This is a genomic window from Turicimonas sp. TL08, from assembly GCF_054660695.1.
The window spans coordinates 1-57671 of record NZ_BAAGDP010000010.1; the positions used below are offsets into that span (position 1 = coordinate 1).

The following is a 57671-nucleotide window of genomic DNA, read 5'->3' on the forward strand; positions in this document are numbered from 1 at the left end:
TTTTGCTATCAGCTTCCTTCAGATTCAACGTCGCCGTTGAACCCTTGCCGAGTCGCTAACCTTTCCCCTCATCGGGCAGGTTCGGGATTTGCACCCTATAGAGAGACGCCCTGCTGGGCGCACACGTCATATGCAAAAAGGCAGCCGAAGCTGCCTTTTTGCTGAAATTTGAGAATGTTAACGACGAACGTCCATGTCTCTTAGAGCCTTAATTCTATCTTGGATAGAAGGATGGCTTGCCAACAACTCACCGATGCTGCCGGCAATTCCGAATCCTTTAACGGCAGGAGGAAGTTCTTCAGTAGGAACGGAACCAAGTCTGGCCAATGCGTTGATCATTGGTGTTGTACTTCCCATGATCTTTGCAGCGCCTGCGTCTGCTCTGAACTCTCTATGACGAGAGAAGTAAGCAACAACAATAGCAGCCAAAATCCCCAGAACAATATCCAGCACGACGGATGTAACGTAATAACCGATTCCGGGTGCATCGCTTTCATTACGGAGGACTGCTCTATCGACGAAGTTGCCGATAATTCTGGAGAGAAATACCACGAATGTATTTGTGACGCCTTGAATAAGAGTCAAAGTAACCATATCACCGTTGGCAACGTGAGCAATTTCATGAGCGAGCACTGCTTCTACTTCTTCTTTATTCATGCTGGAAAGAAGACCGGTAGAAACAGCAACCATGGCGTTGTTGCGGGACGCACCTGTCGCAAAAGCGTTAGCTTCGCCTTCATAGATACCGACTTCCGGCATACCAATTCCGGCCTTCTGCGCATGAGAGTGAACTGTTTCCAACAACCAAGCCTGAAGCTTGTTTGTCGGCTGAGTGATCATCTGAACGCCCATTGTGTGCTTCGCAATAGTTTTACTCATGAAAAGAGAGATGAGCGAACCGGTAAAGCCAACAACAGCTGCGAATACGAGTAAAGAACCCATGTTTTGGTTAGCGCCGGCAATATTGCCGAAGTTAATACCAAAAACTGCGGACACGATGTTCAATACGATGCTGAGCACAATCAAGATTGCCAAGTTGGTCAGCAGAAAAAAGCCAATTCTTTTTAACATATTTATATTTGTGACTCGTAGGTTATGAGAAAGGTACAGCTAATTATCTAAGAAAGCGGGCACGCCGTGGAGCGCGCCTATGGTTAATTTGTATCAAAAGTTTCGATCCCATCCTTTAAATTCTTGACGGGTCTTCAGAGCGCACGGGCGCAAAGCTGTCCCAATTTCGACATCCAGGGCACTGCCACTGAAAACTCTTAGTTACGAAACCACATTTATTACATTTATAGCGAACGGTTTTATCGATTTGATTCTTTAAGAAGTCCGCCAGCTCTTTTAGCTCCTTATTGTCAGGATCTTGGGCCAAACGCAAGTCAGTTAATCTCTTAAATCCAATTAAAGACTTCTTCTGAGATAAGTAACGTCGAAGAATTTCCAGAGCTTTTTCGGGACCTTCGATTTTGCAGATCCAGTCGACGGCGGCGTCAACTGAATCAGAATTGATTCCTTTTTCTGCTACGGATTCCAGATAACGTACGGCATCTGCTTCTTTGCCTGCCTTTAGCAAAGTATCTGCGACGGAAGCCACAACCAAAGTTTCATATTCCGGAGAAATTTTGCCAACCTGTTTCCATACTTCAACGGCTTCTTCAAGCTTGCCTTGTTTCTGGAGCATAGTTCCCTGCATGATTAGAGCCCGCTTATTGTTCGGATCGGCGTGAATCGCTTGCTGCAAATAATGAGCAGCCTCATCAAACTTCTTGAAGAACAGGCATTGAAGAGTCAACTCACAGTAAAGGTGAGAAATTCTTGACGGATAGGTCTCCCCAGTAACCTTTTCGAGAATATGAGCTTCATCGATTGCTTTGAGCCACTCTTTTTCAGATTCGTAAATATTCACTAACTCTTTAATGGCTCGAACTTTGTAATCGCTTTCCAAGTCAGCGGTTTTTCTAAAGGAATCCTCAGCTCTATCCCAAAGGCCCGCCTTTAAATAATCCTGACCTAAGGCAAAGAGTGCACGAGCTCTTTCTTTTTTAGGTAAATCGGCTCGGTTGTAAAGATGATTATGGATTTTAACCGCGCGATCGTAATCTCCTCTTTTTCTGTAAAGAGTTCCCAAAGCAAAATGCAGTTCGACCGTATCGGGGTCAATTTTCGCCAGGTTAACTAAAGAATTCAAAGCCTGATCTTTTTTATTATCCAGCAGCAAATCCAGACCTTTATATAAAGTTTGGGTTTCATCTGCTACTGATTTTTTTTCTTTAATATCGAATGAGCGGGAGAACCAGCCTGCCCCAAAAAGTACAGGTACCAACAATAAGTACCAGAGTTCAAATTCCATATTCAGACCTAATTAATTCCAATAAGAAATAACCGCTAAGCGACCTTCCTTATTGCCTTCATCATTATTTTCAAAGAGGCCGATTGCAGAAGCAATACTGCGCCCCTAGGCAATTAAAACGTAATCTTGAATTTTAGTGAAGTTTGAGAAAAAACTCACCTTTTTTAGGCTACTAAGGACGTAATCTGTAAATGTTTCAAGAGGAGCCTGTTTAATTTTTCTGCCGAAAGACTTTTCGAGGCGAAAGATCCAAAAAGCCTTCCTATACATCGGAAGGCTATCTTTTCCATGCTCTCAAATTAAGACTTGTCTATATCGATTAATTTGTACTGATCATGGCCAATTTTTCTTTCCTTCATTGCTGACAACTGGCAAAGTCCTTTTCGTGATGTGATTCTTTCCATCAAATCTCTTTTTTGCTCCTCCGGAAGAGCCTTAATCAGATCAACGCTAGCTTGATCAATAGCCAGCAAATCAGTTGAAGCAAGAATACCAATATCAGGTGTAGTCGGTTCTGCCGCTGAAGTTCCTGAGCAGTCACAATCAACCGACATTTTTCTTAAGACATTGATGTATACAATCCTCTTTCCAAAGTGATCCGTAATTGCCTTTGCTCCGTCAGCCATACGCTCCATCAGCTCCTCTCCCCGGATCCATTGTCCATTGTGATCGAGAAGACCATGCAGCTGCGCCTTTCCGCCTTCCGGACCGCTAGAACCACATCCAATAGCGATGTTCTTCATTGAACCGCCGAAACCGCCCAAGGTATGACCTTTGAAGTGAGTGAGGACTAACATAGAATCGTAATTAAGGAGGTTTTTGCCAACTCTGAAGCTCTTGACATACTTTGCACCATTTGACGGCAATTCGGCGTAGCCGTCTTCGTCCATGATATCTACCCGGCTAAAGTTCCAGCCGTTAGTTTTAAGAGTTTCACGATGGCCTTTCGTAGTTTGTCGAGAACCTCCGTAAAGGACATTGCATTCCACAATTGTGCTATTGGGAATTTGTTCCTGGAGCTTTTGTACCCAAGAAGGAGGAATGATATTGGGGCCGTGCGGCTCGCCGGTGTGAAGCTTGATCGCTATCTTTCCATTCAAATTTCCGCCAACCAACTTAAACATTTTGATTAAAGATTGAGGCGAAATATCTTTGGAGAAAAACACCTCTGCAGTTTCATTTTGCTGAGCAAGTGCTGAACAAACTGGAGAAGATCCTATTAATGCTGCGGTAGTCTCTAAAAATTGGCGACGATTGATCATTTTAGATTCCTCTTTGATTTCAAATGATTTTACCTTGAAGACAGAGACCTAAAACCTCTTCGCTGGTGATGAGAGCTGTTTCCTGGTTTGAGTTTGCTCGTCTAATAAAGACATTAGAATCTCAAGAAGATCATTAGGAGGTTCTCAATGGACACCAAAATAATTTCTTCTTCACTCCTCGCCGTCGGCATTATTGCCGGAGCCTTTACTCTGGGCAGCCAACTAGAGCAAGGAATCAGAGGATTTAAAGACGCTGACAGAGTTGTTACAGTCAAAGGCCTTTCAGAGAAAGAAGTTAAGGCCAATCATGTTATTTGGCCGGTAAGCTTCCGTGAAATGGGAAATGATTTATCTCAAGTTTATGACCAGTTGGAAGTCAAGCAGAACATGGTCTTGAAATATCTCAAAGACGGTGGTCTTACAGATGAGGAAATCACTATTGCCGCGCCGAAACTGCGCGACAATTTGGCTGACAACTACGGCTCTCAGCGTCCACCGTTCCGTTACATGATTACTCAGGTGCTTACTATTTCATCAGACAAGGTTGATGTGGTCCGTAAACTGGACGAAGCGCAAAGAGATTTGTTAAAGGCCGGCGTAGGCTTGACTAATGACTACTCTTACATGACTAAATATTCATACACCGGGCTAAATGAAATTAAACCGGGAATGATCGAAGCCGCCACAAAGAATGCTAAAGAAGCCGCACAGAAATTTGCTATGGATTCCGGATCGACCTTAGGAAAAATTCGAAGAGCCAACCAAGGCATATTCTCTATCACCGACAGAGACGAGAACACTCCTTTTATCAAGAATGTGAGAGTGGTAACGACTGTCGAGTACTTCCTGAAGGATTAACTGTCTGAGAAGGCTCTCAGAGCCTTCCCTTATTCTTCTCGCACGAGGACGTAGACCTTATCGACAACACCTGAATCTTTTATCGAATACATCCGGAGCTCATATTTTTCCCCGGTTGCCATGAAAGTCAATTGCGTTCTCAGCCGTTCGAGCCATTCTTTAGACGGAACATCCGAGGAAAAGCACTGATCGAGGCAGCCCAAGAAATCCGAACCAGGTTGGGCCATCGGCATCAGTCTGCGAGATATCTTATTTGCGAAGCGGATTTCTCCGTTTTTATCTACTAGGACTAAACCTGTTAAGAAGTCATCAAACACCTTATTCAAGATGACTCCTCTTTCAGAGAAATCTGAAATCCTTCTATGAAATTCTCTTTCCACGGCAAAGTTAATATCATTTGCCTCAGGTTTGTTTGGTCTTACCTGATTGCTTAGTTTATTTATGAGTTTCTGCAGGTGACCGAACTCTTCAGGAGATTCAATATAGTCCATTTTGCTCCATGGATATTTTGAATCGAAGACACTATTCATCAATTTCTTGAATTTAGAGACCAAGACCTGATTTACCGTGCTTCCCACAATCAAAGTCAGCAAGCATACGAGCAAGAAGAAGAGAATATTGGTCCAGACCAATACACCATGTTCGGTTTCTTTATCAGGGACTTTTCTAAAGATGCCGACAGCCCAATTTTGATCCGGCAATGGCAAAAGGTAGCCGGACAAATCCGCTGCATTTCCTCTTTCAATGGTTACCCACTCTCCACCTGTTTTCAACACTCTTGAAATTTCCTGAGGCTTCAAATATGGAGTTAAAGTGGCAACAAGATCAGTGGTGAATACCGGCACGCCTTTGCTGTCAAAAACCCAAATACTGAATTCTCCCGGTGCAATTCGGCTTGTGGCATTATCAACCAATCGATTTAAGTTCAAAGCACAGACTGCATAACCAACGAGTTTCCCTTTTTTATTTCTTGCAGGAATGATGACGTTAACGATTGGAACGTCTGCCGCACCTACGGCCTTGACTACGTCGGAGACTACGGGAGTGTTAAAAGATTGAATCTTTTTCCAGTGATCTCTAGTCGTGTGATCAACACCAATATTGGAGAGTCCTTCTTTGTTGATCTTTGGGTAGAAGGCAATTGAACGGCCTTTTGTGTTGTCGTAATGAATATTGAGGATATAAGGAACTTTAACAACCAAGTCCTTTAAATAGCTGTTCAACAACTCCGGATCTTTAGCACCGTCTGCAGCAAGCTTATTAGCAGCGGACTCTACGACGGTCCTAGCAATTTCTAGTCGTGATTGAATCTCTCGCCCGACAAGTTCTGCAGAAAGCTTGCTTACCAGCTCTCTGTTTTCCAAAGTTTCCTTTGCAAAGAAAAACTGCTGAATTCCGAGAGCCAATAATGGAACCGAAACACATGCAAAAAAGATGGCATATAGGTACTGTCGGAAACTCATCGCAGTTACTAGGGACTAAGAAAATCAAGAGTTATAGGGGTTTACGAGATTATCCTATGAATTGTTCTAATTTTAAAGAGGAAACGTTAATTTTTAGAAAAAAATGAGCACATTGCCTGGAATAAATTGATAATTTCTCAAACGAGCAATCTCCAAATAACAATTCATAATTTCCAATCAAGCAGCCGGAACTTTGTACCCCTCGAAGCAAAGCTCGTCTTCATTCATGGAATTAAGGCAACACGACAGGCGAGAAGCTCTTCATCGATTTCTATTTGACTTAGAGGGGTAATGGAATGTGTTTTGATCGAATGTTCATCTCAAAGATAACGAGCCTGAAATACAGACAGTTTTGTATTCCAAACAAATAGTGAAAATTGAACGGGATTTTGGATTCTTTTCCACCGATTGCGTCAGGCATTGCTTTCCTCCTCTATTGCCGAATCAACCTGACATTCAAAAATGTTCATACAGCTTTACAGGAAATTTCATCTAACGGAACTCTTTGCCTGAGAGCTCGAGCTTATCAAGGTTGTAAAAAGCAGTGAAGCGTTAGTTCGAAGAACCGACACTAACGCTCCAACAGCTCTAATTATTTAAAAGGTACGGGTTAGCTTTAACGAGCCGAATACAGAAGTACCATGTGAAGGTTTTACCTCAGTAGCTAGAGAAGCCTTCACGCTAAACGGTCCGCTGCGGTATGAAGCCCCCACTGCAGTTGTCCAGCGGTTTTTGCTGTCCCAATCAACTGACTTAGAAAAAGAGCCTTGTAGTCCGTTCAACGATCCGGACAAACGTCCGGCACGGTTAAGAAGTTCTCTTTCGTAGAAGGACTGTACGTAAACAGAACCTTGAGATTTCTCTTGTGTCAAGAAGTTATGCGACAGCTCAAAACCGCCCTTTAGAGCAAAGCTGTTAAAGTTTCCGTGTCTCCAGTTTAACTTTGCAGCCGCACTTCCTTTTTCGTTTCGGGAAGGCATATAGATATGTTCCCACGCTGCGCCGACAATAGGCTTAAACGTTGAATTTTCGGTCAGCTGCAATGGCAAACCGACTTTAGAACTCAGATACAAAGAGTATTGGAGTCCGGTACTCTTGCAACTTTGCTGGAACGAACCGATGTTCAGATGTCTTTTTGTCTTTCCGTCCAGAAAGCCAACCATCAGAGACGTATCGGTAGTAACAGTTCCATCGGTGCTTACATGTCCGCCGCCCCATACGCCTTTACCTCTGAAGGTAACGGAAGACGGAGAGGAAGACAGAGAATAGTGAGCTGCGGCGAAATCTACTCCGTAACGCAGATTATCATTCTTTGTCTCCGCACCGAAGGCAAGACCCACTACACGGTTGGAGTAAGAATCATCTGAGTTTTTACCGTAAGCACGACCTCCGAAAGGCTGGGCCCATACGTCAGTACCGTGCTCAAAGTTTCTCGTCTTCCGGAGCTCCATCGCGTTATGAATCATGCGCTGGGCACCGAAAGAACCAAGAATGCTCTGAGAGTAAATCGGTCCGGAAAGCGAGCGGAGCCCTTCATCTACCTGTGAACCGTCTGAAGCGGAGAAGTCAAAACCGGCGTACAGATCTTTCACCTCCTGACTTTCAACAGTTGCTCTATTCTCAGAAAGGATCGTGCCGATTTGAGATTCTGCAGAACCGCGAGCATATTTTTCGTATGGAGAAGTCTTCAACACCAATGAAACACCTTGGGCAGAGGGCTCGGCCACAAAACTCAGAGTTGGAGAAGAGAAATCCGGACTAATTTCGCAAACAAGATTCTGCGCCGGAACTTCACTATCGCTGGTAGTCAGATTTTCTGTGGAAACAGGAGTCAATTCTTCATAGAAACCAGGATCAGGAAGTACTCTCAGTGTACCTCCCTTAATAACAGACCCTCCAGATACAGGCAGTTTAATCAATGAGCCATCATCGTTGACGCTCAACTGAAGGACTCCGGTATCCTCCTGAATATAATCACCCTGAATTTCCGGTATGCCGTTAAGACTGTCAGCCTTGAGAGTTCCTTTGTTCAAAAAGACTCCCAAGTCTTTTTTCTGATCATTCAAACTTAATGCCGCCACCTCTGAATCCTTAGGTGTAAGGATGTAATGAGCTCCTCCACTAAGCACGCCGTCTGTTTCGACAGTGACGTTCAGAACTTCGGCTTTTCCAGTGAAATTTACCTGTCCGCCAACAATATTCATCTCGATGCTCTTGCTGCCGGATATGTCGTAAGCGTAGTCCACTAAGCCGTTTTTATTTTCGGAGCCGAAATTTAATGCCGTCCGATATTCCTCTTTCGCATCATCTGTGTCTGCCACGGTTGAAGTTTCAATCTCCAAATAGCGGTTCCAATCAGACTGAATTTTTCCTTCGATTTTTGCTCCGGGAAGAATATTGATTTCTTTTACGTGAGCATTATCGGAAATATAAATTGCATATCCATCCGCGGCTGCCTTCAAGTGTCCTCGAACATTGACTTCATTCATCAGTGCTCCATCAATAGCATCCGGCAGATCAGAACATTCGGTGCAGACATAGGAACCGCGGCTTTCACCTGCCAGCCCAAGCATGTTTTGACCAAAATCAAATCTTAGTGCGACTCCTTTCGGTCCTGTTGCTTCTACGTTTCCTTCAACATTTAAAACGTGTTCTTTACCGTAGGAAAATACAACCCCGTATCCTTGCTCACCGTTTGCCGTTATGCGAGTTCCTTCAGGAATATCTATGATGTTGTTGGCGCCGTCGACTCGAATACCAATACCAAAAGTTCCGTCAGCTAGCAGGTCTGCCTTCTGAATTACGTGGTTATAACTCCCGTAGACGTGTAACCCGATTCCGTATAAGTTTTTGTTAGGAGCTCCGACGATGAAAGAAGTTCCGTCCTCATTTCTTGCATAAAACGGATTAGTGTTGACAACGGTATTAAGAGATGAAGCATTGTCTCCGGATTTATAGACGGAATAACCAAAGAAGTTTCTTCTATCTATCTTCAAACCCAAATCTTGCAATAGCGCAAGTTCTGCCTCCATGGGGATTCCCCAGTTCCGATAATTTTGGTGGCTTAGAAGACTATTCTGGAGTTCGACATGAGAAAACTCATAATCCCAATCGCTTTCTTCTCCGCCATTATTGGCCTGTACTTGGTTGCTGTCATCCGTGCCTTGTGTCTCGTCGGTTGACTCTTTTCCGCCAATCTCTATGCTGTTTATCGGAAGGCCCGGAACAAATGTTTCCGGGTCATCGGGAAGAGCAATTTTAGTGTCTTTTCCCAGCACCTCTGTCACATGCTTTCCTACGTAATACAATCCCTTTCCGGCTGAGGCTTCCTCCGTTGCACCTTCTCCTGTGTATTGAACTCCAATCCAAAATGCGTCCTTGCGTTCCTCAACCGACGGCTCTTTCCCTAATTTAAATGTTTTGATTTCCATCCCCGGTGCTGCAGAAGTGCCAAAATAATCCCGCAGTCCCGAAGAATATATAGAGAAATTTTCCTCGTTATTGAATCTGACTCCTTTTGTTGGCCCCTCCAATACTTGGATCACATCCGCATTCAATCCATAGGCGTGAAATAGCTCATGAAGAATCACGCTGAATATGTCTTCTTTCGGTGATTGAGGAAGAGAGGGCTGTGGCTCCATTGTCCACATACCTTCACCACCATCTGCACTTGTTCCAAGAACGTTTATGCCAATTTTTGCAACCGGTGTATTTTTTTTCTGCGTCAGGAATGCCAGTTCCTACGTAAGCGGATGAAAAATCGGTAAAACCTAAATAACCTTTACCATCACTACTTGCAAAGGCATTACCCATGTCTTCAGTATCTTTGTACGGAATAAGAGAAATGGTTGGAGTCGCACCCTTCTGGCTGCCAACTAGATTCCTGTTGAGGGAAAATACACGGCGAAGTGCTGAATCAAATTCTTTAGGATAAATTCCTGTCGAGACGAAACCATCTGAATCTTTTTCGCCTTCAGGAAGAACCAAAAAATGAACTAATTCGGAACCGTCTGTGTCGTAAATAGTGACTTTTTCAGGCTCGGCAGCTATAGACCCAGTATCGAGAGAGAAAACTGTCAATAAGGCAAGACTGAGACGAGTCAATTTATGCGCTTGCATTGCTCTAACTCCTAGGATTGATCTTTTTATTTATAGGACCGGTATTCTAGAATAAGCCAACTATCGGGTAACCAACTCCCATGAAACTAAGGGGTAATCTCTAGTCCAAAAATATTGAACAAACTTGTTCCAGTTAAGGTCAGAATGAAAGCTTCCTTGATATATGGGCACACCTTATTACGAAACATCTTGCTCTTACCGATGAGTACTTCAGAATTCTTTCCGCGAGAGATGTCAATATTAAATTTCTCGCCCTGGGAGCATAACGGTAAATACCCAGAACTCAGATTCATTGAAGAGACAATGAGCGAAAAGAATTGACTTGAGCGTAAATTTTCATAGTTTGACAGCCTTCTTTCGGGACTCTTAGGACATCTTGACAGAGAGCCAAATGACTCGAATAGGAAATATTTATCCTTTATAAAAACTATGATTGGGTTAGTATCCTGATGCGCGCTCTTCAGCTCTCAGTCGGCAACGTTATAGCTAGGATAAATTGACCTCTTCCAAAACTGCCCAAAACAGAGGCCTTAGTAATCAGGAAATAATTGAATTTTAGGTCTTCAGGCTAGCTCTTTGAAACGAACCGCAAGAATATTGCCGTATCTGATGTCAAAACCGAAGTACCTAGCAAAACCCAAAAGAACTCAAGTTTATGTTTATGGAGAGAAGACCAATTTCTATCTCTCACGATCAATATTTTTGATCTATTGCTCTCCGGCTACCAACAGTCAAGCCTGTTTATCCACTAAACCATAAGATTGAAGCAGGAGTAAAAAAGAGGAAACGCATAACAAAACGGACGAGAAAGCGTCCTCTCCCATCCGTTTGTTTTTAGTAACTAGTCTAAAGAATTAGAACTTGTGGACTAAGCCAGTGCCGACAGACCAGCCGTTGTATTTTCCATTTTCAACGTTGGCATAAAGTTTGCCACCATCACTGTATCCTGCAAAGCCGTAGACATAAGTGCGCTTGCTGAGCGGATAAGTATACCCAGCATCAATGTTCCAAGATCTGTACTTAGTGTCTAAATCGGCGGACTTAAATGCATCTTTCATTGTGCCATCAAGTTTTCCAAGAAGGAAGCGGGCACCCAACTTAGCTGTACCACCAGCCAGAGGGGCGGTTGCACTTAACCCAAATGCATGTTGGGAGTACATATCAGATTCCCAAGCATATTGGTAAATTCCCATTGCTGTTACAACACCAAAATTATATGAACCACCAGCAGTGATGTTGTAAGCCGTCTTACGATCTTTAAATTCAGCCTTGTTCTTATTGAGTGCTTTTAATTCATCTCCTTCAAACAGCTCAAGACCTAAGGTCTTCAAATAGGAATTAAATGCAGTACCCATCTCGAGTTCTCCGCCTGTTCCTTTTCCATCCAAGGCTTCGAAAATCAAGCTTGCATTAGCTGCGTCTCCAGCATATTTCAAACCTAAACCATAGTAATGACGGTTTTCTGACCATTTGTTTGCATCGTCAACAGTACCGTTAGAATACATAGCGTGTACAGTGAATCCGCCAAAAGATGGAGAAACGTAGGCAATTGCGTTATTTACACGGCTGTTAGATTTTGCGAAACTAGTCCAGGAGCCTTGGTCTTCGTAAGAAGTTCCAAAAGCCCAACCTTGGAGAATTGTGTAGGAACCTGCTCCGCTACCGAGAGAGCCAAAACGGCCAAATCCAAGCTGACCGAAGTTGCCAGAAACAAAAAGACGAGATTCACGACCGAATGTCTTTCCTTCAGAGTTTGAGGCTGTGTTGCTACCTGTGTCGACATCAAAACCTTGTTCAAGTTGGAAACCCACGGAGTATCCGTTACCGAGTTCCTCAACACCTTTTAAACCCCAGCGAGAGCCTGAATCAAAGCCACTCTTCATCTGAACTTTTGTTGTGTTGTGTTTTACTTTGGAAACAACAGCACCAGCATCAACTACACCGTAAAGAGTAACGTTAGAAGCTGCAAATGCAACGGAAGATGCACCTAAAACAGCTAAAGCGATAAGTGATTTTTTCATTTGTAAAAACTCCAATTGAAGTGGAAAACTTGCAGAAAGTTCAAATTCCTGGCAATTCAATTGAAGATTTACAGCCATAAAAAAAAGGACCCCTGCAGAAGGTCCTTTTTTTAATTTTATCTACGAAAGGTTAGAAGCTGTGACGCATACCCACATAGAGCTGATATCCGTTGTAAACCACATTTTCTGTTTCTTTCCAACCTTTGGAAGAATCAGCATAACCAGCGTAGGCTTTAAGTGCTGTTCTCTTGGAGAGCGGATAGATATAAGCGGCACCAATATTCCAAGAACGAACTTTATCATCTGTTGCTGTTGGAGCATCGTCATCGCCAAACAAGTATCTTGCACCAACTAAAGCATCTCCACCACCGACTGCAACTTTGGCAGACAGACCGAACATATTGGTCTTCTTACCTTCATCTTGATGAGCCCATTGATAAGCAAACATCGGAGTGACGGTACCTAAGTTATATTCAAAGCCGAAGTTGATAACATACTGGGTCTTCTTCTTTTCAAGACCTGCTGTATCCTTATTATCTACAGCTTCAAAGATTAAGCTAGATTTGATTGCATTGGCGTCATACTTAGCGCCGATACCATAATAGTGATTATTCTTGGACCATTTAGCATCATCACCTTTAGTACCGTTGGAGTACATTGCACTGAGTGTCAATCCATTAAAGGAAGGTGTTTGATAGGCGACGCCATTATCTACCCTGCTAAAGCTTGTGCCAATGGCACTGGTCCAAGCGCTCAAACCGAAACCTGTTCCAATGGCCCAGCCAGTAACTATATGATAAGAACCGGCTCCAGAACTTAAAGTACCGAAACGACCAAAACCTAATTTACCGAAACCGCCTTGAACAAACAACTGAGATTCACGGCCGAAAACTCTACCTGCAGAGTTGGATGCTGTATTAGCCCCTGTATCAGCATCGAATCCTTCTTCCAATACGAAACCTACGTTGTATCCATTTCCAAGGTCTTCGACTCCACGAAGGCCCCAGCGAGAACCTTGGTCAAATCCAGACTTTAAAGAAACTGTTGTATCTTGGTGTTTTGCCTTTTGAACAACAACACCTTCTTCGATAACACCGTAAAGAGTTACGTTAGAAGCAGCGAATGCAACTGTGGAAGCACCCATTACAGCTAAAGCGATAAGTGATTTTCTCATTTGTAAATACTCCAATTGACGTTAAAAACTTGCAGAAAGTTCAAATTCCTGGCAATTCAGTTGAAGATTTACAGGTATAAAAAAAGGACCCCTGCAGAAGGCCCTTTTTCAGTTTATTTAAAAAAGATTAGAAGCTATGACGCAGACCTAAATACAATTGGTAGCCGTTGTAAGCAACTTCTTCTTTGTCCTTCCAGCCCTTGGAAGAGTCTGCATAGCCTGCATAGGCCTTGACAGCTGTTCTCTTAGAAAGAGGATAGATATATGCAGCGCCAAGATTCCATGCACGAACCTTATCGTCACCTGTTAACGCTTCGTCATGACCAAAGAGGTAACGACCGCCGACGAGAATATCGCCACCGGCTACGCCAACTTTTGCGGAAAGGCCAAACATGTGAGTCTTCTTACCGCCGTCCTGGTTGAACCATTGATAAGCGAACATTGGAGTCCATGCTCCCATGTTGTATTCCAAGCCATAGTTAATCATTAAAGCACGCTTCTTAGCTGCTGTTGCATCATCAAGGCTTGTCTCTGCCCATTTCTTATATTCATCTTTTTGAGGATCTGTAAGATTTGCAGGATCGTAACCTTTAACAACAGCCCACTGGCTAATATTAAATAAGGAGCCAGCTGTCTTGGCAGCAACTTCTGTACCCTTATTATCCATAGCTTCGAAGATTAAGCTTGATTTGATTGCGTTAGCTTCGTACTTTGCACCAATTCCATAGTAGTGGTTGTTCTTGGACCACTTAGCATCGTCTGCAGTATAGCCGTTGGAGTACATGGCGGTAATTGTTAAACCGCCAAAGGAAGGTGTCCGGTAAGCAACAGCATTATCTGCACGGCTGAAACTACCTCCAAAGCTAGTCCAGGCGCTCAAACCGAAACCTGTTCCGAGGGCCCAGCCAGTAAGCACTTGATAAGAGCCAGCGCCAGAAGCTAAGGTACCGAAACGACCAAATCCTAATTTACCGAAACCGCCTTGAACAAACAACTGAGACTCACGGCCGAAAACTCTACCGGCAGAGTTGGATGCTGTATTAGCACCTGTATCAGCATCGAAACCTTCTTCCAAGACGAAACCGACGCTGTATCCATTTCCTAGCTCTTCGACCCCGCGAAGACCCCAGCGAGAACCTTGGTCAAAGCCAGATTTTAAAGAAACTGTTGTATCTTGGTGTTTTGCCTTCTGAACGACAACACCTTCTTCGATAACACCGTAAAGAGTTACGTTAGAAGCTGCGAATGCAACTGTGGAAGCACCCATTACAGCCAAAGCGATAAGTGATTTTCTCATTTGTAAATACTCCAATTGACGTTAAAAACTTGCAGAAAGTTCAAATTCCTGGCAACTCTTTCAAACTTCCAATCGGGTTTGGGGAAATTTTTAACGTCTGAGTCTCAATCCGAAGTTCAAATTGGAGGTATTAATGTCACATTCGAAGATAGGTCAATACACTAAGTCACAGCTTTATTCTTTGACCGATGGAGTTTACAGATTAGAAAGAAATTTTTATTTACGCGTCCGGGGCAATGGAAAATACAGAACTTATTTTTTTCGCTATGTTGATCAAGAAGGGAATCAAAAAGATTGCAATATCGGAAGCCTTAGAAAAATAACCATGGCAGATGCTAAACAGCAAGTTCATTTATTTAGAAGTCTATTGAATATAGCAAGTCCCAAAAATTTGGATTTATCAACTAATCCAACTCCAAAATTTTCAGAATTCGCTCTACAGACCATCGAAACTTTAGCTTCCGTGAAACTGTGGAAAACGGTTGCTCAAAAATCCTCTTGGACCTCTTCTATAACGACATATGCCTTCCCAAAGATTGGGGAAAAATTGGTCGAAGAAATTACTCGCCAGGATATTCTAGAAATCTTGAAGCCAATCTGGACAAATAAGACAATGACTGCCTCTAGATTAAGAGGGCGTTTAGAAAAAATCTTTTCCTATGCTATTAATGAAGGGAAATACCATAGAAAAAATCCCGCAATTTGGAAAGCAAACCTTGAGATGTACCTTCCTCCGCCCGAAAAATGCAAAGCAAAGACGCATTTCAAGGCTCTGACGCTTCAAGAACTTCGAGACAATATTCCTTTTCTAACGAAAAATAACTTTATTGGCTACAAATGCCTTTTATTCGGAATCTTAACTGCTACTAGAAGCGTTGAATTCACTCAGATTCAATGGAGCGAGATTGATTTTCAAAAAAAGATTTGGAATTGCCCGCCCTCTAGAAGAAAGGACGGAAAAAACGAAGTCTTCAGAGTTCCTTTAAGTAGACAGCTTGTCGAAATGCTGAAAATACTAAAGAAAGAATCTCAAAGTAACTTTGTATTCACAAAGGATCATTTACAACCGATAAGAAGAGAAACACCGAGAAAATTGTTGAAGGACGGTCTAAAGTTGGATTGCACGATGCATGGGATGCGCTCTACTTTTAGAGATTGGTGCACACAAACAGGCATTAACGAGATAGTTGCAGAGAAATCGTTGATGCATTCCACAGGAAATGAAGTTGTTTCAGCTTATCAAAGGAGCGACCTATTGGAGGAAAGAAGAGACGTCATGCAAAAATGGGCGGATCTTTTGCTTGAAAGCAACGAAACTACTAAAAAACAAAAAGCTGAAAGTTCATAGTTGTTGCATTAAAACTACATAGAAACACTACTTTTCTTCGAATTTTTGTTGTTTTTGTGCAAAAAACAACATTTTTAGTTGCCTAGAGGACACACTTGTCCCAAAATTACATCGCAGATTAATTCTTGCCAGGAATTTGAACTTTCTGCAAGTTTTCAACTTCAATTGGAGTATTTACAAATGAAAAAAACACTTATCGCCTTAGCTGTTTTAGGTGCCTCCTCCGTTGCATTCGCAGCTTCTAACGTTACTCTGTATGGCAAACTTGACGGCGGGGTTGTCGTCAGCAAAGCTAAGAAAGCCGATACAGTTGTCAAAGCTACATCCGGTTTTGATTCTGGCTCTCGCTGGGGCCTGAAAGGTGTTGAAGACCTCGGCAATGGTTATGCCGTTGGTTTCCAACTCGAACAAGGCTACAGCCTTGACTCTGGTGCAACAGCAAACGGTGATGGTACATTCACAAGAGAAAGCAGACTTTACGTCCAGGGCGGTTTCGGTACATTGAGCTTCGGTAGATTCGGTTCTCTTGCTTCTGGTGCTGGTTCTCAGACAATTCTTACCGGTTGGCAGTTCGGCACTTCTTATGAAGACACAGGCTCTTGGACAAAATATGGCAAAGGAAATAGCCGTATTAACAACGCAATTTCCTATGTTTCTCCAGCCTTTGGTGGTACAACAATCCACGCAATGTATTCCAATGGAACTAAAGCTGACGACGCTAAATGGTCTCAAAACCACCACTACTATGGCTTAGGTGTTAAGACAAAGGTTGGCGCTCTCGACGGTTCTGTTATCTTTGAAGCAACAGACGCTAAAGGCGGTGTTGAATACAAAGAACCGGCATACTCCATCACAGCTGGCGCAAACTATAACTTCGGTGTTGCAACATTGTCTGGTATCTACCAATATGCTTGGAGCTCTGACACATACAAGCAGAACGCCTTCGGTCTCAGCACAGCCGTTCCAGCTTTCGGCGGTACAGCTAAGTTAGGTACAAAATTTGTATTCGGAAAGGATGAAACAGTTACTTCCGGCGAAGACAAATACAATGGATGGAGCATTAACGCTGGTTACAGCTATCCGCTCAGCAAGCGCACATATGCTTATGGGTATGCTGGTTACACTCACGGTGGCAAGCTCTGGAAAACACACACTGCTGCTGAAGCTGATTTAGTTCACAATGGCTACGCAGTCGGTATGGGCTTGGTTCACAGCTTCTAATTTTCTAACTTAGTACTTAAAAGGAACTGCCAAGAGAGGACGCTCTATTGGCAGTTTTCATTTAGGTCCTTTCTTATTACTGCTACAAATATTAATTAAGCTATCGTCGAGCTTCAGAGAGCGCCCCCTCCCACATCCTTTGAAAGGACGTGTCCTGCGCCGTCCTGGCCAGAGAAGGCATCGACCCTTGAAACTATTTAACTGATGAAATGTGGATTTTGACAGGTAAAGCCTAGACCGGAACTATAACCGAAAGGTTTGCTTCCTCGACCCAATCCCCAGTCTCCAACACGCAATTTAAAGAAGATCCAAATTTAGAGGCACCTCTTTCTGGATAAACGAACTCCATTCATCGGAGTTAGATATCCAGCAAAAAATTACAGTTCCCAACTTCTATAGCTAGGAACTGCTTTTTTTGTGTCTAACAGCACGTAACTTTAGACTTTCCAAATCCTTTTATTTCGGATCTTTCATTCCCCATGCTTTTACATCATGGCAAGTTCCGCAGTCATTAACAGAGGCGCGGTGCTCTCTATGGCAATCAGAACAGTCTTCGGTTTTGCCGAAGTGGTAACTATTGTGAGGATTAATTAAAGCCTTGTGCTCTTTTACTTCTCCAGTCTTCGGATTCTTCATCTTAGAAATGAAGTTAAGCCGATCAGTTTTACTTGCCAAAGCATCCTGGTTGTGGCATGTAACGCATTGAGATGTAGGAACCGGCTTAAATTCTGTGCCTTTATGACATACTGTACATTGCACTCCGCGAGCACTGTGTTTGCTCATGCTCGGCATCTGTGCTGAAACCGATGTCATCCCGAAACTCATAAGAACGGCAGCAGCTAAAAGTATTTTTTTCATTTCTTTCTCCTTATTGTTTCGGTCTGTCAGCAACGGTTTCGCCGGCAATCAAACCAAATACGGCACATTCGGGCATAGAGCATCCGGTCATTCTTTCCTGTCCATGCAGGCCTCCGGAAGCTTCTCCGACTACAAACAATCCTTCAATCGGTTTTCCTGTTTCCATTGAAAGGGCGCGAGCTTTCAAATCTGTTCTAATCCCGCCCGGAGTGTAATTAAGACGAGGATTTACAGGCATCGCGTAAACTCCGGCAGAGAAATCAAGCGGCTCGACCTTACGTCCGGATCTATCGAGAGGTTTGTTGAATTCCGGATCCTTGCCTTCTTTGATTGCTTTGTTATAAGCATCTACGGTGTTCTTTACAGTTGCCGGATCTGCTCCAAAAGCCTTAGCAGCCTCTTCCACGGAATTAAACTTAGTCATCGTTCCGTCAATACCATTAAGACCATTCAAGCTTCTCTGAACTCGGTTTAAGTTATGGAACTTAGCGAGGGATTTTTCGTCATAAATAATGAACGGCTTCTTGTCTCCGTTTTGCATTCTTCTTAAGAGAACGGTTTGAGCCAATGCATTACGGGTTGCACCTTCACTCATGAAACGCTTACCTGTTGCCGGATCCACGATGACGCCCCAAATCATGTCTTCTGTAGGCAGCGGATATGCAAATCTAAAGAGAGACAAATGCATCGGTTGAGCCCCTGCTCTTACCATGGTCTTGAGAGCACCAGAGGTCGCACCCGGGTTAGTTGTGGTAGCAACACCTGCTAAGAACGGCACTTCAATAGATCTAAAGGCCTTATCGCGGGAATATCCGCCGGTTGCAAAGATAACGCCCTGCTTTGCTCTGATTAGCTTCTTAGTGCCGGTCTTGTTCTGGAGATCGTCAGTTTCTGGAGTATCGAAATAGTAATCTTGCCTGACTTCTAAGCCTTCGACTTTTCCATCCTTATCAAGGATAATCTCATCGGCTTTGGTATGAAGTCTGGTCTCAAGATTCTTGAGAGTTTTCATGTGACTCCACAACGCATTCAGCAGTCCGGCGCCGTCTCCGACAGACACAAGAACTCTAGGTTCGCTGTGACCGCCAAGTTTAAGAAGACGGCCGTCCCATTTAACTCCTCTTTCTGTCATGAACTTTTCTGCTCTGGCTGTATTTTTAGCCATTTCTAATGCTTTTTCATAGTCTCCCATGTTGCCGGAGACTTTGTACATGTCAGAAGCAAGCTTTTCCGGAGTGTCTTGGACACCTTTTTCTTTTTGCAGAGGAGAACCTACGCAAGCAAAGTTCAGACCGCTGATTCTGGATGTTCCGCCCAAACGGCTCATCTTATCAATAAGCAAAACTTTAGAGCCTTTTTCGGCGGCGGCAATCGCGGCGATCGTTCCGGAAACACCGGAGCCTACAACAATTACGTCAACTTCTTCATCATATTTCGGTTTTTCTGCGGCATAAGCAGAAAAAGGTGCGGCGACAGCCACCAAAGAGGCAGATGCCTTTAGAAAATTTCTTCTAGATGACTTAATCTGTGTCATGTGGTTCTCCTTGGATTACTTAGAAGGGTTAAGTAAATCTTAAGAAAAAATCAAAACACGACCGCTAAAGAAAAATCAAAAAGATTACAAAAGTGCTACAAAGCTACTCTGAATAGTCTTCCATGTAGTAGCCGATTCCCGAGTAAGAAGAAATCAAAGGCTCTTCCAGTCCTGCTGCACGCAGTTTCTTTCTTATCCTCGCAAAAGAAACCCTCAAGTAATTGGTTTCTCCGATAAACTCGACTCCCCATACTTGCCGGAGCAAGTCCTCATGTGTAAATACAATTCCCGGCTTTTTCATTAACACAGCCATTAGCCTAAACTCAGTATCGGGAAGATTGATCTCTTTATCGTTGAAATAAAACTTTCTCCTGCCGATGTCCATCTTTAAAGGACCATTGATGAGATCCTGAGTAACGGTGGAATCTGTTTGAGAACCTACCCTTCTAAGCACCGCTTTAACTCGAGCAGTTAATTCTTCAACGGAGAACGGCTTGACGACGTAGTCATCAGCGCCTGCTTCTAATGCTTTTGTTTTGACGGAGGTCTCTGAGCGAGCTGAAAGAAAAATGACCGGCGTAGAAGCTGACTTTCTGAACTCCTCTAAGAATTCCAGACCATCCATTTCCGGCATCATGTAATCCACAATAACCAAGTCCGGTTTCTCTGAAAGTGCTTCAAAAACTTCTAACGCTTCTTCTCCGTCCCCGGCAGAAGCAACATCAAAACCCTCTCTTTCCAAAGATTGACAGACGAAACGTCTGATTTTGCTTTCGTCATCGATAACTAAAATCAAAGGATGGATTTTCATTTGGCCTCCGGTAACGGAAGAGTAATGATAAAAACGGTACCCCTCCCTACTTCACTTTGGATCTTAACGCTTCCCTGATGAAGTTCAATTAGTCCTTTCACGATAACCAGCCCTAAACCGGTCCCGCCCGGTTTACGTTTTGAGTTCATTTCAACCTGGTAAAACTTCTCAAATACCTTATTTATTTTCGATGGCTCTATCCCTACACCATTGTCCGTAAAAGTGAGAATAAGATTGTTGTCTTCTTTATATGCTTCAAGCGAAATGACAGGCTTTCTCTCCGGATGACCATAACGCACGGCGTTAGAAATTAGGTTTGTCAAAATCTGCACGAAAGCATCGCGGTCAACCCAAATAATTTTAGCGTCTTCATGAATGTCCACATTAAAATCAAAATCACCGTTTGCCCGCGTAATCCTGAGCGCCTTCCGTACTAAAGGAGCCAACATACAGAGCTCCTTATGTATTTGATAAGCACCTGCTTCCATCCGAGAAACGTCAAGCCAACTCTCAATAAGCTTTTTCATGCTGTCGCTGTCGCGGAGAAGTTCATCGGCCTTTTCTTTTACCTCATCCAGCCCCGACATTCGGCGAATCTCCTCGGCTTCCAGCCGAATTGCCGAAAGAGGAGATTTCAGTTCATGAGCCACCACTCCAATTAAATCTTCTTTTAATTTGTTAAGCTGCTCTTCGGATGTCACGTCACGGATAAAAAGAGCCTTCTTTAAGTATTCTGAGTCCGCTAGAGAAAAAAGGCGCAAAGATAGAACTTTGCCGTTATCCAAAGGACAGATGACCGGAAGTGTCCCGCCGGCTTTAAGCCTTTGAATCGTCTTTTCCTCAAACAGCGTATCTAAAGACTTTCCGGCTAATTCCTTGCCGAAAATGTTCCCGGAGGCCTCATTGGCAAATCGGAGGATGTCGTTTTCATCGAGTAAAACCAAGCCCTCCGAAAGCCCGGTGAATACCGCTGTCATTACTCCTTCTCTCTCAGTAACTTTCTTAACTTGCTTTTCTACTTCATCCTGAAGTTTTGCATTGAGTTCAAAAAGCTCCGTATTCGCATGGTTGAGCTGTGAAGAAACCGATGAAAACTTATGCTGAAGCATACGCAGCTCTTTTGGAATTGTCACAACTTCGCCTTTTAGAGGACGCGAACGGCCGGCCGTGATTTGCGAAGACAGTTTGCCGATGGAATTAACTAACGGAGAACTTACAAAAATAGAAGCGATTGCCGTCAGAAGAAGAATAGAAAGCCACGCCAACCCATTGGACAAAACAATTTTCCAGATAAGTTCCTCTCTTGCCTTTTGAGAACTCAAAACTGCAACTATCCACCCTGCCTCGGGTACTGACGATAAATAACTTCTGAAAAACTCTTCTTTGTCTTTTCCAAAATTCAACGACACCCAGGCAGTTCCTTCCTCCTTTACCTTCTCAATTTCTGCTGACGGGAAGATTTCAGGAATCGGAAAATGCTTAGAGGTAGAAAAAATAATTTTGCCGGATCCGTCCGCAATCGCAATTCCATATCTTTCCGGAGAAGATTGAGGAAGAACCTGCTCGGCCAGCTTCTTTAGATTAACGGCCGCAACCGCATATCCGATAATTCTTTTATCCTGAGTAATAGGCGTTGAAAGATTGATAATGTTTCCGGTTGCAGCTCCTTGGGCATTAACAAGACCTGAAACCTGCACTCTGTTTTCTGTCGTTCTATTGAGCCAATGGGCCCTTCCCGTGTGATCTACACCGATATTGCTTTCGCCTCGCGAATTTCTCTCCGGAGAAAATGAAACGGAAAAGCCGGAAGCATTATCTATATGGATGTTTAAGAAGTCCGGAAAGTTTTCCCGCAGGCTTTCAAGAAATTTATTGATGCGCCCCGAATCTTTTAAGCCTTCAATTTTTACGAACTCGGACGCAGTCAGAAGAAGATGCTGTGCAATTTGAATCCGAGACAAGAGTTCTTTTCCTGTACTTTCGGACAGTTGCTGTTGGACTCTCTCTTCTTTAGCGATATCTTCGCTTGCCATCTTATACTGAAGTCCGGACATGACAAAGCATGGTATTGTCACCGAGACAAGCAGCACAGCCATCAAATAAGTTCTAAATTTCATCGCTTCCTTCATCCATACCTTCATAAAGGTATACGGCTTCTGAAGTAAAAGATATTGGAAATTGTCCTAGAGACAATCTTCTGTTCCTTTCCAAAATTGTCTCGTTTCAAGATGTAGGAAATTGCTTCTCACTTAAAAATCAGCCTGCTAACTCTTTATAATGTACTGTTTTTAAAAACACATCTAAGTAAAAATGTCTTCTGATAAGCACTTAAAAGTTCATGCTGACCCTCTGGCTTCTAAAAAAGAAGCATGGAGCGGACGTTTCTCCGAACCGATGGCTGAATTTGTTCTTCGTTACACTGCCAGCGTTGGTTTCGACAAGAGATTGGCAGAAGCTGATATCGCCGGTTCATTAGCTCATGCAAGAATGCTCGCTAAAAGCAAAATCATTTCTCAGAAAGATTTGGCTGACATTGAACGCGGAATGAAACAGATTTCTGAAGAAATCAAGCACGGTACCTTCAAATGGAAGCTGGAGCTCGAAGACGTTCACCTGAATATCGAAGCTCGTTTGACATCTCTTATCGGTGATGCCGGAAAACGCCTTCATACAGGCCGCAGCAGAAACGATCAAGTTGCCTTAGACATCCGCATCTATTTAAGAGACCAAATTAAAGAAATCGTTTCTTTAATCGAGCACCTACAGCACAGCCTTCTCACCATCGCTGAGAAGAACGTCGACACTTTGATGCCGGGCTTTACTCACATGCAGATTGCTCAGCCGGTTTCTTTCGGCCATCATATGCTTGCCTACGTTGAAATGTTCGAAAGAGACAGACAACGTTTCTTAGACTGCTATAAACGCGTCAACATCTCTCCGTTAGGTGCCGCTGCTTTAGCAGGTACAACATACCCAATCGACCGCGAATTCACCGCCGCCCAGCTCGGCATGGATTCCGTTACACAAAACTCCTTAGACTCCGTCAGCGACAGAGACTTTGCCGTTGAATTCTGCAGCTGCTCTTCTTTGACAATGGTTCATATCTCCCGTTTGTCTGAAGAGCTCGTTTACTGGATGTCCTCCGGTTTCGGCTTCATCAGCCTTCCGGACAGATTCACTACCGGCTCCTCCATCATGCCGCAGAAGAAGAACCCGGACGTTCCCGAAGCTGCCAGAGGCAAAGTCGGCCGTGTTGTCGGCCATTTGATGGGCCTCTTAATGCTGATGAAAGGTCAGCCTCTTGCCTACAACAAAGACAACCAAGAAGATAAGGAACCTCTCTTTGACACGATCGATACCGTCAAAGACACTCTCAGAGCTTTTGCAGAAATGGTTCCGGGAATCCAGGTAAGAAAAGAAAAAATGAGAGCGGCTTTACAGGAAGGCTTTGCCACTGCAACTGACTTTGCCGACTATCTTGTCAGAAAAGGCCTGCCCTTCAGAGATGCTCACGAAGCCGTCGGCTGCGCCGTTCGCTTGGCTTCTGAAAAGAATTGCCAACTTCACGAACTTTCTTTGGACGAACTCAAACAGTTCAATCCTCTCATTGATGAAGACGTCTATGCTAGTTTGACTCTCGAAGGTTCTTTGAAGGCTCGCAATCACGTTGGCGGCACTGCACCGCACCAAGTTGCTTATCAAGTTGAACGCTGGAAGAAAATCTTAGCTGAAAGAGAATAAGCATCTTTCCTTAGTTAAAAAGCTGAAGGTCTTCTCGATCTTCAGCTTTTTTATTGGTCTTGATAGAAGTTGGTTTTCATACAAAATGAGGAAGCCGCAGCCTCCTCTTTCTTTAACGAGTCAGTTAATCTTACTTATTCAAGTCAATCTTGTGAACCCAGCCCTTAACATCTTCAATGTCGCCCATCTGGATGCCGGTCAAGGTTTCGCGAAGCTTGGCGCTGACAGGACCAATCTTATCCATTCCGGTCGGCAGGTAAATATCGCCGTCCTTAGAGTGGACCATTCCGACAGGGGCCAAAACAGCGGCTGTACCGATAACGGCCATTTCCTGCATATCTTTGATTTCGTCAAATCTAACCGGACGTTCTTCCACCTTGTAGCCTAAGATATCTCTTGCGACTTCAACCAAAGAACGACGAGTGATAGACGGAAGAATAGACGGAGAAGATGGAATTACGATAGTTCCTTCTTTGTCTACAAACATGATGTTTGTGCCGCCGGTTTCTTCAACGAATGTGCGAGTTGCCGGATCCAAGTAAACGTTTTCTGCATAGCCTTCTCTATGAGCTTCCATTGTCGGATACAAGCTCATAGCATAGTTCAAGCCGGCCTTGATGTTGCCTGTTCCATGAGGAGCTGCACGGTCATACTCAGCAACTTTGAGCTTAATCGGCTTGACGGCGCCTTTGAAATAAGAGCCGACAGGCATCACAAAGATTCTTAAGATGAATTCATGTGCGGGAGCTACACCTATCTGCGGACCGGAACCAATCATTACCGGGCGGATATAAAGAGTAGCGCCTGTTCCATGCGGAGGAACCCATGCTGCATTGGCGCGAACTACATCTTCTACGGCCTTAACAAACTTCTCAACAGGGAAGCTCGGCATTTCCAAACGCTTTGCCGTGTTGAACATACGTTTGCCGTTTTCTTCCGGGCGGAAAGTCACGATTTCGCCCTTTTCCGTTTCATAGGCTTTCAAGCCTTCGAAACAGCACTGTGCATAGTGAAGAACGCAAGCAGCTTCTGACAATTCAATATTTGGATTGTCGGTAAGTTTTCCTTCATCCCATTTACCGTCTTTCCATCTTGCTTCAAATCTAAAATCAGTCGGCTGGTAACCGAAGCTCAAATTGGCCCAGTCAATATTTTTTTTCTGCATTTTTGATTCCTTGGTGATATAAAAGTTATAAGCAAATAATAATCTTTGACACGGTCTTGTGGACCTTTTCTCGATCCTTAGTTACCAGCAATTTTTAGATTTTTGATCAAAACTGAACCGGTACGATAGTTGTCGGAAGCAAGGATATCCTGACCGATTGCTTCGACATTCAAAAACATATTTCTCAAATTTCCGGCGACGGTGATTCCGTCAACCGGATAAGCTATTTTACCGTTTTCAACCCAGAAGCCTTTAGCTCCGCGGGAATAATCGCCGGTAGTCAAATTAACTCCCTGTCCGATTAAGGAGGTTACGAGAAGTCCCGTTCCCATTCTTTCCATCAACTTTTTAAGCGTCTTTTCTTCATGCTCTGGATCGGTGTGAAGAGAGATGTTGTAAGGCCCTCCGGCATTTCCCGTAGTCTTCATGCCAAGCTTTCTTGCGGAATAAGTTGAAAGAAAATATCCCTTGACCACTCCGTTTTCAACGAAAAATCTCTTGGAAGGTCGGACACCTTCATCATCGAAAGGAGCAGAGCCATAGCCCTCTTGGACAAACGGATCTTCTTTCATTGATAAGAATTCCGGAAATACCTGAGTTCCCAGAGAATTTGTCAGGAAAGAGAGATTGCGGTAAAGCTGAGAGCCCGAGACCGCAGAGATGTAGAGTCTGATCAAGCTTTTTGCCGTATAAGGGTCAAAAATAACGGAGCATTCTCTTGTAGATAAATTCTTTGCCGACAGCATGGCTGCAGCCCTTTTTGCGGCTTCTCTACCGATGCTTTCCGGAGAAGCAAGCTGAGAAGGGCTTACTCCCATGTCATACCAGAACCCCACTTGCATTCCGCTGTCGTCTTCAGCAATGACTGAGGTATCCAACGAGTGGTTGCTGTAATCAAAGCCGCTGCAGAACCCTAAAGTATTGCCCAGAACAAATCTTCCCACGCTGGTGCTTAGGTTAGATCCTTCCGAATTCACAATTCGAGAATCTCCTTCTAAAGCCGCCTTTTCCGCAGCCTTGCAGATTTCGATCGCCTCTTCAGAGGAAATCTCCCACGGATGCCATAGAGAAAGGTCTTCAAACTTAGTACATAGAAGATCTTTTTCCGGTAGCCCTGCACAAGGATCTTCAGAGGTGTAGTTTGCGATATCGACCGCCGCTCTTACCGTCTGCTCAATGCTTTCGCGGGTCAAGTCACCGGTTGAGGCACTGCCTCTTCTCTGATTGATATAGACAGTGATGGCAAAACTTCTGTCTCTTGTATGTTCGAGAGTTTCTACATCCAAATTACGGACGTTAATGTTGAGTCCGTTTTGATCCTGCACTTCAGCAGCCGCTGAAGTGGCTCCTTTTGAGAGCGCATAGTCCAAGGCGTATCGGACTTGGTTTTCAAGAAAGTCTTTACTACTTAATGTGGGGCTTTTTTTCATTTAATCTGCCGTTACAACCGTCGAGGAGACTATGATAATGGAATCTTTAAAGATACTCCTAACAAGGAGATCCTTACCAATTATTAAGTAAAAAATGACAGACTATACAGACGACAACGAAGAGTACTCCGGACGAAGCAAAAGCGAATTAAAAAGACAAGCAGAATATTTGCAGGATCTTGGGAAAGAGCTTACGGAATTAGGACCCGAAACCTTAGCCAAAATTCCTCTTCCGGACGTAATTCTCGCCGAGCTTCAAGAGTTTCACAAAATGAGAAGCTTCGGCGCTAAAAGACGTCAGCTGCAGCTCATCGGCAAATACATGAGATCTTTAGACGGCAATCAAGTCAGATTAGCTATCGACCGTGCTAAAGGTAATGACAAAGCAGCCGTGGCAGCTCTTCATAAATCCGAAAGACTTAGAGATGCTCTCATTGCACAAGACGAAGCATTGACAAAATTTATCGCTGACTTCCCGGAAGTAGATGTCCAGTTAGTTCGCCAGCTCATCCGCAACGCCAGAAAAGAGGCTCAAAACAACAAACCTCCCAAAGCATCCAGAGAACTTTACAGACTCATTCATAACATGGTGCTGCCGCCGTTGATCCTTGAAGTCAAAGAAGATGAGGAAGATACAGATGAATAAAAATACCCGAATCGGCTTAGTTTCCGTTTCTGATCGTGCTTCTCAAGGCACTTATAAAGATTTGGGAATTCCTTCCCTTAAAGACTGGCTCAACAAAGTCATCCTGAATCCGTTTGAAGTCGAAGAAAGACTTATTCCGGATGATAAAGAAACGATTAAAACCGTTTTGAAAGAACTGATTGATGAGAAAAAATGCGACTTAGTTCTTACCACCGGCGGAACGGGACCGGCACGCAGAGATGTCACTCCTGATGCGACTTTAGAAATCGCTACCAGAGAGATGCCCGGATTCGGAGAACAAATGAGAAGAATTTCTTCCGTTTTTGTTCCGACCGCTATTCTGTCCCGTCAAGTAGGTGCATTAAGAGAAACCGAAGACCACGCTGCTCTCATCATTAATCTTCCGGGTCAGCCTAAGGCCATTGCAGAGACTTTAGAGGGTCTGCCTGCTAAAGGCGTTAACGGCGTATTTGCTGCCGTTCCTTACTGCATAGAATTAATCGGCGGTCCGACTATTGAAACGGATGCCACATACGTTAAAGCCTTCCGTCCGAAATCTGCCAAGCGTCCTGAAATCATAGATTCTCTGATTCTTGAACCTGAAGGAAAAGCCGACTCCGCCATCATTATGCTTCATGGCTTGGGAGCCGACGGAAGCGATTTCGGCCATTTCAGAGAAGAGCTGATTGCAAGCGGCGCTCCTCTAGAAAACACAAGAATGGTCTTACCTAATGCTCCGTATATTCCAATCTCAATGAACAACGGATATGAGATGCGGGGCTGGTTCGATCTTTACAGTCTCGAAAGCAGAGACAGAGAAGACGCAGAGGGAATCAAAAAAACATTCCAACTCATCCGCAGATTAATTTCTGAAGAAGAATCTAAAGGCATTCCAAGAGACCGGATTTTCTTAGGCGGATTTTCTCAAGGCTGCTGCATGACTCTTTACGCAGCTGTTCAGCTTGATAAGCCGATCGGAGGCTTCTTCGGATTGAGCGGATACCTCCCGTTAATTGATAAAGAAGAAGTTGAGCACGTGGGGAGCGCTATCAAATCGCCAATCTTCATCGGTTATGGAGAAGAAGATTCTGTCGTGCCCCCCGCCTTTACCCAAATCTCCGTTAGTTACCTACGGAAACTCGGTGCTGACAAACTTTCAGCCCATGGCTATCCAGGCCTGCAGCACTCAATAGATCTCGACGAGATTGGAGATTTAGCTGATTTCTTGGCGACCGTTCTGAGGTAGAAGAGAACTTAGTAAGGCAAGATTTCTTGTAGTCTTGCCTTATATTGATTGAGGGCTTTCTATGTCAGCAAATTCAGATCTCAACCTTCTTGAGCATACCTTCAGCAGCTTAAGTCCTTTGTTTGAGCCGCTGAAGATAAACTTATTTACGGTTGGCGGCGTTCCCATCAACAGCTTCGATCTGATTGAATTCGTGATTATTTTTATAGTCACCTATTTTTTAGGGAAGGCTGCGGAAGCCAGTATTACGCGCATCGGCAAACACCGCGGAAGTCAAGTCCGCATGGAATCCCTGCAGATGTTTGCCAAGTTCGTTCACTGGGCAATTCTGTGCGCAGGTTTGATGTTCGGCTTTGCCGCCATCGGTCTTCCGGTTACCCACTTAGCTATTTTAGTTTCCGCTCTTTCCGTCGGTATCGGCTTTGGCTTACAGACCATCGTCAACAACTCTATCGCCGGTTTGATTCTTATCACGGAAAAAGCTGTGAGCGTCGGGGACGTTATCTGCACCCCATCCGGCCATATCGGCAAAGTCAACATGATTACGATTCGTGCTACACGAATCGTTACGCCGATTGGTGAAGATATCATCGTTCCGAATGCGAACCTGATTGACAAACCTTTTACCAACTACACGCTGAATCCTCGGGGCGTCCGAAAGATTTTTCCCTTCAGCGTTGCCTACGGAATTGACTTTAGAAAAGTCAAAGAAATTATTGAGAATGCGGCCATTCAAGTCCCCTTCTGCATCAAGCCCGACCAATACCACGAGGTTGAATGCGGTATCACCGGCTTCGGAAATTTCGGCATTAACGTTGAACTTGTCGTTTGGGTTGATCCAATTGAACTGATGGAACCTTACCGCTTGGAAGCTGCTTTTCTAAATGCAATCAATGATGCCTGCGTAGCCAACGGCATTATTATGCCGGGTCCAAGCTATGCTGTCAGCGTTACACCGGCAACGAGCAACAACGCACCGTCGGTTTCCGCTAAGGCGACTCATTCCAGTCCTCCGCCCCATCTGACAGACCCGAATACGGATAGTGCAACTCCTCATCCGACGCAAGCTCCTCAAATCATCTCTCATCCGAGTTTAACTTTAGGAGCTAATCAGCAAAGAGATGCAGCTGTGGTCGGGCTTCCTCAAAGCATGTTCGACAGTCCCCAGAAGCCAAAGAAACAGGAAAGCTCAGGCGGCGGTGAAGAAGAGTAAGATCTTTTGAACTGCCCGTAAGCTGACTGAGGATAATTTGGCCACCTATATTGGAAGATTTGCACCCTCTCCGACCGGAGAACTGCATTTAGGAAGTCTTGTCTGTGCTATTGCCAGCTATCTTGATGCCAAAGCGCATAACGGAAGTTGGCTTGTTCGCATCGAAGACTTAGATCCTCCGCGTGAACCGGCTTGGGCAACCCCAAAGATTCTTGAAACATTAAGAGTTCTAGGACTTTCGTCTGACGAGCCTATCGTTTATCAGTCAGATCGTCATCATCTGTACAAAGAAGCCTTAGATTACCTAATTACTAATAAATTTGTTTACGGCTGTAGCTGTTCTCGTAAACAAATTGCTGAATATCAAAACGCCAGAGGAAAACCGGCGAACATCTATCCCGGAATCTGCCGAGACAAACATCTGACCGAAGGGATCAGGGCTTGGCGCTTTAAAGTTCCTTCCGAGGACAGATTCTTTAGAGATCGTCACTTCGGTGAGTACCGACAAAATATAGAGCAGGAAGTCGGAGATTTCGTTTTAAAAAGAGCTGACGGATTTTGGGCTTATCAATTGGCAGTCGTCGTAGATGACCATCAACAAGGAATTACTCATATCGTCCGGGGTGCAGACTTGCTCGACAATACGCCGCGGCAAATCGAACTGCAGAAAGCTCTGAAATATCGCACCCCTTCGTATATGCATATTCCGCTCGTACTCGGCGAGAACGGACAAAAACTTTCTAAGCAAAACGGCGCAACCGGACTTGATTTAGAAAATATTGACGCAGAAATCGACAAGGCCTGGACACACCTTGGTTTCGAGAGATTTTCTTTTGACAGCTGCGAAGGCTTTTTCTCCAAGGCAATTGACCTTTGGAGAAAGAGCCCGTATTTCGCGGAATAAACCGCTAACCTCTTCTCCCCGTTCCTCCCAGAAGAGCTGCGACTAGTTTCGGTTTGTGTTCGTGAATTGATTCAACAATAGCGACCGTTTTAGCGACAGGCTTTTGAGAAACTGTCTTAGACGGGACATAAGGATTCAAAAAGAACGGGTCAACGTCCTGTTTTACTTTCTGATAGGTGTACTTCTTATTAGGATTTACAAAATCGAATTTGACCCTCTTCGGAGATAAGTCGATTCGATTGAATTTCTTTTTGGTTAACTTCTCGATAGCCTCAACGTTGTTTTCATCTTCAGAGGTCATCAAGCTGATCGCCAATCCTTTAGCACCGGCACGGCCGGTTCTGCCGATTCGGTGAACATAATCTTCGGCCATGAAAGGAATATCAAAATTGATAACCAACGGCATATCCGGAATATCAAGGCCGCGTGCAGCCACATCCGTAGCAACTAAATAATTGATAGTGCCGTCTTTAAATGCTCCCAAGGTCTTAGTTCTTTCTTCCTGAGATTTATCTCCATGAATGGCATCTGCCAAGAAACCGTATCTGTTCAGCTGCCTTGAAAGGCGACCGGCCATTAGTTTGGAATTAACAAAGATAATTGCTTGCAGAGTATTTCCTTGATCATCGACTCCTTTTGTCGTGAGAATTTCGACGAGAGAATCTGTTTTCTTACCATCAGGAACCTCATAAAGTTCCTGGGTGATAGTTGAAGCCGTCGTGTTTTGTCTGGCAACTTCAATCATGACCGGTTCATTTAAGAAACTCTGTCCAAGTTTTTTGATCTCAGGAGAGAACGTTGCAGAGAACATCAACCCCTGACGTTTCGGAGGAAGCTCCTTCAGAATTTTTGTGATATCCGGGAGAAAGCCCATGTCCAGCATGCGATCCGCTTCATCGAGAATCACTATTTCAACATTCTTTAGAGAAGTATTTCTTTGTTCCAAATGGTCAAGCAAGCGTCCCGGGGTGGCAATCAATACTTCAATGCCTTTTCTTAACTCTATGGATTGCGGTTTAATATCTACACCGCCGTACACGCAAGCAACTCGAAGTTTCGTTTCAGAAGCGTATTGTTCTAGGTTTTCAGCAACCTGCAGTGCCAATTCTCTCGTCGGCGTCAATATAAGAGCTCGTACAGGATGGCGTGCCGGAGAGACGCTGGGATTTTCATATTTGAGCAAATTTTGAAGAATTGGGAGTCCGAAGCTAGCGGTTTTACCTGTTCCGGTCTGAGCGGCCCCCATGACATCTTTTCCTTCCAAGACAACCGGAATGGCCTTGATTTGAATAGGTGTCGGTGTTGTGTAGCCGACTTTTTCAACCGCTTTTAATAACTTTTCATCTAAACCGAAATCTTTAAATCCAGTTTGCTCAGACATTGACTCTTATTCCTTCACAATAGTTTCGGGAATTTTAAACTTTAGGAGACAGATTTTTAGCCTTACTCCTCAAAACAATCAGTTCAGGCTGAGAGAGTTCGTAAAAGAAGAATATCTCCGGTTAACGTCTAGATCTGACACCTATCAACTTTCGTTAAATGAGATAGAAATCAAGGGAGCAAATATTTTCCCCCTACGGAGAAGAGAGCATGAGATCTTCGATCAAGAATTTGCCACCCGAAAATTTTTTCGCTTCTTAAGATTAAGAATTTATTCGGACAGGAACTACATATCTTTGATAACCGCAATCCAGATGACTTTACAAAAACAATTACCGCTTCGTAAAAAGACAGCAGAGGCTCTTTATTCTCTCTACACAGGAAAACTAATCTTGTCAAGCCACGCCCATTGTGGTTTTTAAAAATATTAGATATTTCGTTTTCTGCCTTTTCCAAAGTTCATAGAATCTCAAAATCCCGGGGGAAACTATTAACAATCTTGCATTTCAATCATTAAAACAAGAAACCTTCTTACTTCTTTTCAGTAAAAAATTTCTTTATCTTATTGATTTAAAGAAAAAGAAATAGTTCGCATACGAAAGTGAAAAGTAAATCAAAAATGTAATAATTTGTAAAATTTGACTAATTATTTAGCTTCGTAACTATTTGTTTACAAAAGAGAACTTACTATAAAGTCTTAGTTTATACCGTGTTTGCGTGATATATAACACGGGTTAGTATTTGCTCATTACGGGATTTCCCGTTATCATGGCTACCATAGTAAAAACACTAGTTTTTTACTAAAAAAGGAACGAATGGAGGGAAAAATGTTAAGAATGCGCCGCACTCCTAAGGATAGAGCAGCTTTTCCGACTGAATTGCCGTCTATGCATATTCCAAATGGAGTCTCTCCGCAAGCCTATGCTGCACACAGAGAAGTTCTTTCTGTCCTCATGCTTAGATTCATGACGAGCCGTCTTCGCGCTATGTATCAAGCCTATGACGGTGATTTAACACTTTGCTTGGTTTTAGGTGAAATTGCATCTAGAAATACTGAACGCTTCTATGACGAAAGACGCGGCTTTCAGCCTCGCTCACCAAATGCGCCAGAGCCTCAGCTTCTCGCCTGCAATGCTTTGTCAATTTCCGAAGTGACTGGCATTCCAAGAGAAACTGTTCGCCGTAAATTAGCAAAACTTGTAGATTTAGGTTGGATTCAAAAGACACCGGAAGACATGTATGTCATTACCGATAAGATTGGAGATGTCTTTGCCGCTTTTGATGACTCTCAAACCTATGATTTGATGCACACAGCAGAGCAGATAAGTAACGTTCTGCAAAGATAAGTTTCTGTCTTGTTGTTAGTTGTAAACTCCTGTTGAAATGACCGCTGTCTAAAGAATCAATTTAGACAGCGCTTTTTTACCTTCTTAAGCCTCTTCTTTGAATCTATTCATCAGCACAAAAGCCTTCTGATTAATCCTGAAGGCTTCGTCTGTATAGAAAAAATAAACAAGCTCAGGATTTGTTTTAGAGGCTTCTTCCCGGACATCTCGAAGGAAAGCGCCCACGGCTTCTCCCAAATTTGCCGCAGTTATAGAGCCAAATTTAGACTTAACTGAAAAAGCCCTGCTCTCCGTGAAAAAAGAATCATAAAGTTCTGCCAGCTCAGAAGTTTTCCCATTCGTCTCTCTCTTTTTTTGAGAAGCTAAGCGCTCAAAAAATTCCGGTGTTTTCAGCTTATATGTCCGGGCTCCTGGCGACTCAGGATGAAAGACCCAACCTTCTACCCGGGCATTCCCATACGCACTATTTATGCAAAAGTCTCTTCTGGAAAAAATCTCAGAAATAGACACATGCCGTTCTTGAACAGGAACTAAATAGGAATCTTTCAAGCCTAAGCCTTCAAGCAATTTTTCCACTTCCGGAAACAGCAATCGATAGGAACTTCTTTTGCCCTCTCCTTCCGAGAATACAACGCTGGCACCAAAAATCTTAAATAACGCTGCTTTCGGAGGACAGTACTTAATCCTCTTCATGTTCAAAAAATTTAAGAACTCGCCGTAAATGTTGAGTCCAACAACTTTTTTTCCAAAATTCGGCAGAACGCTGTCCAGAGGAGATTTTTGTAATTCTCTTTCGAATGCATTCCTAACCGGCGTAAAAAGCTCCTGATGTTTCTTCAGAATAGGAATAGCATCAAATGCATTGTTTCCTTGCCTTGTGAAGGCTCTAAATTCCCCATCGGTGATACTGAGACATAAATTTGAGCCGTCGAGTTTTTCAGTCACGGTATAAAGGCACGGAGTCAATAGTTCAATACTCGGCCAAGGCTCAAAGATATCCATAAGAATTCTCAAGAAGAAAATTTGATTTTCGCACCGCCAATAAAAAAGTGCCAGGAGCAAACTTCCTGACACTTCAAATTGAGCAGTTCTTAAATTAGAACTTGTATTGGACCTGCAAGCCGCCCATCCAAGCGTTCATCTTTTCGAATTTTCCGACTTCTGTATAACTACCGTTGTGGTGGTCTCTATACAGTTTTCTGTGACCAATTCCGCGGATGTGGCCGTAAGCAGCATCGATCTGCCAGTTCTTAGTTGGAGCCCAGGAAACGCCGCAGGTCAACCAAAGTCTCTTGGTATCTGGAATAAGAGCTGTTCTCTTAGTTTGATCGTGAATAGGATCAGTCTCTAAAGCGATACCGCCGCGAATTGTCCATTGATCGCTGACTTTAATATCTGCACCTAAACTCAGTAACCAGACGCTCTTCCAATTATTCTCCAATGTCATATGGGAGAGGGTATAAGACATTTGTGGGTTCAACATAGAATAAATTCCACCATCTGCATTGGTATAAAAACGCATATCTTTGAAATTTTTCCAGTTTGCCCAGCGGGCTAAAGCCGAAAGACGCAACCATGGTGTAGTTTCCCAAGTACCAGTGATCATTACCGTTTCTGGAGTAGTAAGGTCACCATAGCCGTGACTAGTTTGGGAGAGTCCGATTGGTCCGAGGTTACCACGAACAGTGTAGTCGCCTTTAGCATGAACATGAGCTGCAGAACGATAAGAAATACCGAATCTCAAGGTTTCAAGAGGAGAAAGCATGATGCCGGCGTTATAGGTAAACATCCAGTCACTGCCTTTATACTCAAACTCCCCTCCCGTTACATAGCCTTTGTTGCCCACAGGAACTATGGGAAGGCCATTCTTAATCTTGGAGTGAGTGTACATAGCAGAAACACCAGCGCCGATGCTGAACCACTCAGTTGCCTTCCAAGCAATGTTCGGATTGATATCTACAGTCATGATAGAACCGCTGATACCTCTCTCTCTTTCAGTCCAGTCGCTACCGTATCTAATCTTCATCCCGTAAGGAGAAGTGATAGCTAGACCAGCCCAGAGGTTGTCTGTGAGTTGATGTGAAACAAAGAAGGCAGGAATAGGAGCGGGCTTGTCACGGCCATTTTCTGTAGTTCCGTCAAAACCTTTGTAATCAATATCGAGGTCAACGACAGTGGAGCTAATCTGGAATTGTGTTCCCGGAAGCAAAGTCATACCAGCCGGGTTATACCAAACTGCAGAAACGTCGTCTCCAACGATACCGGCGCCGGCATGAGAACGACCCATACTTACAACGCTCTGCTCAGTAAGTTGGAAGCCTGCGGCCATAGCAGATGTGCTGACTGCTGCCAAAGAGCTGAACATTAAACCAGCTAATAGTTTTTTAGAAGTTTTCATCTAAGTCTTTACTAAAAACAAAAAATAGGGGAATTTTCAATGGGTAGGATTTTGAAGAAAAACAAGAGTTCAAAACATGCGTTTTTCTAGTGAGAAACCCTAATATTTACACCCCTTAACTTATTCTTCTTTTTTGATTCAGACAATGGCTTGTGAATAAATAGCAAGCAAATTTTCTAGGATTTCAGCCTTCTCGTCTCTTCTAACCATTTAGACAACAGCTATTAATTGTTCTGATTCTTTTGTCCTGGATGTCCTTGGCTGCACTCTGACTCTCTCAGGCGCAGAAAGAATTGAAGTAATTTGAAATTCTTGAGTTATAGAACACAACTCCTTGAATGAAAGATTAGGAGTTAGAAGAGGCCCACGAAAGACCTCTTCGAGAAGTTAAGTTATGACCACGGTGTCAGGGCTGCAGCTTCCTTACCGGCAATCCTGCCAAAAATCATGGTATCAGCGTTGGCACAAGCGCCCTGATATGTTAAGCCCCACGTTGAGCCAAGTTCACCGGCTACATAGAGACGCGGAATCTTTTCTCCGTATGGATTCAAGCACTCGGCCTTCACACTTCTTCTCGGACCGCCCATTGTGTGATACATCACCGGAACCAGTTTGACAGCGTAGAAAGGCCCTTCCTCGATTGGGGCTGACCAGGCTTTAACATCTCTTCCTACAAACACCGCTTTTTGATTAGGATCGGCGGTAGGAGTACGACCGTATTCAGTATCTATTCCTTTGGTCTTCAGGTCATTGTTCCATCTATTGACCGTGTCAACCAATGTAGCCGGATTAGGAATTTCAAGTTTCTTTGCTAACTCTTCAATTGTCGGAGCTTCAATGATGACACCGGATTCAATTTCTTTTTTGTTGTCCTTACTCCAAACATAACCTTCTTTGTTGATGGCATATCCTGAACCTCCGGAGCTAATGAGCGGAGCTCCTTCGAGGTAGGTCTTATCCATAATCATGTAGCAAGGAATTCTTGGATAACGATGTTTAATGGCATCAAACTGGTTAACAGCCATCCACGAGCAGTGGTAATCCAATTTCTTTTCATTAACAAAACGTTTTCCGTCTTGATCCACCCAAATAAAAGCAGGACGTCTAGTTACCATCGCTAGACCGGCTTTAACGCCAGGAACTTGAATACCCAACGGAGCCGATACTGAATTCATATGCCACAAATCAGCGCCCATGGATTGAGCCATAAGTAAACCGTCGCCGGTATGGCTCGGTCCGCCCAGATAACCCATTGGATTACCGAAAACATATCTCTGCATAAGCTCAGGATTGCACTGGAAGCCTCCGGTCGCAATAACGACAGCTTTTCGGGCTTTCACATTAATCGGTTTACCGTTCTCCAAAGCCACGACGCCGGCAACTTCGTTACCGCACCGAATAAGTTGTTGAGCCGGCGTGTTAAGAAGGACACGAATGTTGCGCTTTTCTACCGCTCGCTGGAAAATGCCGAAGAGTCGTTCTCCACCTTTCTTGCCCGGAACATTGCGTGGTGAAATCTTGTTCACGCAATCAGCACCTGGAAGGTTCTGGTAACCAGCGTGACCGTAAATTGCTAAGGTCACTTGAGGATCCAAAGACTTCACATAGTCGCCAAGTTTGAGAGATTCCTCGCAGAACACACGAAGGATTTCCGGATCCCACTCAGATCTGGATAATTCGTACAAAGCTTTTTGAAAAGCGTAGTAGTCGTCTTTGTTTGTCGGCACTACGAAGCCGCCGGAAGAAACACACACGCTTCCGCCACCTTCCGGCATTTTTTCCAGAATGATGACGGAAGAACCCGCATCTGCAGCTGCAATTGCGGCATTAGAACCAGCATTACCGTATCCTAGGACTACAACATCGGCCTCACGGTCCCATTTGATTTCGTCATTTTTTGAAATTTCTTTTGCAGTTGCCAAACCAACAGGGCCGGCGATAACTGCGGCTGAGGCTGTTTTGAGGAATGTTCTTCTCGAACTAACTTGATTACGCAACATAAGCGACTCCTTAGGAAAGCCGAAAAAGACCTGGGCCATGTTCAATGAACTGCTGACAGTCGCTGACCTCAAATGGTTCAATCTTTTTCGGCCGAATTACCGTTACCCAAAGCGGCGCAACGGTTATCTTTGTATTGTAACCAACTGCTTTCTTATCTATGGGAACCTTTTGATGTTTTTTTGTTGAATTTTTATATAACAAAAGAAAAATGCACAAAGCGCTTAGGTTTATCCTGCGCTTTGTGCAATTGAGGTCAGAAACGGTTATACAAGCTTTTGAACGCCGGGCCCTTTCAAAATACTTGAACCTCCCTGCTGGGGCGTAACGTTAATTTGAACCGGAATCCTTTCGTGAATCTGGCCCACGTGAGAAATAACACCGATTAATTTTTGATGACCGCTTTCTTTATTGAAAGTATTTAAATTGCCAAGAGCCGTCAATGCTTTATCCAAGCTTTCCTCATCAAGGCTCCCAAAACCTTCATCTAAGAAGAGCGAGTCAATTCTTATCTTATTGCTAGTTAGTTCCGATAAACCCAGAGCCAGAGCTAGGCTAACAATAAAAGTTTCACCACCGGAAAGATTGGAAGTGGCTCGGACCAATTCATCCATTTCATTGTCCACCACATCCAGATCCAGAGAAGCCGCTTGGTTCTTAATCAGCAAATACCGTGTCGATAATTGCGACAACACCTTATTTGTCTTGGTAATCAAAGTTTCGAGCGTCAAACTTTGAACGTACTTCTGATACTTGGCTCCGTCTTTCTGTCCAATCAAATTATTGAGCCGTTCCCATTTTTCGAAAACCTTTCTTTGCTTTTCAATTTCAGCTTGCAAAGCTTTTGACTCATTTCTTACCTTGTCATCACGATCAAGCTCTTCTCTTACTCCGCCGATTTCTTTATTTCGTTCGCCGATAGATTTTTCATTATTTGCTTTCTGTTCTTCCAACTCCCATAAAGTCAACTCCGTTTTATTCTGCAGAGTCTTCTCATTTACTTCTTTTTGTAATTTTGATATTTCATTTTTCTTTGCAAAGAGGTTCTGTCCGTATGCATCAATAGTTTGCTGTCGATCCGTCTGTTCCTTATCAGAAAGTTTGCTCTCTTTCCATTTTTCTTCCGTCATAAAGCCGGTGTGCGCGAGCTCCTCTTTCCACTTCCTTTCTTCCCGGACTAATTTTTCGTTATTTTCCGAGATGGATTTTTCCAGTCCGGTTGCCTCGGCTCTTTTTTGAATCAGCTCCTTTTCAATGTTGCGTTGTTTGGCCTGGACATCAGCCAAATTTTTCTCTAAGGCCTCTAGTATGCCGGCTGCTCTTTTCTCTTCTACTACGGGATCTTTGGTACCGAACAACTCTTCTCTCTGGCCCTTTGTTTTATCAAACTCGGCTTGCTTTTCTTTTTGGTTTACTTCAGCGACCTCCAATTCTTTAAGACAGTTGTCATGCCGTTCTAAGAGAGCTTTTTTCTCAATCTGAAGAACACCGAGAGCGTTTACGACTTTCTGCAGTTCTTCGGACTTCAAACCAAAATCCTTACCCGCTTTTTGAAGCTGTTTAAGCTCTTTTATAAAGGTTTCACTACCAAAAGCTTTTGATAATCCGTCTTTTAATTCAAGAGTGGCAGTACTAATCAGCTCAGTCCAGTCTTGACCGTTTTTATCTGACTTTTCCTTTAAGAGTCTTTGTTGTTCTTGTTGGTGTTTGAGATCTCTTTGGAGGTTAACTTCCTGAAACTCTTTGCCTCGAATATTTGTTTCTTCGTTGGCAAGCTTCTCTTGAAGAGTCTGCTTTTCCTTCTCAAAAGATCTGACGCTCTTTTTTATTTTTTCGCATCGTGCTTTTTCTTCTAATGCCTTTTGTTCAGCGGAGATCACAAGGTTTTCCAAAACCTGCACCTCACATTCCGAAGAAAAACCGAGCCCTTTAGCTTGTACGCAGAGTTCATTCCGGAACTTTTGTAAACGGGTTTCTTCTGTATTCAATGCGGCTCTTGTAGAGACGACCGTAGCCTCCAAACTCGAGACTCTCTTCAAGAGCTCCTCTTCTCGGCTTTCAGCCTCTTTGAGTTGTTTTTCGACCTTATTTCTTTCTTTTTTAGCATTTAGAACACCTTCAGGCAAAGCCTCGGCAAAAGGATGGTCTTTGGAGCCACAAAGAGGACACTCTTGCCCGTCGACTAGCAAGGCCCTTTTTTTCGTGAGTTCTTCAATTCCTGATAGAGTCTCCAAAGTCTGTCTCTGAGATTCCAATGACTCAACAAGTTCTTTCTGTTGTGCAAGCAAGTCCCTATTAGTCTTTAACTGCCCTTCTGTGGTGTGAATCTCTTCAGACTTAGCTTTCGTCGCTTCTTGAGCTTCGAAACAACCGGCCAAGATTGGTTTTATTTCAGATAACTTTCGGCTCTTGCTTTCTTGTTCACGAATAATTTCTTCGTATTCGTCTAAATCTCTCCCTTTAAGCTGGTCCGTGATTTGGGATTCTTTCTCAGCAATAGCTTTCTTTATTTGATCAATTTCTTTCTTTGCGTTAGCTACATCAGCGCTCACCTGAGTAAGCCCTTGGGAGGTTTCTTTTACTTTTTCGCCGACATCGGCCAACTCGGCCGAAGTTTCTTTTTTCAACGAAGCCAAAGATTCGGCTTTGGTACTCAGTTCTGTCAGAGCATCTTGTCTTCCATGTAAAACTTGTGCACTCTTATGAGCTGACAGCCAGTTGTCTAGTTTGAGTTTCTCTTGTTCTTTGACGCGAAGAGAATCCTCGCCGGTCTTTAAATTTATTGCCGCCTTTTTTTCCTCTTCCTTGGCGGTACTCGTTCTTTGGATCGCTTCCTTTAAATTCGAATCTTGGATCTTTAATTGAGAATCCAGTTCTGCAACTTTCTTTAAAACCTCCCTTAACGCCTCATTTGCAGATTTTTGTCTTTTAACCGCCTCCCCGGCTTGCATTTCGGAGGCCTTGGCGCTGTCTTCTGACCTAATAAGGGTTTGGATTTGGGAGGTGACCAGCGGAAGCTTCTTTTGCAAATCTGCTAAACCGTTCCTGCTCTGCGATAAAAGATTAAAGGTCGAGTCTAATTTTTGGGCTTTTTGGTTGGCTTCTAAGGTCTGCTTAACTTGCTCCATTTCCTCTTTCTGCGCATCCAATGTTTCTTTTTCACTCTGCAGTTTTTGGAGATGCTGAGTTTTATCTTCGAGGTCTTTACGCCATTCCAGCTTCTCGCCGATTTCCTTCCTTAACCTTTCCAGGTCTGCCAAACTAGCGATCAGCTGCTTGAAAGAGTCTTCTTTAGCTTGTCGCTCCTCAGGAGTGAGAAGTGTCTTTTCCTTCAGTCTGAGTTCTAGCCCTTCCAGCTTTCTTCCCTCTTCTGCTTTTCTTTCAAAAGTCTTGCTTGATATGGTTCTGTACTCTTCAGTGCCGGTAACCTGCTCCAAAATCTCGGCCTTCTCTTTCTCTTCAGCTTTAAGAAATGCCGCAAAATCTCCTTGAGCCAAAAGAACGGAGCGCCTGAATTGCTCGTAAGAAAGGCCCGTGACTTGCCGAATGAGTTTGGCTTTTTCTTTTACCTGTTGTGCGATCGGCGTCCATGTTTCAGCTTTAGGGTCAAATTCTTCCAACCTCTGTTCCGAGGCCTGTAAATTACCGTCAACCTTTCCCCTGGCTCTTCTTTGGCTCCAAGTAGCACGATAGAATTTACGGTTCGCTTCAAATTCAACATTGGCCGAACACTCTCCGCTTTCTTTATTCATGACTTCGTTGGAAGTGGCGGACTGGATGCCCAACCTTGGAGTCTGGCCGTATAAAGCAAGTGCTATCCCGTCGAGAATCGTAGACTTGCCGGCACCTGTCGGCCCCGTAATCGCAAAAAGACCGGAGTTCTGATAATTCTCGTCTTCGAAATCAATTGCCCACTTACCTTTCAAAGAATTGATGTTTTCGATTTCCAGTTTTTTTATTCTCATTCTTCTCTCCGACTAGCTTCCTGATCTGATTTCCTGAAGGATTTCCTGATAACACTCGTGCAGCTCTCTTATTTCTTGTTTCTTTTCTTCGTCCAACTCTTCTGCACCTGACTTTAAGCCGTAGCAATCTTCCAAAAGCTTCTCAAAAACGCTTTCCGGTGTCATTTCATGGACGAATTCTTCAGTAACCATCGAGCTTAAGTAATACTGTTTCTTGGCTAAATCCCGAATATGAACAACTTCAACCGGAGTGCCCTCAGCAATGTTTTTAAGACGCCCTGACAAATCTTTTGCAGGCATCGTGCCCGTGTGTTCTGCTCTGACAAGACAGCGTTCTCCTTTCCGAACCAAGTCTCTGAGCTTTGTTTCTAACTCTTCCTGCGACCCTGTTATCAATGAGAGCTTCTCGAATTCCGGGACATTCAGATTTCTTACTTCGGCTTTACCCTTCTCAAAATCGACAATTCGGACAAGTTTCTGCTGACTGCCCTCTGAGAAATCCAAAGCAATAGGTGAACCACTGTAGTTGCGTGAGATATCGCCTCCGACAGTTTGCGGCTTATGGATATGACCCAATCCGACATAATCAAGCTCTGCAGGCAATATTGTTTTGGGAAGACGACCTAATGAGCCGATATATAGCTGCCGTTCCGAATCCGAGACATCTGCCCCTGCAACAAAGAGGTGTCCCGTTCCGATCAAAGGAACCTTTTTATCACCGCGTACTCGTACCCCTTCTTGTACTACGGAGGCAAAATGTGCTTTTGTAGATTCAACTATCAGCTCGTCTCTGCCTGAAAGTTCATCATCGCGACCCATTACATAAAGGTTCTTTTCTTTTAAAAACGGGATTGCGCAAACAACCGCTTCAACCTCTCCTGACTCTTTCCTTATCTCGATGACTTCTTTTTTCGGATCGCCTTCAGCCTCACCTACCACATAAATGTTGAGGAATTTAAGAAGATGTTCGGGTGCTTCAAGAAAAGAAGCCGAGTCGTGATTACCGGCAATTACAACAATATTGCGGCATCCGGTCTTGACAGCTCTCGCAAGAAATTCGTAATAAAGTTCTTGAGCTTCGTGGGAAGGCATTGTGCCGTCGAACACGTCTCCGGCGATTAGAAGCAAGTCAATCTTTTCTTCTTTTAGGACTTTTAACAGCCAGTTCAAAAACTGTACAAAAACCTCTTTTCTCGGACGATCTGCAAGCTTCTTTCCGAGATGCCAATCTGAAGTATGAAGTAGTCTCATCGTTATTAACCTTGGTTCGAGCAATCTGCTTCAAATCATTTTACGAGCAATCTCTGAATTTCGTGTAAACTGGCCTAATAAAATCCTAGGAAAATACTATTTATATTTATTTTCATTAAGTTAAGAAATTTAGACAGTAATTTTAAGTTTTTTTACTGTCAATAATTTGACCCCTTCAGTTTAATATTTTCAGAATAATCTAGGCCTTTAGGCAGTCCTAAAAACTCCAACACATAAGGATCTTTGATAAAAGAGCGCAGATACGTTCTTCAGAAAGAGCCGATTTCTGTGGAGTAACTTGGTTGGGCAATATTCTCTGGTAGTCGCTTGCGCTTATATTCCGGTCCGGTTCCTTGACACGCCACGGACATGAGTAGGCCTCATTGAGATAGCACACTATTACATTTTGTTCAGACACTCACATTCTCAGGAGGTTTTGCGCGCCAACTCAATTTGCTACACACTGTGTCACAAATCTCGAAATCAACCTTAATTTCGGCCTTCTTCTTGCTACCTCATAAACAGCTAACGCTCTGCTCCTATCTCCTTCTGTTTTGCTAAAAGCTTCAAGAGATGCTATTTCCAAATTGATACAACATCCGGCGCAAAGCGAGAAATTAATAAAAATAGCCCTCCACAACCAAACTTTTTCCAATTACAATTAATCGAAATAAAGAAATATGAATGATTATCTGTAAAGCCCACTTTCTCGGCGGCTTTCTCTTAGATTCTCAAATTTTTAAAAAGACGTCAGACTTCCAAAGATCTGATTTTTAGTGATATTTAATAATTGCAGGGCGTTCTGCCCTAATGTTCATATGGAAACAAAACGCACTCGTCGTTCATTTTCGCCAGAATTTAAAAAACAGGCAGTCCAAAGAGTTTTGCTCTTAAAAGAGCCGGCCGCTAACGTTTCAGCAGAGCTTGAAATTAAGCCGGAAACTCTTTCAAAATGGATCAAAGATTACGAAAAAATGGTTGCCGAAGACCCAAGTTATGCGGCAGCCAGCGCCCCAAAACGCCCGGTAATAAAATTAGCTAAAAAGAAAACCGCACCGGAAACAAATGAATCCTTGGAAGTTCAACCCGAAAATCCCGTAGCGAAAGAATCAGTTCCGACAGCTCCGGTTTTCGAGCAGGTTGAAACCAAAGTCCAAGAAGCTCCTGTCCCAGAATTTGTACAGCCTCAGGAACCAGCCGTAGAACCGGTTGTCCTCACTGTTCCGGTTGAAAACGCCGCTGCAGAAGTCCAACCTGTATCAGAAAACCAGGAAGTATCCGGAGCCCCGGCAGCTGATGATATCAATCAAAGAGCTCAGCAAAATGAAAAAGGTTTCGGCTTACGCAGACAAGGCAAGCAGTTCCGAAATCAACGCCCTAACCGCAACGAAAAGAATCAGCCTAAACCGAACCAGGAATTTATTCAGCCGACAATGACGGTAAGTGAGTTTGTTGAAGAACCGTCTGCCCCTGAAGAACCTCCAAAACCGAAGAGACCGGTTCCCAAGGCTTCCGAAGGCCGTTCTTGGAGAGTAGCTCATGCTTTGGATCAACGTCCGAACTACCGTGAAGAAAACGAAGAACACGGTTACGTTGACGAGTTCTCCATTCCTGCAGAAGACTTAGAACAAGTCTGGCAGATTTTAAGCATCATGCAGGAAAAAGCCGACACTCGCGCCTTTGCTGAAATGGTTCATCAAAAGGGTCTAAATATTCCTGACGAAGTGCTCGAAAATCCAAGAGTAGCCACAATGCAGGGCCCGAACGTTCCCAACAAGCCTTGGTTGAGAAAGATGAGACTGCATCCGGCCGCCGAAGAATTCTTCCAAACTACTCCGGATTACGCTAAAGCCGTATACGAAACTTACGAAGGTCTTGATATCAGACTAGACAAGAACAGTGAAGGTACTCCAATTCTCTCCGTAGAAAGAACGCCAACCGGTTCCAGAGAAATCACTATCGACTTCTCCAAGTTTGATCGCTTTGTTGACGACTTCTATGGTGATTTCGTCAGAGACTGCAAAAAAGTCATGATGGAATTGAATCCGAAAGAATATCCGGGACTCAATGCTTTTATTCGTATTCCAGATGAACCGATGTGGAATCCGAAATTATGGGCCGGTGTCCGCACTTTCACTTGGAATGACGGCGAATCCCTGTCTCAAGCTTGGATTAGATACGCCAACTCCTTGAGAAGAAACAATCGTCCGCATCGTTATTAAGGGCTTAAAGCTTATGCTTTGAAAGCGTGAGCAGCAGTCTACAAACTCGGTAAAGGTTTATTTTTTCTTTACCGAGTTTTTCTTTTCCTCGATATCCGTCGCATCCTCTCCTTTGGACCTTTACCTGTCCTTTTCTTTACAAGCATTTTCTCGGCTTATTTGTTTCGCTCAAGGTACCGAAATGGGCGACACTGGCATATTTTTTGCTTGTCTTTAGTTGAGGTGCTTATGACTTAAAACAAAAGAAAAGGAAAGAAAAATGGAAGCAACACTTAAGACCGGACTTAGGAACCCTAATGTTCTTGAATGGGGAAAATGGAAGAAATTCGGCTTTATCAGCGCCTTTATTGCCTTAACCGTTATTTGTCTCCTCCCTGAACAGCCGGGACTTTCTGTTGCAGGCCAACGCATGATCGGAATTATGATTTTTGCCGTCATTCTTTGGTCGACTTCCGCAGTCTCCTATCCCGTTTCTGCAGGTCTCATCATGACCTTAACAGCGCTCTTTATCGGCTTTTCTCCAGGCACCAACCCGGATCAGATTATAGGGACAACCGCCGGAATGAAAATGGCTCTCGTCGGCTTTTCATCGCCCGCATTCTGCCTGGTTGGTGCTGCTCTTTTTCTTGCCGCAGCCATGACGATTACGGGACTGGATAAAAGAATTGCTTTGTTCGTTCTGCACAAGGTTGGTGCTGAACCAAAACGGATCGTCCTCGGAGTTATTCTCTGCGGACTTATTCTTTCCTTTTTCGTTCCATCCACTACTGCCCGTGTGGCCTGTTTAGTTCCAATCGTTATCGGTGTGATTCAGGCTTTAAATCTGCCGATGAAATCAGCCTTTGCCGCAGCACTCATGATTACCGTCGCTCAAGTGGACTCCGTTTGGAATATCGGCATCAAAACTGCAGCTGCTCAAAACATGGTTGCCGTCAATTTCATCCGAGAGATAACAGGCACTGACATTACTTGGATGAACTGGTTCATTGCAGCCGCACCATTTGCCGCACTGTTGTCCGTTTGCTTGTTCTTCCTAGTCTGCAAGTGTTTCAATGTTGATTCAACAAAACTTGAGAGCTCTTCTGAAATCATCGGAGAGAGACTTCGAGAACTCGGCCCGATGAGTAAGAATGAATGGAAGCTTCTCATTGTTTCCATCATTCTGCTCTCTTTCTGGGTATCCGAAAAAACACTTCATCAGATAGACACCACAACAACGACCGTCTGTGCTATCGCTATTCTTATGTGCCCAGGAATCGGCGTCATGAATTGGCAGCAGACAGTCAACAAAATTAATTGGGGGACGCTGCTTCTATTCGGTGTTGGAATCTCTCTCGGATCGGCCCTCCTCTCCACTAAAGCGGCTCAGTGGCTTGCCGATATGATTGTGTTAAGTTTCGGCCTTGAAAACTCCACAACTTTCATGATTCTTGCCGTAATGGCAATATTCTTAATCGTTATTCACTTAGGATTTGCCTCAGCGACAGGTCTTGCCGCCGCTATCATCCCAATTATTATTGCCGTTCTCGGAGCACTTAAAACACCGGGAGTTAATATCATTGGTATGACGATGATTCTTCAGTTTGTAATTAGCTTCGGCTACATCCTTCCGGTTAATGCTCCGCAAAACATGATTGCTTATTCCACGGGAACTTTTGAAGTGTCTCAGTTTGCGAAATTCGGTTTGATGTTTACATTAGTCGCTTACGGCCTGTTATTGGTGTTGGCACAAACGTATTGGAAGTGGCTTGGCTTAGTCTAGTTGAACACTCAATCCCGATAAAAACGTCCTTCCGGCAGCCAATTCGGAAGGACGTTTTCCTTTGAAATTAAATTCTCTTTGGGATTATGAAGATTAAGCTCTTAAGCCTCTAAGATATTCCGCCGCGGCCTGAGGAGCATTCTTACCTTCTCTGGCGGTAATTCGAACAATATCTTCTGCAATAGCAAATCCATCACAGAGTCCTTTGAGCTCATTGATGAGTTCTGCTGTGACCTCACCCAACCCCACTATGCACGGCAGTTCAGGGTTAGCTTCTTTTGCCAACTGAACCATCTTAGTCACGTTGGCTTTGAGGACATCCGCGGAGACCGGGCCTAGAGCGCCGATACAGTAAAGATAACCTTTCGCTTCCTTTGCAATAAAACTGATTCTCTTGCCGGATGTCGGTGCCACTGTGAAAATAAAATCAATTCCGTACTGGCGGCAGAGTTGTGAGAACTCTTCTCTTTCTTCATAAGGGACATCCAATAAAGCCAAGCCGTCAATGCCGATTTCCTGACACTTTTTCAAAAATGCCTCAGTCCCGTAACCGAAAACCACATTGGCATAAGTTTTGAAAACCAACGGGATACTAACTTCTTTCCTGAGCTCACTAACCATTTCAAAAATCTTGTTAGTTGTTGTCCCGTTTGCTAAAGCACGAACGTTAGCCTCTTGACCCAAAGGACCCTCTCCTGTCGGATCAGAAAAGGGGATTCCCAACTCAACTAGGCCGGCACCGTTCTTAGCTAATGCTTTGACAACTTCTTTTGTAGTCTCTAAATCCGGATCACCGCATGTCACGAAAGGAACTAAAACTGTCGGTGCCGCAAATGCTTGTTTAATGCTACTCATTGATGTCTTCTCCTTTATATCTAGCAATTGCCGCACAGTCTTTGTCGCCGCGGCCCGAAATATTGATAACCATGATTTGGTCTTTGTCCATGGTGGGGGCAAGTTTTAATGCGTGAGCAACCGCATGAGAGGATTCGATTGCAGGAATGATGCCCTCGGTCTTGGCTAAGTATTCGAAAGCATTAACCGCTTCATCGTCTGTCACTGCAACGTATTCGGCTCGGCCGATATCATGGAGATAAGAGTGTTCCGGCCCTACTCCGGGATAATCCAACCCGGCAGAAATCGAGTAAACCGGTGCGATTTGACCGAACTCGTCTTGGCAGAAGTAACTCTTCATGCCGTGAAAAATACCTTCCCTGCCAACAGAGATAGTTGCGGCTGTCTCGGCCGTATGGATGCCTCTGCCGCCGGCTTCGCATCCGATTAATCTCACGCCTTCATCATCAATGAAATTGTAGAAAGCGCCGATAGCGTTACTGCCTCCGCCGATGCACGCTAAAACAGCATCCGGAAGACGTCCTTCTTTTTCAAGGATCTGCTCTTTGATTTCTTTGGAGATAACAGCCTGGAAGTCCCTGACGATTTCCGGGAAAGGATGAGGGCCCACTGCAGAACCGAGACAGTAATGGGTATCATCCAGACGTTTAACCCATTCTCCCATTGCTTCGTTAACTGCATCTTTAAGCGTTGCCGTTCCCGATGTAACCGGAACAACCTCACTTCCCAACAGTTTCATTTTGTAGACGTTAAGGGCCTGTCTGACGGTATCTTCCTTACCCATATAAACAACACACTCCATCCCTAAAAGGGCTGCAGCAGTTGCAGTCGCTACACCATGCTGACCTGCACCGGTCTCTGCAATCAAACGGGTTTTACCCATTTTCTTGGCAAGCAGAGCTTGTCCGAGAACGTTATTGATTTTGTGAGCTCCGGTGTGATTAAGGTCTTCTCTCTTTAAATAAATTTTTGCTCCGCCTAAATCTTCCGTCATACGTTTTGCAAAATAAAGTCTTGACGGGCGACCTGCGTATTCATTCAGAAGTTCCTGAAGTTCTCTGTTGAATTCCGGATCATTTTTGTAATGCTCATAAGCTTCTTCAAGCTCTGATGCTGCGTTCATCAATACTTCCGGAATGTACTGACCACCATGTTTTCCGAAACGGCCTTTACTCATTGTTGATTCCTTGTGATTCTTTTCTTAAAAAGTTGCTTAACTTACTGATCGACTTGTTCAGCTTGGACGCTGAAACTTTTCTCGGTTTCTTACGGCTTGACTAAGTCTCTTTTGGTCAAGCCGCCAGAATGTGAAATTCGAGACTTCTCCGGCATCTACGCCATCGGAAAAATTCTTCATGGCAGATTTCTCTTAGCTGCTTGGTAAGTTTTGAAGCTATCGTTTCTTCCAAAAGAAAACTCAAGAAGGAGAAAGAAAAGAGAGTGACAACTTTGTCCTTAATACAAAGTCCTCTTTCCTTCGAACATGTTGTTTGGCACATGATTGCTCCTCTTTTTGAGGGCAATCAAAAACCCGCCCTCAAATAAAAATTCCGTAAAACTTTTATTCAAGGACGGGCTGTTATTAGCTCGCGGTGCCACCTTGTTTCATAATTGACCTGAATTTATACAAGTCTCTTATGCACTTTACAGGGAACCATCATTCCCTTGGGTAACTAACGTATCCCTTCACGTCGCAGAATACTAGGTTGTCAAACCGTTCCTTGCGCCCTCAGTGACCCATTATGCAAGTCTGCGTTCTGCTCGGATCTCAGCTGCCCGAACTCTCTGTGAGTGCACAACAAGCTTTACTTTCACTTCATAGGTTTAAATTTGATAAGTAGATTACCAAACAAAAAAAGGAAAAACAGAAATCTCCGCATTAATTTCTTCAAGATTGTCCCGCTTTGGTGTTTTCGATGATCTCGCTCTTCTCTACCTTAACAAAACCTCCGGACTCTCTCCAGCTCTCGATCCAGCCATTCAATAAAATTGAGTCTTCAATCTCAACGGTCAGTTCGAAATTTCCGTTATCAAGCTGAACAATTTTCTGGGTCGGATTAAACGGCGTTTCTTTCATGTTCACGGCAGTTATGGGATTGGTAAATTCAATCTTTAATTGGACTTTGCTGCCGCTTCCGTAATTAAAGTGGTTGTTCTTCACGTAGGACTTTAAATTAAAGTTTTTGGGATACTCGGCCTGCATGTCCACGATTCGAACATCTTTCATACGATGAAGAGCAAAATGGCGCAGTTCGCCGCTCCCAACGTACTCACAAACTAGATAAAGCCGCACTTCCTGCTGGACTAGTCCTAAGGGAGAGACTCGAACCTGCTTATCTTTTCCGTCACTGGTGGTGTAACTGATGTCAAGCTGTTTGCCTTCGAAAAGTCCGGCAGCAACTTCATTGAAAATACGAGTGAGGATCTTCGGAGGCATCATGGGAATGGAGCCGGAGACAACCGCAACCTTATCCAGCCATTTTTGACGGAGCTTGTCTTCGCTGCCCCGGCCTGGATCGTCTGACTCAGAAAACAAATAATCTAGAGAATTACTAACTTCAGGCGGAAGCTGATATTTTAACTGCTCTTTGGCAAGGTTAAGAAGCAGTTTAGCGTTGTTGTCCAGCCTTAAGGTCTCAAGGCTGGTGACTGTTTTCGTTCTTCTATATCCGAAGGGTTTAGAAGAACTATCGCACATGATTCCGCAGTCGGCCTCAACCAACTCTTTCAAATACCGCTGAAAAGTCCGCTTGTTAACGGAGAATCCGGAATTCTCAAGGACCGTCAGCAGCTCTGTGCTAGATATTTTTCGATCAGAGGGAATCCTTTTCAGAATTTCTAAAAGAAGCCTTACTTCCCCAACTCCTGTAGTGGTTCTTGCCATATTTTCTTATCCGAACTTAGTTGTAGAGGATATTTTACCTGGCCAATAGATCGATTAGGTGGGTACATTTTTTTTATCGCTATGGGCTCCAGGAAAAACCTATATTCTGGCTCCATAAATAAAAACTCCCGCGATAATTCCTTCAAGGCTTCATCAGCGGAAGTTTTTGTTTAGTTGTTCAAATTAGGCGTTCTGTTCAATAAATTCTTTAACTAATTGAACATTTGCCGGCATATCCACGACCTTTTGCGGCTTTTCTAATATGCCTTCATATCCGTTAGGAACCGGGGGTTCAAAGCCCACTGCCTCAACGATAGTCTTTCCGAATTTAGCCGGAAGAGCGGTTTCAAGACAAATTGTTTTGACGCCGTCAATCTTCATCTTGTAGGCGGCATTTAAGCCGTCTGCCGTGTGAGGATCAACCAAAAACTGATGTTCGTTCCAGGTCTTTCGGATTCTCTCGATGCGTTCCTCATGAGTGCTGCGGGCAGAGCAAACTCCGCTAGCCTTTACACGCTCCCATTCGGGGCCATCCAACAAGAATTCACCTTTGGTCTTCAATTCATTCCAAAGTTCGCAAACTCTTTCCGGATCTTTGCCGCAGATGTCGTAAACATAACGTTCAAAATTAGACGCTTTGGAAATATCCATGGATGGAGAACTTGTCACGTAAGTATGAGCAGAATCTCTGACCTTATAGCGTCCGGTCTTGAAGAACTCGTAAAGGACATCATTCTCGTTGGTTGCGACGATAAGCTGTCTAATCGGCAAGCCCATTTGCTTAGCAATCCAACCGGCTAAAACATCACCGAAGTTTCCGCTTGGAACAGAAAATGCAATTTCCTCATCCTCACTTTCTGTAGCCTGAAGCCAGCCGCTGAAGTAGTAGACGACCTGTGCAGCGATACGGGCCCAGTTAATGGAGTTGACGGTTCCGATGGAGTATTTGGTTTTGAATCCCAAATCAGCCGAAACAGCTTTCACGATATCCTGAGCATCATCGAAACTTCCTTCGACGGCAATGTTGAAGATATTGCCGTCAAGCAAAGAATACATCTGAGCTCTTTGGAAATCGCTCATGCGGCCTTTCGGAGACAGCATGAATACTTTGATGCCTTCACGGCCTCTCATCGCATATTCAGCTGCGCTGCCGGTATCTCCGCTCGTTGCACCGAGAATATTGAGCTGTTCCTGACGTTTAGACAAAACGCATTCAAACAAAGCGCCAAGGTACTGCATTGCCATGTCTTTGAATGCCAACGTCGGGCCGTTGGACAACTCAAGAATGCCGATTTCTTTGTCAAGCCAGACTAGAGGCACAATCTTCGAAAAATCCGTTCCCTCTCTGCCGTGGTCATAAGTTTCCGACGTATAGGTGGACTCGCAAAGATGCGCAATTGTTGAGCGGTTCATGTCTTTGGCAAACAAGGCGGTAACGGCCGTTGCCATTTGAGCATAGTTCAAACCTCTCCACGACTTCAGAGTTTCTTTAGAAACCTGAGGATATTGGACGGGCACAAAAAGTCCTCCGTCCTTGGCTAGACCTTGGAGAATGATCTCTGTATAGGTGGCGGCAGGAACGCCGCCTCGTGTAGAAACGTACTGCATTAGTGAAGTTCCTCTTTACGCAGCAAGACAATTGGTCCGCGAACACTGGAAAGTTCCTGCATGGTTCTGATAGCCTTCTGAACGTCGGCTTCCTTAGTGGTATGAGTCATCATGATGACTTCAGTCTGATGGACCTTCTGAGGAGCTTCTTTCTGGATCAAGGACTCAATGGAAATCTTGTTGTCCGCGATGATTCTAGTGATTTCAGCCAATACGCCCGGTTTATCTTCCACGGGAATTCTCATGTAATAAGAACAGACGGTATCTCCGAAATCAGCCCATAGATTAGCGTTATGTTTTGCGTCAACGGTCGGCATCTTCGGTCTTTCAGAGACATCGACGGAAGCTGTACGGGCAATGTCAATCAAGTCTGCAATAACGGCACTTCCCGTAGGTTCGCCGCCGGCGCCCTTACCGTAGTAGAGAGAACTTTCTGCGGCATCGCCTTTAACGACGACAGCATTCATTGCTCCTTCTACATTAGCTAAAAGTCTTCTGTTCGGCACCAAAGCAGGATGAACACGAACTTCAACGCCGTAATCCGTATTCTTAGTGATACCGAGCAGCTTGATTCTGAAACCGAGCTCTTCTGCATACTTGATGTCTTTAGCTTCAAGCTTGCTAATGCCTTCAATATGAACTTTCTGCATATTGACAGGAACTCCGAAGGCAATAGCTGCCAAAAGCATGATCTTGTGAGCAGTATCGATACCCTCGATATCAAAAGTCGGATCGGCTTCCGCATAGCCTAACTGCTGTGCTTCTGCCAACACGTCTGCAAAACTTCTTCCGGTATCACGCATAGTAGAAAGGATGAAGTTGCAGGTACCGTTGATGATGCCGGCGATCCATTTAACATCGTTAGCGGCAAGACCTTCTCTCAAACCCTTAACGATAGGAATAGAACCTGCGACGGCAGCTTCAAATGCTACGTTGACGCCCGCCTTCTCGGCAGCAGCAAAAATTTCATTACCGTATTCAGCCAAAAGAGCTTTGTTGGCGGTAACAACATGCTTGCCTTTAGAAATGGCTTCAAGAATAAGAGAACGAGCCGGCTCAATGCCGCCCATTACTTCGACCACGACGTTGATGTCGGGATCGTTGACGATGTCTTTCCAATCGGAGGAGACGATAACGTCTTCAGCAACGAGCGGAACGACTCTGGCGGTATTTCTGGCAACGACTCTCTTAACGGAAATATCCGTACCGGATCTTTTAACGATCAAGTCCTTGTTTCTTTGAAGAACATCGTATGTTCCTTTACCCACATTGCCGAAACCGGCAAGACCAACTTTAATTGAAGTTGCCATTCTCAGTTATCCTTATTTCTTTGAAGATTTAGAGGTTTTTGCTGGTTTTGCCGCCTTTTCCTTTGCTTTCTTTGCTGCAGGCTCTGCTTTAGCGGCTGTAACTTTTTTGCCTTTTTTCTTTAATCCTTCAGACTTAGTTGTAATGTGCGGAACCTCTTCCGGCTTAAGCGTAACTTTTGGCTTTGCATTAGCTTCAGCTTCAGAAGGCATATGAGCGCCTTTCCAGCGGCGAGTAACGCTCTGACGCTTATGAGAAGCGGTTTCAAGCAGACCATCTTCAATAAACATCTTCTTGATGCCGCGCAACGCCTGTCTGATACGGTCAACGTTTTCAATCAGAGCAATACGTACAAAACCCTCGCCGTATTCACCGAAACCAACTCCGGGAGAAACAGCAACTTTAGCCTTGTCCAACAGGTGGTTTGCGAACTCAACGCTGCCCATCGGTTTGTAATAATCCGGTAATTCTGCCCAGATGTACATGGACGCCTTCGGATTTTCGACCATCCAGCCGATTTCGTGAAGGCCTTTAACCATCACGTCTCTTCTGTGTTCGTATTCTTTTCTTACTTCTTCCACACAATCTTGAGGACCGTTCAAAGCTTCGATAGCACCAACCTGAATAGGAGTAAATGTTCCGTAATCGTGATAGCTCTTAATTCTTGTCAGAGCGGCAACCAAATCTTTGTTACCGACCATGAAACCGATACGCCAGCCAGCCATGTTGTAGCTCTTACTCATGGTGAAGAATTCAACGGCAACATCACGGGCACCCGGAACCTGCATAATGGAAGGAGCCTTGTAGTCGTCATAGACGATATCAGCATAAGCCAAATCATGAACGATGTAGACGCCGTACTTCTTAGCTAAAGCAACCAATCGTTCGAAGAAGCTGATATCAACGCACTGAGCGGTCGGATTGCTTGGGAAACCTAAAATCATCAGCTTAGGTTTCGGAGTTGTTTCAATAACAGCTTTCTCAAATTCGGCAAAGAAGTCTGTTCCCGGAGCCATCTTCACGCTGCGGACGTCAGCACCGGCAATAATTGCGCCGTAGATATGAATCGGATAGCTTGGGTTCGGAACCAAGATAGTATCGCCTCTGTCCAAAGTGGCGAGCATCAAGTGAGCAATACCTTCTTTAGAACCAATCGTAACGATAGCTTCTTTATCCGGATCAAGATCCACATCAAATTTGCGCTTGTACCAATCACAAATAGCTTTTCTCAGACGAGGGATACCTTTAGAAGCAGAATAGCCATGGGTTCCCGGACGCAGAGCGACTTCAACGAGCTTATCGACGATGTGCTTAGGAGTGTCTCCGTCAGGATTTCCCATGCTCAAATCGATAATATCTTCTCCTCTGTGTCTTGCCGCCATCTTCTTCTCGTTAGTGATATTGAAGACATAAGGAGGAAGACGTTTAATACGTGGAAAATCATTATTCATTTAAGGATCCTTCGATTTTTTGATTACCTGGACCTGCGTCCAATCCATTGAGATCTTATGAATTTACCATTATGACCGATTCAATAACGTGAATTGGATGGATTTTCAACAAGCAGGCAAAAGAAAACGGATCCGAGAGAATTTTCACGGATCCGTTTTCTTTTGAATTGAAAGAAGTTTACAAAACGTCAGTTGCGTAATCTGCAAGTCTCGAACGTTCGCCTCTTTGCATAGTGATGTGACCGGAGTGTTCCCAACCTTTGAAGCGGTCAACAACATAAGTTAAACCGGAAGAACCTTCGGTTAAATAAGGCGTATCGATCTGAGCAATATTGCCTAAGCAGACGATCTTAGAGCCCGGGCCTGCACGCGTGATCAAAGTCTTCATTTGTTTCGGCGTCAAGTTCTGAGCTTCATCAATAATGACAAGCTTGTTCATGAAAGTACGTCCTCTCATGAAACTCATAGATTTAATGCGGATTCGAGAACGAATCAAATCGTTGGAAGCTCTCCGGCCCCATTCGGAATCATTTGCACTTCCTCTGTTGAGAACTTCAAGGTTATCGTCGATAGCGCCGAGCCAAGGCGTCATCTTCTCTTCTTCGGTACCCGGAAGGAAACCGATATCTTCGCCGACGGAAACCGTCGCGCGAGTGACAATAATCTCATTAAAGCGTCTCATTTCCATTGTCTGGGTCAGAGCCGCCGCTAAAGCCAAAAGGGTCTTACCGGTACCGGCCTGCCCTAACAAGGTCACGAAATCAATTTCCGGATCCATCAAAAGACTTAAAGCAAAACCTTGTTCACGGTTTCTAGCCGTAATTCCCCACACGGAATTTTTCTGAGAGGTGTAATCAGGAAGAACTCTAACTATCGCAGTGTTTCTGTCCACGCTCTTAACCTGACCGTAGAACGGTGTCCCTTCTCCCTCGTGCCAAATAAATTCATTGACAATGAAAGAAGAAACAAGAGGTCCGGTAATTTCGTACCAGGTATAACCGTCTTGCTGCCAAGATCTCAAATTCTTTCCATGAGCTTCCCAGAAGTTTGCAGGCAACTGTTTTGTTCCGCTGTAAAGAATATCGCTGTCTTCAATCATCTTGTCGTTGAAGTAATCTTCAGCCTCAAGATTGAGAGCAGCGGCCTTCAGGCGCATATTGATATCCTTGGAAACAAGGATAACTTGCTCAGACGGACGGCTTTCCTTTAATCCTCTGACAACGGCCAAAATTTGGTTATCTGCCTTTCCTGCCGGAAGCATCGGAAGCTGAGTAGAAAAAGGCGTCGTTTGAACGTAGAGTCTGCCGAGGCACTCTTTACTGCCGAGCACGGAAAGAGGAATACCTTCCTCAATCGGACCTTCAAGATGCTGAAGGATTGCATCCAACGTTCTGCTGACCTGTCTGGCATTGCGTGCCACATCGGTCATGCCGCTCTTATGGTTATCGAGCTCTTCCAATGTAATCATCGGAAGGTAAACGTCATGCTCCTCGAAACGGAACATACTTGTCGGATCATGAAGAAGGACATTGGTATCCAAAACATAGAGCTTGCGACCTTCTGAGGCTCCCGCTTTGCTGCGTTTCAGTTTTGGCTTGTGATTGTTTTCAGACAAAGATGGAACAGGAGCAGCCTTGACAGCTTTTTTAGCTGCACGGGCAACGACTTTCTTTTCTGTGCCCTGAGCTGCTTCAGTCATAACTTCCGCTGTTTGAGCAGTTACCGGCTCCACAGTGCTCTTGGCCTTAACAGTTCTTTTTCTTTTTGATTTTTCCTGCTTAATTTCAAGCTGAGCCGGAATATCTTTAACAATTGAACCCGGTTTTGTAGGTGCTGAAGGTAATGGCATATTCTTTCCTGCTTTTAATATTTCTTTTAGATAAACCAGGCAGCAATCAAAATCCCGACCATAGTGAAAGCCAAACCAAGCTTGACTACAGTGCCGATTATCATGCCGATCCAAGTGGCAACTCCAACCTTGCCGCTTTTGATCATATCCTGATGGTCAATGAATTCGCCGATTGCCGCCCCAATTAAAGGCATAAAAAGCAATCCCCAAAGACCAGTAAAAATTCCAACGAAGGTTCCGATCATGGAACCGATAATTCCAAGTTTCGTTGCCCCTGCTTTCTTTGCCCCGAGCGACTGTCCGACCCAATCAATAATCAGGCCGATAACAGTCAGTACGCCGATAATGACAATCGGAGCAACTCCAATTTTTTGATAATCATCAATGTATCCGGCCAGCCAAGCTCCGAAGAAAATCATCGGCAAACCCGGAAGAGCCGGAATAATAGTGCCGGCCAATCCGACAATAATCAGCAGCACGGCCACTATCCACAAAATAATACTAAGCCACATATTCCTTTTAATCCTGCGGTTGGTACTCCTCTTGGTACCCGTATGCTTTACTCTTGAATCGAGTAAATTCTCCTTCGAAGATCATACCTATTGTGCCGGTAGGACCGCTTCTTTGTTTGCCGATAATGAGTTCAGCATCTCTTTCATTTCCCTCGACTTTGTTATAAACACAGTCTCTGTATAAGAAAAGAATCAAGTCAGCATCCTGTTCGATA

40 protein-coding genes and 1 pseudogene (1 of these 41 running past the window's edge) are annotated in these 57671 nt (G+C 44.1%); 11 read left to right on the forward strand and 30 right to left on the reverse strand.

What is annotated here, in order from left to right; genetic code table 11:
- Nucleotides 1-177 precede the first annotated feature (177 nt).
- The 3 genes from htpX to ACYQ4O_RS06475 form a co-directional block, all read right to left on the reverse strand.
- Nucleotides 178-1071, reverse strand: a complete 894-nt coding sequence (htpX, locus tag ACYQ4O_RS06465; protein ID WP_066593507.1) for a protease HtpX — start codon at nucleotides 1069-1071, stop codon at nucleotides 178-180.
- Between the two features lie 115 nt (nucleotides 1072-1186).
- Nucleotides 1187-2356: a lipopolysaccharide assembly protein LapB gene (locus tag ACYQ4O_RS06470; RefSeq protein WP_460175120.1), complete on the reverse strand. Its 1170-nt coding sequence runs from the start codon at nucleotides 2354-2356 to the stop codon at nucleotides 1187-1189.
- Between the two features lie 299 nt (nucleotides 2357-2655).
- The gene (locus tag ACYQ4O_RS06475) at nucleotides 2656-3618 is read right to left on the reverse strand and encodes a DUF362 domain-containing protein (protein ID WP_460175121.1); all 963 of its coding nucleotides are present in this window, start codon (nucleotides 3616-3618) and stop codon (nucleotides 2656-2658) included.
- Nucleotides 3619-3765: 147 nt separating this feature from the next.
- Between ACYQ4O_RS06475 and ACYQ4O_RS06480 the strand changes: the two genes are divergently transcribed.
- A complete protein-coding gene (locus ACYQ4O_RS06480; RefSeq protein WP_460175122.1) occupies nucleotides 3766-4476 on the forward strand; it encodes an SIMPL domain-containing protein in 711 nt (236 codons plus the stop codon).
- 29 nt (nucleotides 4477-4505) lie between these two features.
- Here ACYQ4O_RS06480 and ACYQ4O_RS06485 read toward each other — a convergent pair whose 3' ends face one another.
- From ACYQ4O_RS06485 to ACYQ4O_RS06510, 6 genes are all read right to left on the reverse strand, one after another.
- Complete coding sequence (locus tag ACYQ4O_RS06485) at nucleotides 4506-5939, reverse strand: hypothetical protein (RefSeq protein WP_460175123.1); 1434 nt, start codon at nucleotides 5937-5939, stop codon at nucleotides 4506-4508.
- A gap of 596 nt (nucleotides 5940-6535) precedes the next feature.
- Entirely contained in the window at nucleotides 6536-9580 is a 3045-nt protein-coding gene (locus ACYQ4O_RS06490) for an autotransporter family protein (RefSeq protein WP_460175124.1), read from the reverse strand.
- Nucleotides 9581-9593: 13 nt separating this feature from the next.
- On the reverse strand, nucleotides 9594-10058 hold the full coding sequence (locus ACYQ4O_RS06495; protein ID WP_460175125.1) for a hypothetical protein: 465 nt from the start codon (nucleotides 10056-10058) through the stop codon (nucleotides 9594-9596).
- Between the two features lie 854 nt (nucleotides 10059-10912).
- Complete coding sequence (locus tag ACYQ4O_RS06500; RefSeq protein WP_460175126.1) at nucleotides 10913-12079, reverse strand: porin; 1167 nt, start codon at nucleotides 12077-12079, stop codon at nucleotides 10913-10915.
- A 130-nt stretch (nucleotides 12080-12209) separates the two neighbouring features.
- Nucleotides 12210-13253, reverse strand: coding sequence for a porin (locus ACYQ4O_RS06505; RefSeq protein WP_460175127.1), 1044 nt, complete (start codon nucleotides 13251-13253; stop codon nucleotides 12210-12212).
- Nucleotides 13254-13380: 127 nt separating this feature from the next.
- Entirely contained in the window at nucleotides 13381-14550 is a 1170-nt protein-coding gene (locus tag ACYQ4O_RS06510; RefSeq protein WP_460175128.1) for a porin, read from the reverse strand.
- 133 nt (nucleotides 14551-14683) lie between these two features.
- Between ACYQ4O_RS06510 and ACYQ4O_RS06515 the strand changes: the two genes are divergently transcribed.
- Nucleotides 14684-15898, forward strand: coding sequence for a tyrosine-type recombinase/integrase (locus ACYQ4O_RS06515; RefSeq protein ID WP_460175129.1), 1215 nt, complete (start codon nucleotides 14684-14686; stop codon nucleotides 15896-15898).
- A gap of 180 nt (nucleotides 15899-16078) precedes the next feature.
- Nucleotides 16079-17119: a porin gene (locus ACYQ4O_RS06520; RefSeq protein WP_460175130.1), complete on the forward strand. Its 1041-nt coding sequence runs from the start codon at nucleotides 16079-16081 to the stop codon at nucleotides 17117-17119.
- Nucleotides 17120-17575: 456 nt separating this feature from the next.
- Here the strand turns inward: ACYQ4O_RS06520 and ACYQ4O_RS06525 are convergent, their stop codons facing one another.
- The 4 genes from ACYQ4O_RS06525 to ACYQ4O_RS06540 form a co-directional block, all read right to left on the reverse strand.
- Nucleotides 17576-17977, reverse strand: a complete 402-nt coding sequence (locus tag ACYQ4O_RS06525) for a cytochrome c3 family protein (RefSeq protein ID WP_460175131.1) — start codon at nucleotides 17975-17977, stop codon at nucleotides 17576-17578.
- 10 nt (nucleotides 17978-17987) lie between these two features.
- The gene (locus tag ACYQ4O_RS06530; protein WP_460175132.1) at nucleotides 17988-19511 is read right to left on the reverse strand and encodes an FAD-dependent oxidoreductase; all 1524 of its coding nucleotides are present in this window, start codon (nucleotides 19509-19511) and stop codon (nucleotides 17988-17990) included.
- Nucleotides 19512-19614: 103 nt separating this feature from the next.
- A complete protein-coding gene (locus ACYQ4O_RS06535; RefSeq protein ID WP_460175133.1) occupies nucleotides 19615-20322 on the reverse strand; it encodes a response regulator transcription factor in 708 nt (235 codons plus the stop codon).
- Nucleotides 20319-22439, reverse strand: a complete 2121-nt coding sequence (locus ACYQ4O_RS06540; RefSeq protein ID WP_460175134.1) for an ATP-binding protein — start codon at nucleotides 22437-22439, stop codon at nucleotides 20319-20321. Before ACYQ4O_RS06540 ends, ACYQ4O_RS06535 begins: the two co-directional genes overlap by 4 nt.
- A gap of 193 nt (nucleotides 22440-22632) precedes the next feature.
- On the opposite strand from ACYQ4O_RS06540, the gene argH reads away from it, so the two are divergent.
- Nucleotides 22633-24063 carry an argininosuccinate lyase gene (gene argH, locus ACYQ4O_RS06545; protein WP_460175135.1) on the forward strand — a complete coding sequence of 477 codons (1431 nt, stop codon included), beginning with the start codon at nucleotides 22633-22635 and terminating at the stop codon, nucleotides 24061-24063.
- Between the two features lie 130 nt (nucleotides 24064-24193).
- Here argH and ACYQ4O_RS06550 read toward each other — a convergent pair whose 3' ends face one another.
- Both ACYQ4O_RS06550 and pmbA read right to left on the reverse strand, forming a co-directional pair.
- Entirely contained in the window at nucleotides 24194-25228 is a 1035-nt protein-coding gene (locus tag ACYQ4O_RS06550) for a branched-chain amino acid aminotransferase (protein ID WP_308514585.1), read from the reverse strand.
- 77 nt (nucleotides 25229-25305) lie between these two features.
- Nucleotides 25306-26658 carry a metalloprotease PmbA gene (pmbA, locus tag ACYQ4O_RS06555; RefSeq protein ID WP_308514587.1) on the reverse strand — a complete coding sequence of 451 codons (1353 nt, stop codon included), beginning with the start codon at nucleotides 26656-26658 and terminating at the stop codon, nucleotides 25306-25308.
- A 94-nt stretch (nucleotides 26659-26752) separates the two neighbouring features.
- Here pmbA and yjgA point away from each other — a divergent pair, with 94 nt between their 5' ends.
- The 4 genes from yjgA (at nucleotide 26753) to gluQRS (ending at nucleotide 30667) form a co-directional block, all read left to right on the forward strand.
- A complete protein-coding gene (yjgA, locus tag ACYQ4O_RS06560) occupies nucleotides 26753-27304 on the forward strand; it encodes a ribosome biogenesis factor YjgA (RefSeq protein ID WP_308514589.1) in 552 nt (183 codons plus the stop codon).
- Nucleotides 27297-28550 (forward strand): molybdopterin adenylyltransferase, encoded by a 1254-nt coding sequence (gene mog / locus ACYQ4O_RS06565; protein WP_308514591.1) that lies wholly within the window; start codon nucleotides 27297-27299, stop codon nucleotides 28548-28550. The genes yjgA and mog overlap by 8 nt, the downstream gene beginning before the upstream one ends.
- Nucleotides 28551-28611: 61 nt before the next feature.
- Nucleotides 28612-29763 carry a mechanosensitive ion channel family protein gene (locus tag ACYQ4O_RS06570; RefSeq protein ID WP_308514593.1) on the forward strand — a complete coding sequence of 384 codons (1152 nt, stop codon included), beginning with the start codon at nucleotides 28612-28614 and terminating at the stop codon, nucleotides 29761-29763.
- Nucleotides 29764-29800: 37 nt separating this feature from the next.
- Complete coding sequence (gene gluQRS, locus ACYQ4O_RS06575) at nucleotides 29801-30667, forward strand: tRNA glutamyl-Q(34) synthetase GluQRS (protein WP_308514595.1); 867 nt, start codon at nucleotides 29801-29803, stop codon at nucleotides 30665-30667.
- A 4-nt stretch (nucleotides 30668-30671) separates the two neighbouring features.
- Here gluQRS and ACYQ4O_RS06580 read toward each other — a convergent pair whose 3' ends face one another.
- A complete protein-coding gene (locus ACYQ4O_RS06580; RefSeq protein WP_308514598.1) occupies nucleotides 30672-32048 on the reverse strand; it encodes a DEAD/DEAH box helicase in 1377 nt (458 codons plus the stop codon).
- Between the two features lie 826 nt (nucleotides 32049-32874).
- Here ACYQ4O_RS06580 and ACYQ4O_RS06585 point away from each other — a divergent pair.
- Nucleotides 32875-33393 carry a Crp/Fnr family transcriptional regulator gene (locus ACYQ4O_RS06585; protein WP_308514600.1) on the forward strand — a complete coding sequence of 173 codons (519 nt, stop codon included), beginning with the start codon at nucleotides 32875-32877 and terminating at the stop codon, nucleotides 33391-33393.
- Between the two features lie 84 nt (nucleotides 33394-33477).
- On the opposite strand, the gene ACYQ4O_RS06590 is transcribed toward ACYQ4O_RS06585, so the two are convergent.
- The 5 genes from ACYQ4O_RS06590 to ACYQ4O_RS06610 form a co-directional block, all read right to left on the reverse strand.
- Nucleotides 33478-34395: an RNA ligase family protein gene (locus ACYQ4O_RS06590; RefSeq protein ID WP_308514602.1), complete on the reverse strand. Its 918-nt coding sequence runs from the start codon at nucleotides 34393-34395 to the stop codon at nucleotides 33478-33480.
- Between the two features lie 94 nt (nucleotides 34396-34489).
- On the reverse strand, nucleotides 34490-35791 hold the full coding sequence (locus ACYQ4O_RS06595; protein WP_308514604.1) for an OmpP1/FadL family transporter: 1302 nt from the start codon (nucleotides 35789-35791) through the stop codon (nucleotides 34490-34492).
- A 392-nt stretch (nucleotides 35792-36183) separates the two neighbouring features.
- The gene (locus tag ACYQ4O_RS06600) at nucleotides 36184-37791 is read right to left on the reverse strand and encodes an FAD-dependent oxidoreductase (RefSeq protein WP_460175136.1); all 1608 of its coding nucleotides are present in this window, start codon (nucleotides 37789-37791) and stop codon (nucleotides 36184-36186) included.
- A 264-nt stretch (nucleotides 37792-38055) separates the two neighbouring features.
- Entirely contained in the window at nucleotides 38056-41754 is a 3699-nt protein-coding gene (locus ACYQ4O_RS06605; protein ID WP_460175137.1) for an AAA family ATPase, read from the reverse strand.
- Between the two features lie 12 nt (nucleotides 41755-41766).
- On the reverse strand, nucleotides 41767-43005 hold the full coding sequence (locus ACYQ4O_RS06610; protein WP_308514176.1) for an exonuclease SbcCD subunit D C-terminal domain-containing protein: 1239 nt from the start codon (nucleotides 43003-43005) through the stop codon (nucleotides 41767-41769).
- Nucleotides 43006-43823: 818 nt separating this feature from the next.
- Between ACYQ4O_RS06610 and ACYQ4O_RS06615 the strand changes: the two genes are divergently transcribed.
- Together ACYQ4O_RS06615 and ACYQ4O_RS06620 are read left to right on the forward strand one after the other, a co-directional pair.
- Nucleotides 43824-45227, forward strand: coding sequence for a transposase (locus ACYQ4O_RS06615; protein ID WP_460175138.1), 1404 nt, complete (start codon nucleotides 43824-43826; stop codon nucleotides 45225-45227).
- Between the two features lie 259 nt (nucleotides 45228-45486).
- Nucleotides 45487-46989: a DASS family sodium-coupled anion symporter gene (locus ACYQ4O_RS06620; RefSeq protein ID WP_460175139.1), complete on the forward strand. Its 1503-nt coding sequence runs from the start codon at nucleotides 45487-45489 to the stop codon at nucleotides 46987-46989.
- Nucleotides 46990-47082: 93 nt separating this feature from the next.
- Here ACYQ4O_RS06620 and trpA read toward each other — a convergent pair whose 3' ends face one another.
- The 9 genes and pseudogenes from trpA to dnaB form a co-directional block, all read right to left on the reverse strand.
- Nucleotides 47083-47844 carry a tryptophan synthase subunit alpha gene (gene trpA / locus ACYQ4O_RS06625; protein ID WP_308514179.1) on the reverse strand — a complete coding sequence of 254 codons (762 nt, stop codon included), beginning with the start codon at nucleotides 47842-47844 and terminating at the stop codon, nucleotides 47083-47085.
- The gene (trpB, locus tag ACYQ4O_RS06630; protein ID WP_308514180.1) at nucleotides 47837-49021 is read right to left on the reverse strand and encodes a tryptophan synthase subunit beta; all 1185 of its coding nucleotides are present in this window, start codon (nucleotides 49019-49021) and stop codon (nucleotides 47837-47839) included. Before trpB ends, trpA begins: the two co-directional genes overlap by 8 nt.
- A gap of 711 nt (nucleotides 49022-49732) precedes the next feature.
- Nucleotides 49733-50728: a helix-turn-helix transcriptional regulator gene (locus tag ACYQ4O_RS06635; protein ID WP_308514181.1), complete on the reverse strand. Its 996-nt coding sequence runs from the start codon at nucleotides 50726-50728 to the stop codon at nucleotides 49733-49735.
- Nucleotides 50729-50911: 183 nt separating this feature from the next.
- Complete coding sequence (thrC, locus tag ACYQ4O_RS06640; protein ID WP_460175140.1) at nucleotides 50912-52336, reverse strand: threonine synthase; 1425 nt, start codon at nucleotides 52334-52336, stop codon at nucleotides 50912-50914.
- A complete protein-coding gene (locus ACYQ4O_RS06645; protein ID WP_308514183.1) occupies nucleotides 52336-53646 on the reverse strand; it encodes a homoserine dehydrogenase in 1311 nt (436 codons plus the stop codon). Before ACYQ4O_RS06645 ends, thrC begins: the two co-directional genes overlap by 1 nt.
- Before the next feature lie 261 nt (nucleotides 53647-53907).
- Nucleotides 53908-55095 (reverse strand): annotated as a pseudogene (gene alaC, locus ACYQ4O_RS06650) (alanine transaminase); the annotation flags it as partial.
- Between the two features lie 178 nt (nucleotides 55096-55273).
- A complete protein-coding gene (locus ACYQ4O_RS06655; RefSeq protein WP_460175141.1) occupies nucleotides 55274-56944 on the reverse strand; it encodes a PhoH family protein in 1671 nt (556 codons plus the stop codon).
- A 26-nt stretch (nucleotides 56945-56970) separates the two neighbouring features.
- Nucleotides 56971-57456: a DUF456 domain-containing protein gene (locus ACYQ4O_RS06660; protein WP_282196426.1), complete on the reverse strand. Its 486-nt coding sequence runs from the start codon at nucleotides 57454-57456 to the stop codon at nucleotides 56971-56973.
- Between the two features lie 7 nt (nucleotides 57457-57463).
- Nucleotides 57464-57671 carry the end of a replicative DNA helicase gene (gene dnaB / locus ACYQ4O_RS06665; protein WP_066593611.1) on the reverse strand. Its footprint extends 1199 nt past the window's final position, so the window shows 208 of its 1407 coding nt (coding positions 1200-1407); the start codon falls outside the window, past its right edge; it ends in the stop codon at nucleotides 57464-57466.

What these genes read in the sequence shown, in the direction of transcription:
- ACYQ4O_RS06505 (WP_460175127.1), bottom strand. Translation starts at nt 13,253, where the DNA reads ATGAGAAAATCACTTATCGCTTTAGCTGTAATGGGTGCTTCCACAGTT.
- ACYQ4O_RS06615 (WP_460175138.1), top strand. Translation starts at nt 43,824, where the DNA reads ATGGAAACAAAACGCACTCGTCGTTCATTTTCGCCAGAATTTAAAAAA.
- pmbA (WP_308514587.1), bottom strand. Translation starts at nt 26,658, where the DNA reads ATGAAAAAAAGCCCCACATTAAGTAGTAAAGACTTTCTTGAAAACCAA.
- htpX (WP_066593507.1), bottom strand. Translation starts at nt 1,071, where the DNA reads ATGTTAAAAAGAATTGGCTTTTTTCTGCTGACCAACTTGGCAATCTTG.
- ACYQ4O_RS06645 (WP_308514183.1), bottom strand. Translation starts at nt 53,646, where the DNA reads ATGGCAACTTCAATTAAAGTTGGTCTTGCCGGTTTCGGCAATGTGGGT.
- yjgA (WP_308514589.1), top strand. Translation starts at nt 26,753, where the DNA reads ATGACAGACTATACAGACGACAACGAAGAGTACTCCGGACGAAGCAAA.
- ACYQ4O_RS06470 (WP_460175120.1), bottom strand. Translation starts at nt 2,356, where the DNA reads ATGGAATTTGAACTCTGGTACTTATTGTTGGTACCTGTACTTTTTGGG.
- trpB (WP_308514180.1), bottom strand. Translation starts at nt 49,021, where the DNA reads ATGAGTAAAGGCCGTTTCGGAAAACATGGTGGTCAGTACATTCCGGAA.
- thrC (WP_460175140.1), bottom strand. Translation starts at nt 52,336, where the DNA reads ATGCAGTACGTTTCTACACGAGGCGGCGTTCCTGCCGCCACCTATACA.
- ACYQ4O_RS06490 (WP_460175124.1), bottom strand. Translation starts at nt 9,580, where the DNA reads ATGGAGCCACAGCCCTCTCTTCCTCAATCACCGAAAGAAGACATATTC.
- ACYQ4O_RS06535 (WP_460175133.1), bottom strand. Translation starts at nt 20,322, where the DNA reads ATGAAAATCCATCCTTTGATTTTAGTTATCGATGACGAAAGCAAAATC.
- ACYQ4O_RS06600 (WP_460175136.1), bottom strand. Translation starts at nt 37,791, where the DNA reads ATGTTGCGTAATCAAGTTAGTTCGAGAAGAACATTCCTCAAAACAGCC.
- ACYQ4O_RS06605 (WP_460175137.1), bottom strand. Translation starts at nt 41,754, where the DNA reads ATGAGAATAAAAAAACTGGAAATCGAAAACATCAATTCTTTGAAAGGT.
- ACYQ4O_RS06495 (WP_460175125.1), bottom strand. Translation starts at nt 10,058, where the DNA reads ATGCAAGCGCATAAATTGACTCGTCTCAGTCTTGCCTTATTGACAGTT.
- ACYQ4O_RS06515 (WP_460175129.1), top strand. Translation starts at nt 14,684, where the DNA reads ATGTCACATTCGAAGATAGGTCAATACACTAAGTCACAGCTTTATTCT.
- ACYQ4O_RS06520 (WP_460175130.1), top strand. Translation starts at nt 16,079, where the DNA reads ATGAAAAAAACACTTATCGCCTTAGCTGTTTTAGGTGCCTCCTCCGTT.
- ACYQ4O_RS06480 (WP_460175122.1), top strand. Translation starts at nt 3,766, where the DNA reads ATGGACACCAAAATAATTTCTTCTTCACTCCTCGCCGTCGGCATTATT.
- trpA (WP_308514179.1), bottom strand. Translation starts at nt 47,844, where the DNA reads ATGAGTAGCATTAAACAAGCATTTGCGGCACCGACAGTTTTAGTTCCT.
- ACYQ4O_RS06610 (WP_308514176.1), bottom strand. Translation starts at nt 43,005, where the DNA reads ATGAGACTACTTCATACTTCAGATTGGCATCTCGGAAAGAAGCTTGCA.
- ACYQ4O_RS06530 (WP_460175132.1), bottom strand. Translation starts at nt 19,511, where the DNA reads ATGACACAGATTAAGTCATCTAGAAGAAATTTTCTAAAGGCATCTGCC.
- ACYQ4O_RS06590 (WP_308514602.1), bottom strand. Translation starts at nt 34,395, where the DNA reads ATGGATATCTTTGAGCCTTGGCCGAGTATTGAACTATTGACTCCGTGC.
- ACYQ4O_RS06525 (WP_460175131.1), bottom strand. Translation starts at nt 17,977, where the DNA reads ATGAAAAAAATACTTTTAGCTGCTGCCGTTCTTATGAGTTTCGGGATG.
- ACYQ4O_RS06595 (WP_308514604.1), bottom strand. Translation starts at nt 35,791, where the DNA reads ATGAAAACTTCTAAAAAACTATTAGCTGGTTTAATGTTCAGCTCTTTG.
- ACYQ4O_RS06510 (WP_460175128.1), bottom strand. Translation starts at nt 14,550, where the DNA reads ATGAGAAAATCACTTATCGCTTTGGCTGTAATGGGTGCTTCCACAGTT.
- ACYQ4O_RS06550 (WP_308514585.1), bottom strand. Translation starts at nt 25,228, where the DNA reads ATGCAGAAAAAAAATATTGACTGGGCCAATTTGAGCTTCGGTTACCAG.
- argH (WP_460175135.1), top strand. Translation starts at nt 22,633, where the DNA reads ATGTCTTCTGATAAGCACTTAAAAGTTCATGCTGACCCTCTGGCTTCT.
- ACYQ4O_RS06485 (WP_460175123.1), bottom strand. Translation starts at nt 5,939, where the DNA reads ATGAGTTTCCGACAGTACCTATATGCCATCTTTTTTGCATGTGTTTCG.
- ACYQ4O_RS06660 (WP_282196426.1), bottom strand. Translation starts at nt 57,456, where the DNA reads ATGTGGCTTAGTATTATTTTGTGGATAGTGGCCGTGCTGCTGATTATT.
- ACYQ4O_RS06500 (WP_460175126.1), bottom strand. Translation starts at nt 12,079, where the DNA reads ATGAAAAAATCACTTATCGCTTTAGCTGTTTTAGGTGCATCTTCCGTT.
- ACYQ4O_RS06570 (WP_308514593.1), top strand. Translation starts at nt 28,612, where the DNA reads ATGTCAGCAAATTCAGATCTCAACCTTCTTGAGCATACCTTCAGCAGC.
- ACYQ4O_RS06475 (WP_460175121.1), bottom strand. Translation starts at nt 3,618, where the DNA reads ATGATCAATCGTCGCCAATTTTTAGAGACTACCGCAGCATTAATAGGA.
- mog (WP_308514591.1), top strand. Translation starts at nt 27,297, where the DNA reads ATGAATAAAAATACCCGAATCGGCTTAGTTTCCGTTTCTGATCGTGCT.
- ACYQ4O_RS06635 (WP_308514181.1), bottom strand. Translation starts at nt 50,728, where the DNA reads ATGGCAAGAACCACTACAGGAGTTGGGGAAGTAAGGCTTCTTTTAGAA.
- ACYQ4O_RS06620 (WP_460175139.1), top strand. Translation starts at nt 45,487, where the DNA reads ATGGAAGCAACACTTAAGACCGGACTTAGGAACCCTAATGTTCTTGAA.
- ACYQ4O_RS06585 (WP_308514600.1), top strand. Translation starts at nt 32,875, where the DNA reads ATGTTAAGAATGCGCCGCACTCCTAAGGATAGAGCAGCTTTTCCGACT.
- ACYQ4O_RS06655 (WP_460175141.1), bottom strand. Translation starts at nt 56,944, where the DNA reads ATGCCATTACCTTCAGCACCTACAAAACCGGGTTCAATTGTTAAAGAT.
- ACYQ4O_RS06540 (WP_460175134.1), bottom strand. Translation starts at nt 22,439, where the DNA reads ATGAAATTTAGAACTTATTTGATGGCTGTGCTGCTTGTCTCGGTGACA.
- ACYQ4O_RS06580 (WP_308514598.1), bottom strand. Translation starts at nt 32,048, where the DNA reads ATGTCTGAGCAAACTGGATTTAAAGATTTCGGTTTAGATGAAAAGTTA.